Below are 57,671 nucleotides of genomic sequence, written 5' to 3' on the forward strand. Positions count from 1 at the left end.
CGCCACCAAAAGGTGTGGATGTGATTAATCAGTAATTAGTTGATAAATAACGAGTCAGTAAAATACAGTACAGTTTATTGATTCACAGTCTCATGATTGACAAAAGGGCAGACCAATATTTGGATCTGCTCTTTTTTATGAGCTAAAATAAGTGCCTAAAAGCTGCTGTACCTAGCAATATTTACTTAAAGTAGAGTTAGGGATAGGTTGCAATTAGACATATTTGGTTTACAATATCCGCAGTCTTACTATGCATGTTAAATGCTCCATCATATAATGCTAATATCTTGAAATAAGCCTACTAAAAATTTGATGTTTGACTCAATTGCTTGATATTTTTTAGTATAAATATTGAGCCGTTAATCAAATTGTCTATTTTATTGTGGTTTTGCCAATGTGTAGCACATTTTTCTTGATGAGATACATATTTTGTAGCATATAAAATGACCACTCAATGCAGTTAAAAACTGGCTTTTGATTGGTGATATGCGTATAGTGAGCAAACAGTTTATGCCAGTTGTCACGCCATTGTTGATCACGCGTAATGAGTTATTAAATCAATTAAATGTCTAAATATGATATTGATTTAATAAATTTATCTTGCGTCTTTATTAGATGGATTTGATGACCAGCCTTTATCTAGGTATGCCACAGTTTTTACTGATAGGATAGTTGGAGATTGCCAGTCTTTCTGCTCTAGACTTTGTCGTCAGAGTTTAGTGGATTGTCTTATTCATTCTCAGCACTTAGATAAATTTACGGTTGGTATCATCTTATACCGTCGTCAATAATCTTGATAATTGGTCGTTACCAGCACAGCCTTTGTGTTTTCGTCTGCGTCAAGTACTGTCATTCCATTTTGCTCTATATAGTAATGGTCTGCAGTACTTATGACACTAGATTGGGTGAGGAGCACGTATTATCATGTCTGCCTATAATTGGTCAGCAGTTGCCTTTATTCTAGCCGCTATTGGGCTAGTTGTTTTTATGCTGGCTGTTCCGCGCTTACTGGGCGGTCGCTCTCAGGGCTTACAAAAAGAAGAGATATTTGAAGCGGGTGTTGTCGGATCTGGCAACGCCCGTATTCGTTTGTCTGCTAAATTCTATTTAGTGGCTATCTTTTTCGTTATTTTTGATTTAGAAGCGCTGTATTTGTATGCTTACGCGGTTTCAGTTCGTGAGGCTGGCTGGCTTGGATTTGCAGCGGCTACGGTCTTTATTACTGTCTTAATCATTGGCTTGATATATGAGCTAAGTTTAGGCGCTATGAACTGGGCCCCTGCTGATAAGCTGCGTAAAAGACCACGTCTCTATGCTGCACCAGCTGGCTTTAATTTAGCTGATATCACCAAGTTCGACGGCGTTGATGAGCTAATGGTGGACCCTACTGGCAAAATACCGGCGCAGTCTTCAGGTCAGATTAATGTCTCAAATAATATTGAGGCCAATCGTCGTCATTTACAAAGCATTGATCATATTAATACTACAGGTAATATTACCTCTGTGGATTTTGCGACGTCTGCACAACCGCCTAACATTGAACGTTAACCGTTTTTGCTCATAGCTATCTTTGCTTAGAAAAATCTGTAAATTGTTGAGAGCAACGATATATATAATGACAATGTCAGTATGTTTATATTAATGGTCAATTATTAATCATAAAAGTTATGGCGATAGTGATAACAAGACAATTGCCACGCTTTGCTTAATAGAAAGGTTGTATGTTATGAAATACACATTAACAAAAGCCAACCCTGATGCAGATGTCTATCCTGCACAGTCTCGCCAAACGGTCAATGATCCTATTGAAGATGAAGTCAATAAAAACGTCTTTATGGGTCGTCTCGAAGACCTCGTTCATTCGACAGCAAACTGGGGGCGTAAGCACTCACTATGGCCATTCAACTTTGGTACTTCTTGCTGTTATGTTGAATATGCCACCACTTTAACTGCGGTTCATGATTTATCACGTTTTGGTGCAGAAGTTATTCGTGCTTCGCCTCGTCAGGCGGACGTGATGATTGTCGCCGGTACTTGCTTTGTCAAAATGGCCCCCGTTATTCAGCGCTTATATGAGCAAATGCTTGAGCCAAAATGGGTCATCTCAATGGGTGCTTGTGCCAACTCGGGCGGCATGTATGATATCTATTCGGTCGTGCAAGGCGTGGATAAAATTATTCCTGTCGATGTTTATGTGCCAGGTTGTCCCCCGCGTCCAGAAGCGTTGATCCAAGGGCTTATGTTATTGCAAGAATCTATCACTAAAGAGCGTCGTCCGTTAGGTATTCATATGAATGATCAAGGTATCTATCAGCCACAAATGACGCCTGAGCGTGACCGTAAACAAGCAGATCGTATCGCTGTGAAAAACTTGCGTAGCCCAGATAGTATTTAGTCTGGATAGTGTTTAGTTTGGTAGCTTGGCTCAATAATTAGTAGTCTGTAAAAGTATGCATACGCTCATCATAGTTCAGTTATGATTAATATAGTTCGGTTATGATTAACATAGTTTAGTTATGATTAATGAAGGAATACATCATTCATGGTCACGGTAGTCGAAAACATAGATCCTAAGATTAAGCCTGTCCCAGCAGTTATTAAAGAGCTGGAACATAATTATGCCGGTAAGTTCGTCGTGCAGCAGACCGTTGATGATATTCCAACCGTTTGGGTGGCACATGCTGATTTGCTCGATGTACTGTTATTTCTGCGTAAGCTACCAAAGCCTTATGTCATGTTATTTGACTTGTCAGCGATAGATGAGCGTTTACGCCAACATCGCGAAGGCTTACCAGCCAGCGACTTTACGGTGTTTTATCATTTGATGTCACTCGAGCGTAATAGCGATGTGCGTATTAAAGTGGCGTTGAGTGAAGATGATTTAAATGTACCTAGTGCTACCAATATTTGGCCAAATGCCAACTGGTATGAGCGCGAAGTGTGGGATATGTTCGGCATTGTCTTCAGCGGCCATCCGCACCTAACCCGTATCTTACTACCTAAATATTGGGAAGGTCATCCATTACGTAAAGAGTATCATGCGCGTGCGACTGAATTTACCCCTTATTTCTTGAATACTGCTAAACAGCAGTATGAGCAAGAAAATCTGCGCTTTGTCCCCGAAGAATGGGGCATGAAACGTTCAGGGCGCGATGAAGACTTTATGTTTTTGAACATCGGTCCCAACCATCCATCTGCTCACGGTGCTTTCCGTTTGGTGCTACAGCTTGATGGCGAAGAGGTGATTGACTGTATTCCAGATATTGGTTATCACCATCGTGGCGCAGAAAAAATGGCTGAGCGTCAGACATGGCACTCATTCATTCCTTATACCGACCGTATTGATTATCTCGGCGGGGTAATGAATGAGCTACCGTACATCATGTCGGTCGAAAAGCTTGCCGGTATCACCATACCAGATCGCGCGCAAACCATTCGCGTGATGATGAGCGAGTTTTTCCGTATTACTAATAACTTACTATTTGTTGGTACCTTTATTCAGGATGCGGGCGGTATGACCCCTGTATTTTATATGTTTACCGATCGCCAAAAAGCGTATGACGTCATCGAAGCCGTGACTGGCTATCGTATGCATCCAGCTTGGTTCCGTATCGGCGGTACTGCTGCTGATTTACCACGTGGCTGGCAGCGTTTGGTTCGTGAATTTTTAGACTGGATGCCTAAACGCTTGGATGAATATGTCAAAGCAGCGCTACAAAACAGCGTGCTTAAGGGCCGTACCCAAGGCGTTGCGCAGTATAATGCCAAGCAAGCACTTGCTTGGGGTGTGACTGGTGCAGGTTTGCGTGCGACAGGCGTGGATTTTGATCTACGTAAAGCACGTCCATACATGGGCTATGAGAACTACGACTTTGAAGTTCCTGTCGGCTATAACGGTGACGCTTACGACCGTTGTATGATTAAAGTCGAAGAGATGCGTCAGTCATTACGAATTATTCGTCAGTGTATGGATCATATGCCGCAAGGCCCTTATAAAGCTGATCATCCGCTAGCTGTACCACCACCAAAAGACCGTACCTTAAACGATATTGAGACTTTGATTAATCACTTTATCTCAGTATCTTGGGGTCCTGTGATGCCAGCGGGGGAATGCACTACAATCGTCGAGGCGACCAAAGGTCTGAACAGCTATTACATAACCTCAGATAAAGCGACGATGAGCTATCGCACGCGTATTCGTACCCCGACATTTGCACATTTGCAGCAGATGCCTTCGGTGATTAATGGCTCACTGGTGTCTGATGCCATTATGTATTTGGCATCGATTGATATTGTGATGGCAGATTGTGATCGCTAATGCTTTAATCTAAGAATTGTAGTTTTAGAAAAAGATACGTTAATCAATATATTATTGCCAAGTGGCACACCAAAATGCTGTCATATTTTTATATAACGATAGTCGCAATAAGGCTATCAGTAATGTGATAAAGCGTGATGAGTGAGGAAAGATAGAAGATGATGAAAATTGTTTCCGATAAAATGCCAAAAGTAGATGTGGCAAGTATCCTCACCGCTGAGGAAATTGCTGCCATTCATGAGTTTATGCATCATTACCCACAGGCACGTGCCGCCTCACTAGATGCGTTAAAAATTGTGCAAAAGCGTAATGGTTGGGTTGATGATGCGCAAGTGAATGCCATTGCCAATATTTTAGATATTCCGATGACAGATATGGATGGGGTTGCCACTTTCTTTAACCGTATTTATCGTCAACCTGTTGGCCGTCATGTGATTCTTATTTGTGATTCAGTCGCCTGTTATCTGACTGGCTATGAGGCATTATCAGCTGAGCTACGCTCACAGCTAGGTATTGAATACGGTCAGACGACAACCGACGGTCGCTTTACGCTATTACCAATTTGCTGCTTAGGTAATTGTGATAAAGGTCCTGCCGTGTTGATTGACGAAGACACCTACGGCCCTGTCCAGCCTGAAGAAGTTGCCCAACTATTGGAGCTATACGCATGAGATTAACACTTTCAGAGCAGATCGCTCGTCGCGGTCAAGGCAAAGCACCAAGCCAGTTGAATGATCAGCGCGTTCCAATTTATGGTGACAAGGCAACAGCGACTAGCGAAACCAAACCTTTAACTTGGCGTCTAGCGCATCATGATGCAGTGCTTGACTTGGCAACTTATGAATCTCTAAAAGGCTTTACTGGTTTAAAAGAAGCGTTATCAAAGTCGCCTAAAGACGTCGGCAATATGATTAAAGCGGCCAACGTTAGAGGTCGCGGCGGTGCAGGCTTTAACGCCGGTCTTAAATGGTCATTTATGTCACCTCCTGATGGCTTACCGCGTTATCTTATCTGTAATGCTGATGAGATGGAGCCGGGTACTTTCAAAGACCGTTTATTAATGGAGCGTCTACCGTTTCAGTTGATTGAAGGTATGCTCATCACTGCCCATGCTATCGGTGCGACTGATGGATATATCTTTATTCGCGGGGAGTATATTTTAGCCGCAGAGCGTTTGGTCACTGCTATTGAAGAATGTCTAGCCAATAACTTAATGGGCGACAACATCTTAGGCTCAGACTTTAGCTTCAATCTACATGTACATACTGGCGCTGGACGTTATATTTGTGGTGAAGAGACCGCACTTATCAATAGTTTAGAAGGTCGCCGTGCTAATCCACGTACCAAACCACCTTTTCCACAAATCTCTGGTGCATGGGGCAGACCTACCGTGGTCAATAACGTCGAGACCTTGTGTAATATGCCAGCCATCTTAAATCATGGCGTAGAATGGTATCAGTCACTGTCTGAGATTAAAGGCAAAAGTAGAACCTCAGGCACGAAACTGTTTGGTTGTTCAGGCTTAGTCAATGATCCCGGTCTGTGGGAGCTACCATTTGGCTATACCGCTCGTGAAATCATCGAAGATTTGGCGGGTGGTATGAAAGACGGCAAAAAGCTTAAAGCATGGTTGCCGGGCGGTGCATCGACCGACTTTTTGACGGCTGATCATTTAGATGTGGTCGTTGATTTTGATACGATTCAAGAAGCCGGTAGCCGTATGGGTACTGGGCTGATTATGGTCGTCGACGAAGCGCAAGATATGGTGCCGCTACTACGCAATCTAGAGATTTTCTTTCAGCGTGAATCATGCGGTTGGTGTACGCCATGCCGTGATGGTCTACCGTGGGGCGTTAAATTGCTTACTGCTATCAACGATGGTGAAGGGCAAGTTGGCGATGTAGAAAAGCTAGAGGGCCTCACGCGTGACTTATGGATTGGTAAAACATTCTGTGCGCATGCGCCGGGTGCGATGGAACCACTGATGAGTGCGATTAAATATTTCCGTCCAGAGTTTGATCAAAAAATCGCGCAGGCGGTTGGTGTAGATGTTATTGATGCTGCAGCCAATCAACAGCCAGAAGTGAAATAAGGAGAGCGGCATGGCAGTCATACATATTGATGGGACCACTGTCGAAGTAGATAGCGCAGATAACTTGCTACAAGCCTGCTTATCACTCGGCATTGATGTGCCGTATTTTTGTTATCATCCAGCCCTTGGCTCAGTAGGCTCGTGCCGTCAGTGCGCGGTCAAGCAATTCCAAAATAAAGAAGATATGGAAGCGGGTCGCGGTCGTCTCGTGATGTCATGTATGGTTGCCCCTGGCGATGATATGTATATTTCGGTCACTGATGATGAAGCCAAAGCATTTCGTAAGTCGATGGTTGAGCTACTGATGACCAACCATCCGCATGACTGCCCAACCTGTGAAGAGGGCGGACATTGTCACTTGCAAGACATGACATATATGTCAGGCCATAGCCGTCGTCGCTATCGCTTTACCAAACGCACCCATCATAACCAAGAGCTTGGTCCATTTATCGCCCATGAGATGAACCGTTGTATCGCTTGCTATCGCTGTGTACGCTTCTATAAAGACTATGCGGGTGGCGAAGATTTGGGTGTTTATGGCTCAAACAATCGCGTTTATTTTGGCCGTGATAAAGATGGTCAGTTTGAAAGTGAGTTTTCAGGAAACTTAACCGAAGTTTGCCCAACCGGTGTGTTTACCGATAAAACGCATTCTGAACGTTATAACCGTAAATGGGATATGCAGTATGCGCCAAGCATCTGTCATGGCTGCTCTGCAGGTTGTAACATCTCACCAGGTGAGCGTTATGGCGAATTGCGCCGTATTGAAAACCGCTATAATGGTGAAGTAAACCGTTACTTCCTATGTGACCGTGGTCGCTTTGGTTATGGCTATGTCAACCGTGCTGATCGTCCAACGCAAGCGCTTGAGCGTATCAATGACAAGCACGTCAAAATTAATATTGACTATGCATTAGATGAAACCATCAAACGTATTAAAGATAAAAAAGTCATTGGTATCGGCTCACCACGGGCCAGTTTAGAGACCAATTTTGCCCTAAAAAACCTCGTTGGCTTTGATAATTTCTCAACCGGTCTCAATCATCAGCAGCAAGCACTGGTCAATAAATGTATTGAAGTACTCAGCACCGAGGGTATTTATAACCCAGGCATGACGGATATTGAAAGCCACGATGCGGTATTAGTCTTGGGTGAAGATATTACCCAAACTTCGTCACGCGTCGCATTGTCAGTACGCCAAGCAGCAAAAAACGAAGGCCTAAAAATGGCGGCGGCATTACAGACGCAGCCTTGGCTTGCCGAACCTGTTAAACGTATCGCTCAAGATGCGTTAAGCCCAGTCTACGTCATTGATGTCATCCAAACTAAGCTAGAAGACATCAGTAAAGTGAGCGTGGTCGCAACGCCTGAAGATATTACTAAGCTTGGTTTTAAAGTGGCTGATGAGATTGCTAATTTTGCGGATGATTTATCAGAAATAACAGATCCACAAACAGTAGAACAAAATGATGATGTGGACGCTATGCAAGCGCTTGCTCAGCAAATCGCTTATGACTTAATACAAGCCGATAAGCCGCTAGTCATCTCAGGCAGCAGCTTATCATCTACTGCCTTGATAGAAGCGGCTGCACAAATTACCCAAGCACTAAGCCAAAAGCGTGCGGCGATTAAAGCCACTGAACAGCATCAGGTTGAAACGCATAATGCTATGGTTCGTGATAAACAGCTTCGTGATAAACAGCTTCGCGCCGCTGAAAAACAAGCAGCAACCGCTCAGCAAAGTGAAGATAAAGATCTGTCTGCCAAACCGAATAAACCTGAAACAGGCGTTGATACAGAAGCACAAGACGATGTAGAGCGCGAGCCTGCAACTAAACTTGAGCTAAAAGAAGTGAATGACAGCTATCATGTGCAAGCTGGTATTTATTTAGCAGTTCCTGATGCTAACAGCATTGGCGTCTGTATGCTTGGCGGTCAATCAGTCGAAGAGTTACTGGCGACTGATTTTGATGTGGTGATAGTTGCTGAAAATCAGCTCACTGACGCTATCGATGCCAATAAGTTAACCCAGCTGTTAGCAGATAAAACCGTCATTGCACTGGATCATCAACTGCTTGATTGGCATAAAGACGTCGACATCGTATTGCCAGCAGCAAGCTTTGCTGAAGCGGATGGTACTTTGGTATCTGCTGAAGGTCGTGCTCAGCGCTTTTTCCAAGTTTATGATAACAACTACTACCATCCACTTAGCAGTATCAAAGAAGGTTGGCGCTGGTTGCATGCTGTGCACAGCAGCATTGAAGGTAGAGATGTCGATTGGACACAGCTAGATGACGTGATTAATGCCTTAATAGCGACGCATCCTAAGCTTGCTGGTATTAAAGGCGCAGCACCTGATGCCGATTACCGTATAACGGGTCTGAAAATTGCCCGTCAGCCGCGTCGCTACTCAGGTCGTACCGCAATGCGTGCGCCGATATCAGTACATGAGCCGATGCAACCAAAAGATTGGGATACGGGCTTAACCTTTTCAATGGAAGGCTATAGTGGTAAACAAACACCAAGCTCGATGATTCCTTTTGCCAATGCGGCAGGCTGGAACTCACCGCAAGCATGGAACAAGTATCAAGATAAAGTGGGTGGTAGTCTCAAAAACGGTGATCCGGGTGTACGCTTATTCGATCAGTTAGAACGTCTAGCCACACGTCAGTATGTTGCACCAGAAGCCATGTCTGCGACCACGACTGACATGCAGCAAGGACAAGCGAAACTAGTGCCTATTTACAATATATATGCCAGCTCAATGATGGCTTCACGTAGCCCAATAGTTGCTGAGCAATTGCCTGTCGCGGCATGGTGTATTGGTATTGACGATGCCAAAGACTGGAATATTACTGCTGGCGATTACTTAGCAATTGAGATTGATAAACAACAAATTACCTTGCCCGTTCAGCTCGTCGGCTATTTAGCGGAAGGCTGTATTGGTTATCCCGTTGGGCAAGTGAGTATTATTCATCCGTCAATGCCAGCTTCGGTACGCAAAGTAGATGCACCAGTTACGATGATGGGTAGTATGGCTGATGATAGCTCTTTAACACGTAACAATGCTGGTGACGGTATTGATGACCATGGTGCAACTGTAGCTACTACAGCGCCGACCACCACACAGGAGATGTAATATGCAAGTTACCCGTATTATTCCTGATGTGCCAAGCTTTTTGGCCGGTAGCATGACCTTTGATACTTGGTCCATTCTATTTATGGTCGCGCAGTCGCTGGTCATTTTTTTAGTAGTAGTTATGGTTGCCGCTATGATGATTGTCTATGAGCGCCGCATGTTGGCCTTATGGCAAGATCGTTACGGTCCAAACCGTGTCGGACCTTTTGGCTCTTTGCAGCTAGTTGCTGACATGCTCAAAATCTTTTTCAAAGAAGATTGGACACCAAACTTTACCGATAAGTTTATGTTCACTTTGGCGCCTGCGGTAGCGATGTTTACTGCATTGGCCTCATTTGCCATCATTCCTATCTCACCAACGCTTGGCGTAGCTGATTGGGATATCGGTATCTTGTTCTTCTTTGCAATGGCAGGTATTGCTGTCTATGCAGTGATGTTCGGTGGTTGGGCATCTGCAAACAAATTCTCCCTATTAGGTGGCTTACGTTCAGCGGCACAAACGATCAGTTATGAAGTGTTTTTAGGTTTATCGTTGATGGGTGTTGTTGCGCTGACAGGTTCTTTCAATTTACGTGAGATTGTTGAGTCACAAATTGATGGCTGGTATATAATTCCGCAGTTTTTTGGATTTTTAACTTTTGTAGTGGCTGGTGTGGCGGTGACCCATAGACATCCTTTTGACCAGCCAGAAGCGGAGCAGGAGCTTGCCGAAGGTTACCATGTTGAATATTCGGGTATGAAGTTCGGTATGTTCTTCATTGGCGAGTATGTCAACGTTGTATTAATCTCTGCGCTAATGACCTGTCTATTCTTTGGTGGTTGGCTTGCGCCCTTTAATTTAGATATTCCATTTGTTCCACCAGCTTTTTGGTTCATGATTAAGACGCTGTTCTTTATGACCATGTTTATTTTGGCTCGAGGCTCCCTCATGCGTCCGCGTTATGATCAGGTGATGAATTTCGGTTGGAAAGTTTGTCTGCCGGTTACTTTGATCAATTTGCTGATTACTGCTGCGGTTATTCTGATTTTTTCTCCAACGCTGTAATTTCGGTAATGATCTGAAGTAATGCTGATAAGGATAATAATCCCATGTTTACTACGATAAAAAAGACTGTCATTGGTATATTTACCATTGTCCGCAGCATGTGGATGGTTAATAGCCATGCGATTAGGCCACGCGATACAATATTGTATCCTGAAGTGCCAGTGCCAGTACCGCCACGCTTTCGTGGGCGTATCATATTGTCCCGCGACCCTGATGGTGATGAACGCTGCGTCGCTTGTAACTTGTGCGCTGTGGCATGTCCAGTCGGTTGCATCTCTCTACAAAAAGCTGAGCGTGAAGATGGACGCTGGTATCCAGAGTTTTTTCGGATTAACTTCTCACGCTGTATTTTTTGTGGTCTATGTGAAGAAGCTTGTCCAACGACAGCGATTCAAATGACCCCTGATTTTGAGATGGGTGAGTATGTGCGTCAAGACTTGGTCTACGAAAAAGAGCATTTGCTTATCTCAGGACCAGGTAAATACCCTGATTATAACTATTATCGCGTATCTGGTATGGCGGTGGCAGATAAACCAAAAGGGGCGGCGCAAAATGAAGCTGCACCTATTGATCTTAGGAGCTTGCTGCCATGATGAATATCTTAAATAATCCTGAATTGGCAGGGTTCTATTCGCTCGCAGCGGTGGCTATTTTTGCTAGTCTACGAGTAATTACGAATGCCAATCCAGTACATGCTATTTTATCGATGATTGTATCGTTGTTAGCAATAGCCGGTATATTTTTCGTACTAGGTGCTCCCTTTGCAGGGGCGCTTGAGATTGTCGTATACGCTGGCGCAATCATGGTTCTTTTCGTCTTTGTTATTATGATGCTCAATCTTGGTATGGCTAATGATGCACGTGAAGAGCGCTGGCTTGATGCAAAGACATGGGCGGTACCTACTGGATTGACTGTCATTGTCGCGGTTGTGCTTTATGCGATGATTGGGCTTAATCATGACGAGGCTGCTGTTATTGGTGGTACCACTATTTCAGCCAAAGCAGTGGGTACGGCATTATTTACTAAATATATCATGCTGGTTGAAGTGGCGGCGTTGCTATTATTAGCTGCCTTGGTTGCTGCTTATCATTTAGGCAAAGAGTCTATAGATGATGAGATTATCGGCAACGATAGCCAAGACTTTCGCCCAAGCGTTGGTAGCATCATAGAATATGAGAATGATGGCAGCGATACAGTTGGCGATGCCGTTAAAATGGCTAAACCATACGAATATAAAGAAGTAGATCCACATGATTATGTGGGTATGCAGGTTGGTACGCAAAAAGCTACGCGCAAGGAGTCAGACTGATGGTACTAGCAGCGAGCGTGGCACAAGACGTGTCAAACGTGCCGTTCGCCCATGAAGTAGCAGGCTTTGTACAGCCTGTTGCTGAGGCACAGGGTGTATTGGGTATGATACCCATGAGCCACGGATTAATCCTAGCGGGTATTTTGTTCGCTATTGGTCTATGCGGTGTGATGGTTCGGCGCAATTTTTTGTTTATGCTAATGAGCCTTGAGATCATGATGAATGCAGCAGCACTAGCGTTTGTAGTGGCGGGTAGCCGTTGGGTTGATCCAGATGGACAAATTATGTTTATCTTTATTTTGACATTAGCAGCAGCTGAGGCAGCCATCGGTTTGGCAATATTACTACAGTTTTATCATAAGCGTGGGCATCTCGATGTCGATAGCGCCAATGAGATGAAAGGATGATGTCATGAGTTTATTACCATTAACCTTTATATTCCCGCTCATTGGCTTTTTAATTTTAGCCTTTATGCGTGACAAATTAAGCGAACAGGCAGCAGCGTTCGTCGGCGTCGGTAGTATGTTGCTATCAGCACTATGTACACTGGTTGCCAGTTACACTTTTTTGACGGTTAATCCAGCAGGTACGGTAATCCAGATACCGCTGTGGACATGGTTTCAAGTTGGCGATTTTGCGCCAAGCTTTGGTCTTAGTTTTGATGGATTAGCACTGACGATGACTGGAGTTATTACAGGTATCGGCTTTTTGATTCACCTGTTTGCCGCTTGGTATATGAAAGGTGATAAAGGCTTTGCACGTTTCTTTAGTTATATGAACTTGTTCGTGGCTAGTATGTTATTGCTGGTATTAGCAGACGACTTATTGTTGCTATATCTTGGTTGGGAAGGTGTGGGTATCTGCTCATACTTGCTTATTGGTTTTTACTTTGAAGATCGTGCCAATGGCCGCGCTGCAATGAAAGCCTTTACGGTGACACGTGTCGGTGATGTGTTTTTGGCATTTGGGCTGTTTTTACTATTTCGTGAATTCGGTACGCTTAATATCCAAGAGATTATTACACGTGCTCCTGAAGTATTCGATGTTAATAATCCAACGATGATTTTGACAACGATGATGTTGGTTGGCGGGGCAATGGGTAAATCAGCACAGTTGCCGTTGCATACATGGCTTGCTGATGCAATGGCAGGTCCGACACCGGTATCTGCATTGATTCACGCAGCAACGATGGTAACCGCAGGAGTCTATTTAATTGCACGCATGCATCCGCTATTTATTTTGACCCCTGGCGTTTTATTGTATTGGGTTGGGGCAGTAGGTGCGTTGACACTGGTGGTCGCTGGATTTTGTGCACTGGTACAAACAGATATTAAGCGTATCTTAGCGTATTCGACCATGAGCCAAATCGGTTATATGTTTTTAGCGCTTGGCGTTGGTGCATGGCAAGGTGCAATCTTCCATCTAATGACGCATGCTTTCTTCAAAGCTTTGTTGTTTTTATCTTCAGGTGCGGTCATTTTAGCGGTTCATCATGAGCAAAATATCTTTAAGATGGGTGGCTTACGTAAAAAAATACCATTAGTATTTTGGTGCTATATCGTCGGTGGCGGTGCACTCGCAGCCATACCTTGGGTGACAGTTGGTTTCTATTCAAAAGAAGCAATTCTGTGGGAAGCTTTTGCAACCGGTCATCAAGTCTTATTCTATATGGGTGTATTCGGTGCTTTCTTGACCGCGATTTATACTTTCCGTATGATTTGGATTATCTTTTTTGGCGAAGAAAAAACGCCAGCGCATAAACTATCTGGTGTGTCGTATTGGTTGCCACTCAGCGTGTTGTTAGTGCTATCAACTGCAGTTGGTGCATGGATAACGCCACCGTTACAAGGTGTGTTACCAGAGAGTGTTGGGCATTTATTAGAGGTCGCTAATCAAGCCGAAGGTAAACATACAGCAGAATATATTGCCATGGGTGCGATGCTTGCAGGACTGATATTAGCAGCACTATTATATGTGTTTGATAAAGGTCGCCTGCTTACGCGCTTTAAGCAATCAAGTATTGGTGGCGCGCTGTATTATTGGTGCTATAACGGTATGGGCTTTGATGCGCTATACGATTTAGTGTTTGTAAAACCCTTTTTATTCATTGGCCGCTTATTTAAAGCCGATCCTATTGATAAATCGTGGACGATATTACCTATGCTGGCATCAGCAGGTAACAAAGCTATGTCTGCAACGCAAACAGGGTCACTTCGAGGCTATGCTGCAAGCTTCGGCTTGGGCATGGCTGTGCTGTTGGTGCTGGTAATGATGACGGTGGTATAAAATGATAGAGTTACAACAAACGTGGATGCTACCAGCATTGATCGCAATTCCATTTATTGCAGGATTGTTATGTTGGTTGGTTGAGCGGATAAATAAGCGTCTGCCGCGCTGGATTGCCTTAATCGGGATGATGCTAACCTTTGGTTTGTCACTCGTATTATGGCAGTATGGCGACTTTTCGGGCATGAGTAAGCAAGTAATTGCGCCGCAGTCTGCAGTACCATGGGTTACCGAATATAGTGTGCCATGGATACCAAGCTTTGGTATTAGCTTTCACTTGGCGATAGATGGTATGTCGCTGTTGATGATTGCATTGACAGGATTACTCGGTGTTGCGGCTGTTGCCTGTTCGTGGAATGAGATTCAACGCCGTGTCGGCTTCTTCCATCTAAACTTGTTATGGAGTTTAGGCGGTGTCATTGGTGTGTTCTTAGCGATTGATATGTTCCTGTTTTTCTTCTTTTGGGAGATGATGCTGGTTCCTATCTATTTCTTGATTGCCATTTGGGGTCATGACGTCGCTGGTGGTAAGACCAAAGAATATGCAGCAACCAAGTTCTTTATCTATACCCAAGCTTCTGGGCTTATCATGCTCATTGGTATTTTATTATTAGTACTATTTAGCTACGCCAATAGCGGTGTGGTTAGCTTTAACTATAATGACTTGCTCGGTACGCCACTTGGCGGCTGGGAATATCCGATCATGCTTTGCTTCTTTATCGGCTTTGCAGTCAAGCTACCTATTATTCCATTCCATGGCTGGTTACCTGATGCCCATGCGCAAGCGCCAACAGCAGGTTCGGTGGATTTGGCAGGGGTACTGATTAAGACCGCGGCTTATGGTCTGATCCGTTTTGTATTACCGTTATTTCCAGCAGCCTCGCAAGAGTTTGCGCCGATTGCCATTACATTAGGTACGATTGGTATCTTTTACGGGGCATGGCTTGCCTTTATGCAAACTGATATGAAGCGTTTGCTCGCTTATACCAGTATCTCGCATATGGGCTTTGTGGTCTTGGCGATTTATGCAGGTACGTTGCTCAGCTTACAAGGCTTAATGATTCAAATGCTTGCGCACGGTCTTAGCTCGGCAGCTCTATTCATCATGGCAGGCCAGCTCTATGAGCGCTTGCATACTCGTGATTTGACCTTGATGGGTGGTATGTGGGGACAATTCCGTTACTATGCACCGATATTGATGTTCTTTAGTGCTGCACTTCTCGGTATTCCTGGTACCGGTAACTTTATCGGTGAATTCATGATTCTGTTTGGCGCATTTGCGCAGTATCCAGTGTTTGTGGTACTAGCAACCTTTAGCTTAGTATTAGCAGGTCTATACTCATTAATCTTGATTTACCGCGCGCTATTTGGTGTCAATAATATCGAAGAGTTGGCGTTACATGAAACCAAATCACATGGTTTACCTGCTCGCAAGTTAAAAGATTTGGGCAAGCGTGAGCTGTCGTTATTACTTATGTTAGCAGCTGGATTGGTATGGCTCGGACTGTATCCGCAGCCAATACTTGATACATCAAGTCACGCTATGCAGTGGATTAACAATGCATATATCTATAGTGAGATTACCCAAGTAGATATGTCACAGTTACTTGATGCAATGGAGGCACGTTAAGTCATGAATGAATCTACGATGAATGATTTGATGGGGCTAATGCCTTATGCACCAATCATTGCAGTAGCAGTTACATCACTGTTAGTCATGATTGCGATTACTGTCAAGCGCTCGCATGTGGTCACCGGTACTATTACTGTAATCGGTCTAAACGTTGGCCTATTTACCTTACTTGCGCAAATAGGCGGCGTGATAAGTAGAAAGGGTGTACTACCAAACGCTGAGCAGCTGTTTGTAATTGATAACTTTGCTCAGTTTAATATGGTCATTATCTTTATCTGTGCACTGGCTTGCTGTACGTTAGCGTATGCGTATCTTGCCGATTTAAAAGACAATAAGGATGAGCTGTATTTGCTGATGCTAGTATCGACCACTGGTGCGCTATTGATGGTATCTGCACAGCATATGGCTGCTTTCTTTATGAGCTTAGAGCTGCTTTCAATACCGCTATATGGTCTATTGTCTTATACCTTTTTACGTAACCGCTCGCTTGAGTCGGGGCTTAAGTATTTGGTGCTATCAGCGACTGCGTCTGCAACTTTACTGATGGGTATGGCCTTTATTTATGCGCAAGTTGGCTCGTTAGCCTTCAAGCCAATCAGTTTAGTATTAGGTGACATGTTTGAGTCACCGCTGCTGATATTGGGCGCAGCGCTAATGATGTTTGGTATTGCTTTTAAACTATCAGCAGCACCTTTTCATATATGGACACCCGATGTCTATGAAGGTGCACCAGCTCCTATTGCCACTTATCTGGCATCCGTATCTAAAGTTGCTATGATGGCACTTGCTGTCCGCTTTTTAATTGATACGGCTTTATTGGCATTGCCTTCAGTACAGATGTTATTAATGGTAATGGCCACACTATCTATCTTAGTTGGTAACCTATTGGCAGTACGTCAAACCAACCTGAAACGTCTGCTGGGTTATTCTTCTATTGCTCATATGGGTTATGTGCTGATTGTGATTGTTAGTATTGGTAGTGCGGCTGATAGCATATCTAGTATGTATATGGCCGCCTATGCCTTCACCTCTATTGGGGCCTTTGGTGTGGTGACATTAATGTCTAGCCCTTATCGGTTATCTGGTGAAGCTGACGAGTTGGTACATTATCAAGGACTGTTCTGGCGTCGTCCAGTGCTTACTGCGGTCATGACTATTATGATGTTATCGTTGGCCGGTATTCCACTGACCGCGGGCTTTATTACCAAGCTATTTGCGATACTGGCAGCTGTTCAAGGTGCTAATTGGTTCTTGGCTGCAATGATTATCTTAGGTAGTGCTATTGGTCTGTTCTATTACTTACGCGTCATGCTGACACTATTTAAACGTCCGAAACAGTTTATTGAGTTTGATGTAGCAGGGCAATGGGGTATCCGTATGGGCGGACTGATGGTTATTGGTGTTACCTTGGTGGTTATTTTCTTCGGTATATTACCAAACAGTATGATTGTGTGGTCAGGCATGGCAAGTATTTGGTAATCTAAGTTTAACGTGTGGCCTATCAAACACAGGCTAGGTCGTTGCAACCCGTTACGGTTTATCTGCCGTTACTGTTAGAAAACCAAGATGCGCCAAGTCTATGATAAGCTTGGCGCATCTTTTTTATTTGTTTGTTTTAATAAACTCTATAAAAATAAATGTTAAAAAAATATAAGTGACTAATGATTATGGGTGAAAATAATATTCAAGCTGTTAAAGTGCTTAGTAAAACTACATGGACGCCTAATCTATTTAGTTTTACCGTGACTCGTCCAGACAGCTTTAAATTTACTGCAGGGCAATTTGTACGTTTAGGTGTTAATCCCAGCAAACTAAAATACTACAAGCAACAACACAAAGAGTCTGATGCAACATTGGATGAAGATATTTTTCGTGCTTATTCTATAGTATCTTCACCGTTTGATGAAGTGATTGAATTTTTCTCGATTGTGATTCCTGATGGAGCATTTACTTCGCAGTTGCAGCACCTGCAGGTAGGGGATGAGCTCCTACTCAATACCATGCCGTTTGGATTTTTGACCTTGGCACGTTATCAAAAACCGTTACCAAAAGACTTATGGCTGCTGGCAACAGGTACTGGTCTGGCACCCTTTTTATCTATGCTACAAGACCTGCAAACATGGCAAGACTACGATCATATCGTATTGGCTTATAGTGCGCGCTCGCAAGAGGAATTGGCTTACGTTGAGCAAATAAGACAGCTACAGGCAGACTTTGGCTCGTTGGTTGATAATCCTGCTGATTTAATATTTGTGCCGATCGTGACTCGTGAGCCAATGGAAGGAGCATTATCTGAGCGTCTGCCGAAACTACTGCTTAATGGAGAACTAGAGGAGCGCGCAGGTATAAAGCTGGACATCGATAATGCGCATGTGATGCTATGTGGTAATCCAGAGATGGTAGAGGATACTAAGGAGACCCTAAAAGATTTGGGTCTGGTCATGAATCGACGTGGTGAGGGTAATATTGCGGTAGAGAATTATTGGTAAGCCCATTAAGTCGTTAATTGCTTTAAGTTATTGACAGAAAAACGCCGCAATCTAATGATACGTGGCGTTTTTTATTAGTTAGCCAAAGCAGTAACGGTCTGTAAGAATTACTCTGTGATGTAAAAGCTACTCTGTGCTTGGCTCAGTGGCATCATCTATGGGATTAATAGGACCTTGCATTAACTCGGGTTCATCATCATCACTGATGATATCCTCACCACTACTACCGCCTAATAGGTCGCGATAGTTAATCTGTGCCTTTAGAATTAGCTGATCTTCTTCGACTTCACCGTAGTTCACCTGTACCTTATGTAAGGTACTCATGATTTTTTGGTTCTTTTTTAGCCAGCGATTAATATCGAGATAAATAATATCTTCTTTCGCGCGGGCGATATTGATATAAGTCAGGATAACGCCTAACGGGTCTTTCTTGAGCACACTATGATAGAACCAGATGGCAAGTTTGATACCTTGAAGCTTCAAAAATGACTCACAGCGTAAGTTGAGGACGTCTGTATAAGTCAGCTGGCCAAATACAAAGCGCTGTACATTGCGGTCAAGCTGGGCATGTACAAGGCTAAAGTTACTAGCTACTTCAGCGTAAACACCAGCGGCATTAACCGTACAATATAAACGAAACCAGTCATCATGCAGCTCAACTCGTAACTCTAAGATAGCTTTGACATTGTCTGTGACAAACTTTTGCAGGGCATCATTGACGTATTTTTGCGCAACGGGCAAAGCCAATTCATCATCAAGCTTATCAGCAGTTTTGTTGTACATATTTTTGATATTTTGGGTTAAGCTCTCCCAACCATCACTAAATGACTCGTTAAAACGATAGCCAAGATTATCAGAGAAGTCATCAAAGTTATCGAAGTTACTCAAACTTGTTATCCTTATGATTATAGTAGGATTATTTTAACCGTATAATTGGTTGTCAGCTGCTAATTGATATAATAAGTAATTGATAGACATGACCAGTAGCAATATGACAAGTGAAAATAGTATATAGCAAAATAGCATGGTACAAAACTTAAGGCCTTGTATTGTAGCAAATAACTTAAGAAATATAACGAAGATAGGCAGGCGTGCCTAAATAGCTTCTTCCTCAGCTCTTAAGCTTTATGGCTATTTTGAATAGCGATAAAATGACAGAATAGCGATATAATTGCTGCTCATGTTATGATAGCGCGGATATTATTATTGGTAGGCATAGTTATTGCTTGTATGATGGCTGCAAAAACATTACTGATGCAAAATAATCGTATCAATACGGTTATTACTGTTTTTATTCTTATAATTTGAGACTTACTGTGGCACATATTAAAGATTCTCAAAGCTATCATTTTTCTACTCAAGCTCCAACACGCAACTTTAGCTTACCGATAGCTATTACTATTGCGTTGTTGGTACATGGTGTTATTATCTTTGGTGTCAGCTTTTCTATGGGGCAAGATCCTGCGGCGCTGATGCAAGATGTGGCAAAGGCTTTGACAGACAATATGCAGCCGAATGAGGATGCTCACTATATCGCTAATGCTTCACAAGAAGGCGGAGGCTCGGTACGCCAGCAAGTACGGCAAGAAAGCGCGCAAACTAGCCCACTGAGCTCAGAGCAGATAAGCGAGACTCAAGATGTCATCAATCTGCAACGCCAAGTGCGTCAACAGCGTTATCAAGAGAGCTATCTGCGCACGACTTTGAGTTGGCGTAAGGCTGATGTAGAAGCTGACAACGACAGTAAGCAAGCGCAAGATGATATGATGGCACAAGAGGAGCGTTTACGTAAACAGATTGCGACTTTAGAGGCGCAGCTGTCTCAGCGTCAACAAGTCTATGCAACCAAGTCCAAAGTCGTAACTGTCGATAGCAACTCTACTACTCGCGGCGCTGCGGCAGATTATATCGAAACCTTCCGTGAGCATGTTGAGCGTGTTGGTAACTTGTACTATCCGGTGCAAGCGCGTGCGCAAGGTATCACTGGTGAAGTACGTCTCATGGTGATTATCAGTAATGATGGCAATATTAAAGCTATTCGTTTACTTGAAAGCTCAGGCTCGACGATATTGGATGAAGCGGCCAAGCAATCAGTACGGCAAGCGGCACCCTTTGGTAAGTTTACCGCAGATATGAGCGATATTGTAGAGCTACGTTTGATTCGTACTTATCGTTATAGTGATAAAGTAGAAGTAACTTATTAAAACGGAAAATCTAAAACGTAAACTTTCAAAAAGTAATCTGTTAAAAAATACGGTATTCAAAAACCATTGGTTAAAATCACGAACAAACTGTAATCATGAATGGGTTAAAATAAATAATGAATTAGAATGAGTGCCAGTATCTGATTCTATTTTAATATGTCCTAATAAACAAACGAAGCTATAGAGTAAAGAGTCAGTATGGAATTTTTAGGTTTTACTATCGATGTTGCCGCGTTAACGAGTAACGCACTAAGCTTAGCGCTTAAAGTCGTTTTAGCGATATTAATATTTGTGGTAGGGCGCTGGCTTGCCAAAAAGGCGGTTACCTTTGCTCATAGTATTATGCTACGTAGCCGTTTAGATGATACCGTGGCTAGTTTTTTAGGTCGTCTAATATATGGCGTGTTGCTGGTTATTGTAGTCCTAGCCGCCCTTAGCAAAGTTGGCGTACAGACCACGTCAGTCGTTGCCATATTAGGTGGTGCCGCAGTAGCCATTGGTTTGTCACTAAAAGATCAGCTATCAAACTTCGCAGCTGGCATCATGATTGTGACTTTTCGCCCGTTTGTACGTGGTGATTATGTGCAGATTAGTAGTTACACCGGTACAGTGACTGAAATTACTTTGGTCAATACCCATCTAACGACGATTAATAATCACGATATCATTATTCCTAATAGCGACATTACTACTTCAGCGGTTATCAACTATACAGCGCTACCCAACCGCCGTGTCGATATCACAGTAGGTATTGGCTATGATGCCGATATCAAAACTGCCAAAAATGTGATGCTAAGCTTAGCGAAAAATAATGCAATGGCCTTTACCGACCCTGAGCCTATCGTGCGTGTGACCAATTTGGGTGATAACTCAGTTGACCTCACTTTAAACGTTTGGACAACCAATGCTGATTGGTGGACAATGCAATGCGATTTGCTTGAACAGTTTAAACATGCGTTAGATGATGAGAAAATCGAGATTCCATTCCCGCAGCGCAGTGTCCATGTCAAAGGCTTAGATCAGATGATTAACCAAATGGGTCAATCACAAAAACTACCGATGACAAAAGACTAGCCGAGTTAAATTTAGGAATTTGGAGTTTATGAGTTTGGAGTTTGGAGTTTGAGAGGTTTGACGATTAAGGATTTGAAACATAAGGGTTTGGTAGGTTCAAACCTGCTAAAATCTCAATCTCAAAACGTTCCATCTCATCCTGCTCAGCTTGACCGAGCTCATGATCGAAGCCTAATAGATGCAACACGCCATGTACCAATAAGTGGCTAATGTGCTGTACTAGCGTTTTGTCTTGCTCTGTGGCTTCACGTATCATTACTTCATGACAGATAATTAGTTCACCAAGTGGCAATGTTGGCATCAGCTCAATAATATTAGCTGGCATCTCGCTTGGGTACGACAGTATGTTGGTCGCATAATCCTTGTCACGCGCTTCTAGATTCAATTCACGACCTTCAGTCTCGTCAGTAATATATATATCTAATGCTTTAGGTTTCTGCTGCCACATCTCAAGACTGATATCTGTAAAGTAGGGTAGCGTCAGCCCATCTTTATTGCGCTCATTTATATAGTCTAGGGTCGCCATCATAATTGGTAACAGACTATCTTCACTATAAAAGCCATCAATCAAATTATCACCAATACTATTAATAGCACTGACATTAAGCTCAGTACTGTCTAGAGTGTTTGTACTTACTTCATTCATATTATTATCGTTCGACGAGTTCATTTTTTTATCCTATTAAGAAATAGCATACTTATTAAGCATCATTATCTCAAATCTTATAATCATTTCGTTAACGCCACTATGGCTAAGTTGCTAGTCTGCTACTAGTATAGCCTGCCCAGTGTAAAGCTGCTACGGCGTCGCCTTTATTTATTATACTGATATATAGCTTGCACTCGGTTTCGTTGTGAATCAACTATAGTAGTTGGGACAATGTTAAGATTAAACCTATTAAGTATTCAATTCATTAAGCACTCAATAAAAAACCGAATTACTAGCTTTAGTAATCCGGTTTTTTATTTTAAGGCTAGGGCGTGTCCTCGTTCAGATTGAGGATACGCCCTAAATATTTAAGACGCTGAGTTACAGCTTAGATGCCGCATTGGCTATTGCCTGTCTACGCTCTTGCTCAGCAATACGCTCTTGTTTGCGTTTTTCTTCTAATATCAATTGCTCACTGTCAAACACATCGTAAGCTTCAACGATTTGCTGTACCAATTGATGACGTACCACATCTTTTGAGTCAAACTTAGTAATATGAATCTCTTCAATACCGCTTAGGATTTCTAACGCTTGCGTCAGTCCTGACTTAGTACCACGTGGTAAGTCGACCTGCGTAATATCACCAGTGATGACTGCACGCGAGCCAAAGCCTAGGCGTGTCAAAAACATTTTCATTTGCTCAGGTGTGGTGTTTTGTGCCTCATCCAAGATGACAAACGAGTTATTCAAGGTACGACCACGCATATAGGCAAGTGGAGCAACTTCAATAATCTGGCGCTCAATCATTTTACCGACTTTTTCAAAGCCAAGCATTTCATATAAAGCGTCATATAACGGACGTAAATACGGGTCAATTTTTTGCGCCAAGTCACCAGGTAAAAAGCCTAACTTTTCGCCCGCTTCTACAGCTGGACGTACGAGCAAAATGCGCTCAATCTCATTACGCTCTATCATATCGACCGCACAAGCGACCGCCAGATAAGTCTTACCCGTACCGGCAGGGCCAATACCAAACGACACATCAGAGCTAAGCACGTTTTTTACATAACGCTGCTGGTTGCCACCGCGTGGAATGATTTTACCTTTACGTGTGCGCAGACTAATGGGTGTAAAATCATTTGGTGAATCCAAATCGTTCTCATCATCTTCGCTATCAGTGACTTGCTCATCATCTTCCATATCTTGATCGCGTGAGATACTAGATTGAATGATGAGATGTAACTCTTCTGCACTGATATCTTTTGTGTTTTGGGCTTCGTCGACTAGCTTATATATAATACGTTCGCCGCGCTCGACACCTGTGACATCGCCGCTCAGACAGAAGTCGCCTTGGCGTTGGCTGATTTTGATATCGAGGCGGTCTTGCAGATATTTCATGTGATTATTGTATTCGCCAAGCACGGTTTTAAGCTGTGCTGGGGTCAATGACTCAAACTTTATACGGCGGCTCATGGAATCAGTCAAGCGATTATCCTTATATTAGTTACCCGATACTATCATTGATTCTCAATAGATTGATGGGCTTAATAGATAAAACAGTAGTAGGGTTTTATTACTTGTAGATAGTAGAAAAAATGACGGTAAAGTTATTATTGTTTATATGTATGGTAAGTGAAAGTCCTGTCTTCATTATGGTTGATAGTTTTTAAATTTCAAGCATTGTGTAGCAATGGACTGGGCTGTTTTTGTATGGTGATTGCAACCAATGCATATATCGACAAATTTTTGCTATGCTCATAAGCTTAGAAGTAGTTACTTAGCGTTAAGCATACTGGGAAGGACACAGAGATTTGGGCAATTTGTGGTAATCTATCAGCTGTCTAAAAATTGTTTGGTCGTGACACCCAGAACCCTAAGAGGCTAATAAACAGCTCACTATAATTAAGTATAGAAAGTCTTACTAAACGTATATAACCGCTCTATCCAACAGGTTCCAATAGGAATAATAATGATACAAAATACTCATTCAGATATGCCAACGATATCAAATTCTGCGCCATCGAACACTGTTAATAAGACATCCAATATGAAAAATAATAAAACGGCAATGACCGAGCAACAGGTGCTCATCGCTGGCGGCGGTCATGTAGGTTTATCCTTTGCATTGCTATTAGCACATCATGGTATTGCTAGTACTTTGCTAGAGAAAAACAGCTACCCAACTATTAGCCCAAAGGATGACAGTACGCGCAGTCATTATTTAGACAGCCGCAATACGGCATTATCTCGGCGCACCGTACAGATTTATCAAGAGATTGGACTGTGGGACGAGCTGCAAAGTCATGCTTGCCGCATTGATGCCGTGCAAATCAGTGAGCAGGGTAGCTTTGGACGTGCGCAATTAAATAAAGCTGAGGAGAAGGTAGAATCTTTCGGACAAGTCATGGAAAACGCTTGGCTTGGACGTAAGTTATTACTGGCTGCTCAGCAAGAACCGCTGATTACTTTGATTGATAATGCTAATGTCATCGCTGTGGAACAACAGAGCGACGGTGTGACGCTGAGCTTTGGCTACTACGGTGAAGAGGAGCATGAACAGCAATTGCAAGCCAGCGTCTTAGTCGCCTGTGATGGTCGCGACTCTACGGTACGTCAGCTTTTAGATATTGGTACGACGACTTATGATTATCAGCAAACTGCTATCGTCGGTGTGGTAGAGACAGATAAGCCACACGAGCATGTCGCGATTGAGCGATTTAGTCCGGCAGGGCCGCTTGCGGTGTTGCCATTGACCGATCCAGCAGGCGACGGCAATGATGAGTACCAAGAGGGTTATAGACGCTCGGTAGTCTGGGTGTGCCCAACGGGTGAAGAAGATAAATACCTAGAAGATGATGCGCATTTTCTAGCGACTTTGCAGCAGGCCTTTGGAGCGCGCGCTGGTACGTTTAAAAAAGCCGGTCGCCGCGGTGCCTATCCATTGACACGGGTACTGGCAGATAAGCAGGTAGATGGTCGCTGCGTCATCATGGGTAATGCGGCCCATACCTTGCATCCGGTTGCTGGACAGGGTTTTAATTTATGTATGCGTGATGCGCATGTACTGGCACAAATGATGAGTCGGCAAGTGCTAAAAGGCGAGGATATCGGTAATCCGACTTTGCTCAAACGCTATGAAAAAGCCCGCCAGACCGACCAAAAACGAGTTATTCGCTTTTGTGATGCCGTCGTGCATGGCTTTACGCATCCAAATCCAGTAGTGAAGCTGGCACGTAACGTGGCTTTGGTTGCCTTTGATAAACTGCCAAATATTAAGCCATTGATTGCCAATTATGCGATGGGCTTGAAGTCGTAGTTCGACATATGGGTAAGTTATTAAGCAAATAAAATCTATAATTTCAGCTGCTGCCAAGTTTCATAAACATGAGCGGATAGCATGAATAACGCGACAAAGGATGTTTTATGAAAAATAACCATACGCTCATTATCGGCGGCGGTATCGTTGGTGCAACCCTTGCGCTGAAACTGGCGCAAGCTGAAATGCCAGTGACCATGATTGATGCGCGCCCTGAACGTAGCGAGTCAGATTGGCAACAAGTGCTTGGCAAGCGGGATGCGCGTGTTTATGCATTAAGCCTTGCCAGTATCAACTTACTTAAAGACGTGGGCGCTTGGCAAAAGATAGCGGCATCAGAGCGCAAAGCCGATTATTCGCAAATGCAGGTTTGGCAGCTAAATGGTCGCGGCGAGTTACTGTTCGGCGATAGTGATGATGCTAATAATAGTAATGACAGCAGTAACAGCAATCAAAACTCTGAGACAAAAATGCTCGGCAGCATGGTTGAGCCCGCAGTTATCGAATATGCATTGTGGCAGCGTTTAACTGCCTCTGATATCAGTCAATATCTAACCGTTATCGATGGGCAAAAGGTTGTCGATATGGACTGGCTTGGTAGCGCGCAAGGTTACCGTGTGATGTTATATGATGGCACTGTGATTGACACGCGTTTGTTGGTGGGTGCTGACGGCCGCAGCTCGTTTGTACGCAGGCAGGCGGCAATTGAGTTGGATGTGCTTGATTATAATCAAACTGCGATTTGCTGCGCCATTCAAACCGACAAGCCGCATCGAGCAACCGCCCGTCAAGCCATGCTGCCAACAGGTACGTTGGCATTATTGCCACTTGCTGATATTACTGATGAAGATAAAGCCAATCCACAACACTGGCAGTCGATTGTATGGACATTACCACGCAACCAAGCATTGGCATTGTTGGAAGAAACGCCGCGCTATATCGCTGATAAACTGGCTGCTGCTAGCAACTATGAGCTAGGCGCTATCCGCGAGATTGAATCCATCGCCAGCTTTCCGCTGACCGCGCAACAAGCAAAGAGCTATGTCGCAGATAATTTAGTCTTGATAGGAGACGCTGCGCATGGCGTGCATCCACTCGCTGGACAAGGGCTAAACCTAGGCATGCTTGATGTAGAGGCGCTAAGTGAACAGCTCATGCATGACTTTGCACGTAGTGGTGGCACGCTTTGGGGCAGCAATCAAACCCTGCGTACTTATGAGCGTCTGCGTCGTCCGCATAATAGCCTGATGATGCATAGCTTTTCGGCGCTTAATTGGCTGTTTGCAGGCTCGCTTGCGCAGATGCGTCCGATTCAACAACTTCGTAATGAAGGTATGTATCGCGTCAGCAAAATCAAACCGCTGATGCGCCTGTTTGCCAAGCAGGCGAGTGGGGTCTAGGGTTTAAACTGAACGTTTTATATGAACTAAGGATGGCGTATGAAAAATAATTCATGGATGACGATAGGCGTGGTAATAGCTAGTTTTATGTTAGCTTCCTGCCAATCTGTACCCAAAAACACCATAATCAATAAAAAGGCAGACAACACACCTAAAGTCATGATAGAGCCACATGCAGATACAGACAGTGATGGCGTCCCTGACATTATAGATAATTGTCCGAACACTCCTAAAGGGGTAGTGGCGGATGAGTATGGCTGTCCAGTAGCGGTGAGTTTAATCGATTATCTTACGATGGAGCTACGAGTTTTCTTTGAGCAAAATAGTAATGAGCTACGAATGAAGTACTTGCCAGAAGTGGAAAAAGTAGCGGAAAAAATGCATAGCGATCCTGAGCTGGTGGTAGTCTTGTCTGGTCACCTCTCGGAACCTGAAGCTGCGCAAATATCAGTAGGTATAGACGGAAAAATGAATCAAGTAAAAGCTGATAAACCTCCATTAGGACGTGAGCGGGCACAGGTAATAAAAACTGCTTTGATTAACAGAAATATAGCTGCTGATAAAATTTATACGTTTGATTGCGCTGATAGTATGCCGATTGCACCTAACGATACTGAGGAAGGCGCGTCAATGAACCAGCGTATTTATGGTAAAGCGTTAAAGGCAGATGATTTTTATACGGGCAGTGATAATGAGCACTCACTCACGTACTATAAAGAATTTTGTCAGCAATTTTAAAGGAAGAAGACATGACTATGCTATTAAGAAGTACGCTTGTTGTTTTAATCAGCGTCTTAACGCTATCCGCATGTCAAACGTCTGACTTGTCTAAGCAAACAAGCCAAACTATTAAGATGCCAACGGTTGTGATTAATTCGGATAGCGACGGCGATGGCGTTCCTGATAAGTTAGATCAGTGTCCAGCTACACCTTTTAACGTGATAGTAGATGACAGAGGCTGCCCTTTTACGATGCCTGGGGTAGGTCTAAAAATGGAATATCGCGCTTTTTTTGATAAAGATAGCAGTGAGCTGTTGCCAAAGTATCAAGCCGAGCTTGATAAGGTAGGTATGAGGTTACAAGAGTATAAAACCGCCACCATATTGATTGAAGGTCATAATTCAAGAACTGAAGTCGATAGCGCCTCTATAAACGAAGCGAATGCCTTGGCGCAAGACAGAGCGAATAAGGTTGAAAATTATTTAATATCGAAATATAACATTGCCTCTGAGCGCATCACGGCGACTGAGTATGGCGCAAGAAGACCAATTGCGCCTTCTGATAGTGAAGAGGGTAATATGTTGAACCGGCGCGTATATGCGATTGCGTCTGAACCTCAGGAATAAAAAACAACTTTATTACTGAAACGATTTGAGGTGACTCACCAAATCTAATTGAATAAGGACTCCAATTCGATATGAAACTAAATTTCTATCTAGCCAGCACCGTTTTTTGTAGTTCTTTGGCGTTATCGGCGTGTCAAACCACTCCAACTGCGCCGTCTAAAGATACAGCTCAACATGAAAACATCAGGACGATGCAAGCAGCGATTGATTCAGATGGTGACGGTGTACTTGATGCTATAGACGAGTGCCCTGAAACGCCACCTAACGTAGTGGTCGATGCTAAAGGCTGTGAAATAATAATTGAGGGAGGCGAGGCGCTTGAGATGGAGTTTAGTGGATTTTTTCCATCCATGAGTAGTCAATTACCTGCTATTTATGATCCAGAATTCACAAAAATGGCAGAAAAAATCAATGAGTATCCAGAAGCCAGTGTTTTTATTTTTGGTCATGCAGCTACAAATGAAATAGATGAAGATGCTTTGGCGACTTTTAGTTTCGATTCTTTATCACGCAATCGCGCGCTAATTATTAAGAATAATTTAGTTTTGCAACATAATATCGATGCTAAGCGTATCCGTACTTATGAGTGTTCAAATAAATTATTGGTTAAAGATACAGATTATATAAACCCTAGCTTTAGAGCGCTTAATCTGAAAGGTCTTGAGGCAAAACAACGCCGCGCAACTTTAATGGCAAGTAGTGAAGTGCATGACTTAGAGAGTCTTGAATATGTGTCTTATATAAGAAGATACGGTAAGTACGCTAAGCACTGTGAACCGTTCGAATAATAACGACTGATTTTCATCAATCTTTAAAACTTATACTTACCCCAACGCCGAAAACAGTACCATTAGAACTGGCGAGACAATATTAATAATAAAGCCAAAACTAATCGCCAATGGCACAACTTTTAGGCCACCAGATTGTTGAATAATAGGCAGGGTAAAGTCTAAACTGGTCGCGCCACCAAGACCGACCGCAGCTGATGGATATTTGCGCATAAAGACGGGAATAAATAATAGCGCAAAGAACTCACGTATTAAGTCGTTAAATAGCGCCACACTGCCCCAAACCGCGCCATAAGCATCGGTCATGATAATCGCTGACAGTGAATACCAACCAAACCCTGATGCCAGTGCCAAGCCTTTCGTCCATGACACATCGGTAAACATCAGCGCGAAAACAAGTCCGCCAACCAAAACGGCTAGTGTAAAGATGATACTCATCTCGACGCCACGTTTATTGAGTAGTACTTCTTTAAGGGTAATGCCTGAACCCTTTAACCCAATGCCGACCAGTAAGATTAATACCATTAGCATTGCGGTCATGGTGTTTTCAGGTGGCATATAATCCACGGGTAAGAGATAGCCAATCACCATGCCAATCACCACACAAATCACTTGCGCCAAGCTGCCTCGAATACTAACGCGATGCTCTTTGGATTTGACGCTGGGCTTTTTGGCATGCCACGGGCGCAGGCGGTCAAACAGCATGAGCGCAAACAAACCACTGCCAATCGTCAAGATCGATAGGATAGTGACATATAGGGCGATTTCGCCTATTTGGCTACCCAGCCCTTCTACTTGTGACAACTCAATACCGATAAGGGTTAAGATGACATAAACCAAGTACGACAAGCCTTTATCAGCAAGCCTAGTCATTTTGGGATTAGAGGGAATGGCAAAGCCAATAAACATTGGCATTAATACCAAAACAAGGGTAACTAGGCTTTGCATGATGATGTGCTCGCAGCTTTTTGAAGGCGTTTTTAGGAAGCTGGAGATTGTATCATATTAGGCTATAAATGCTGGAACGAGGGGACAAAAATTACCATATTCTTGCAAGTTTACAGGGTGCTAACGGCTGATCGCGAATGCTTATCTTGTTGGCTATATTTTTCACTGACTATAGCAAATTTATCAGATGCATAAATATGGCGAGGCAGACTGTCTGATAGAGGGGTAATTACACTCACTTTAGGTTTGCTCGCTAAGTTTGGATAGTCTTTTCGGTAATGGCCACCGCGGCTCTCATGACGCTGATAAGCAGATTGTATAATCAAGGTCGCTAATTGCAACTGTCTTGCTAATTGAAAGTAGGGCAGCTCATTCAGAATAGTAGCGTTATCTTTATTGTCGATAGCTAGTTGATTGGGGTTTACGCAGTTAAGCTCCTGTTGCCATTGCTGTATTTGTAAAAGTGCTTGTTCTAACAGCTGAGCATCACGGGTAATGCCCATATGAGACGTCATCAAAGCTTTTAATCCTGCGGTTATTCCAGTGATATCAGCATTTATATTGACGTGGATGTTGTGATTGTCATTAGAGTTGCTTTCACACTCAATAGACAATGGTAAAGTAATGCGCTGACAATCTCGAAGCGTTGGCAATGTCCAAATATCATGGATTGATTGATCTGAATTAGTATAAATTGACGTTGTATCTAGCTTTTCAGTTGCTTTTAGATAGTGTGGTAAGTCAGCGGCGATATTACGCCCAACCACCACACATTCCAATAGTGAATTACTTGCCAAGCGGTTTGCCCCATGCAGACCTGTATAAGCAACTTCACCTGCGGCATAAAGCCCTAGCACGTCAGTCAGGCCATTGGCAGACGTCACTACGCCACCGCAGCTATAATGAGCGGTAGGCGCGACTGGAATAGGGTCGGTAGTAATATCGATACCGAGGTCTAACAGCGTTTGATAAATCTGTGGGAAATGCTCGCGTAAAAATTCCGTTGGCAAGTGACTGACATCAAGATTGACGTAGCCAAATTCATTCATGCTAATTTGCTCCGCGATGGCACGGGCGACGATGTCTCTTGGTGCTAACTCTGCACGAGTATCGACGTCTAACATAAAGCGTTTACCAGTTTGCGGACAATATAACCGTCCACCTTCGCCGCGTAATGCCTCAGATATCAAAAAACTACTATCGCTAAATGCTAATCCGGTTGGATGAAATTGGATAAATTCTAGATTTGCTAAGCGACAGCCCGCTTGCCATGCCATCATAACTCCATCACCGACACAGACATTGGGTGCGCTGGCACGTTTAAACAGCTGCCCTAGACCGCCACTCGCCATTACGACTGCGCGACTATGAAAAGTGAGTTTACGTTGACTGACGTGATCAAAAACAAGCGCACCTTGGCATTGATTATCATTATTTTTTAAAAGGCTGAGTGCTTCATGGTAAGGCAGAATAGTGATATTGGATGCAGCTTGCGCTTTTAAGGTCAAGGCTTCCATGATATGTCGACCAGTTGCATCATCAGCATGGGCAACTCGTCTACAGCCATGCCCACCTTCTTTGGTTAGGTGTAGTTGAGAGAGGTCGAAACCCGCTTTTATGTGACTTTTTGATTTTTGCTGGGGAATTTGAGTAAAGGGGACGCCTTGTTCGCATAGCCATTGTACGGCTTGTTGACCAGCATTTAGGATGTTAGTCGTATTATTAGCTTCACATAATCCTGCGCCAGCGATGAGCGTATCGGCGATATGATCAGCGACACAGTCATTTTTACCCAAACTAGCCGCGATACCGCCTTGGGCGTAATGGCTTGAGCAAACATCCATTGCTGCTTTGCTTAATACTGTAACAGTTAACGATTTTGGCAAAGCGAGAGCAGTACTTAGTCCCGCTAAGCCAGCACCAATGATAAGTACGTCTGTTTGCCTAACATCATTAACATCAGCAATAGCGTTATTGTTTGCTCTATCCAATACGCGCGCCTCACTCATATTAGGCAGCTCCAACGTTAGCAAATAGTGCACGGTCTTTGACAATATCACCGCTCGCTGCCACACGTTGATTTTGCGCTTCGGCAAAATCAAGCATACGTTGTAAAGGTTTTTTTGCAGCTGCTGCCAGCTCAGGCGTCATCAATACTTCGCCGCTGCGCTGGGTTAAGCACTGTTCAATACCTTGCAAGCCATTCATCGCCATCCAAGGGCAAAAAGCACAGCTTTTACAACTGGCGCTCTCACCAGCGGTAGGGGCAGCTAAGAAACGCTTATTTGGCGAGCGCTTTTGCATCTCATGCAAGATACCTAAATCGGTAGCAACGATAAAGGTATTGGCATCCATCTCATAAGTCGATTTTAATAGCTTACTGGTTGAGCCAACCACGTCGGCAAGTGCGACTACGCTATCAGGCGATTCAGGATGCACCAATACTTTGGCGTTTGGATACTCTTCTTTTAATTGCATAAGCTCAGTCGCTTTAAACTCGTTATGTACCAAGCACGACCCTTGCCAGAGCAGCATGTCTGCACCAGTCTCTTGCGCGATGTATTTACCCAAATGACGGTCAGGCCCCCAAATGATAGGCTCGCCTCGCTCATGCAAATGACGGATAATATCGATACCAACGGACGAGGTCACGACCCAATCAGCTCGCGCTTTAACCGCAGCGCTGGTATTGGCATAGACCACCACTGTACGCTCAGGATGGGCATCACAAAATGCAGAAAACTCATCAGCAGGACAGCCCAAGTCAAGCGAACACTCAGCCTCCAAGTCTGGCATAAGTACCGTTTTTTCCATGCTTAGTATTTTTGCCGATTCGCCCATAAAGCGCACGCCAGCGACCACCAAAGTTTGTGCGCTATGGGCCTGTCCAAAGCGTGCCATCTCAAGCGAATCACCAACACACCCACCAGTTGCTAATGCCAAATCTTGAATAAAAGGATCAACATAATAGTGTGCGACCAATACCGCATTATGCTCTTTTAGCAACTGTTTAATATTATCTTCAACCGCGAGACGTTCTGCACGCGGTAAGTCTGTTGGAATTTTAGCTTTAGCATATTCAATGTTCATTTGAGTAGCAATACGATTATCAGTACTCATGATGGGTGCGTCATAAGGATAAGTTTTCATAAGTGCAAGCCTTTGGTGCGTTAACGACAAGCAATATGTCGCTAAAATAAATCAATTAAAAACAGCTAATAAATAAAACTATATTAATTATGCTCATTCTGAGCATAAAAACAAGATGTTTTTGTATGTTTTATAATTAAAATAATAAGTTTGGACAGTATTAATGCTCTTATTGATTTGAACTAAGCGGTATTCTCAGTTAATAATTACAACCGTTTCCTACGATAAATCATGATTCACGCTATACTGAGCCTTGTCCAACATAAATTGCAAATTATCAATCATTAACCATTAAGGATAATAATAAAGAACTATGACGTTGTCTTATTCACATGCGCATCAGCAGGGTAGTGGCACTACAGAAGTAGTGGCTGTATTGATTGCTATTACCGACCATACAGCGCGGGTTTTAACGGTTGATCAAGGTAAGTTATTGCCCAATGGTCCGCTCATGCCACTGCATCGTTCCTTGCAAGCTGGTGTGCGCCAATGGGTCGAAGAACAGACGCAGCAGCCACTTGGTTATCTAGAGCAGCTATATACTTTTGTAGATACCAATAGGCGCAACATCGACGGTCATGCTTTGGTTTATGTTAGCTATTTAGGGTTGGTACAAGAGACGCAAACGCAAGAGTTACAGAGCCAAGCTTTGTGGCGCGACTGGTATGATTATTTCCCTTGGGAAAATCACTTAGATGGTGTGCCAAGCATCATTATGGATTTTATTGTGCCTGCGCTATTGGAATGGGCTAATACTGCGAAAGATGAAGTCACTCAGCAGCGTCGACGTCAGCGTATTCGCTTATGTTGGGGGCTGAGTGAGGAGTTTTTAGCGCGTGAAGTACTTACTGATAAAAGCACTGACAATCAGGTAATTGCAGATGTAGTGGATGAGAGTAGTGAGTGGGTAGCAGAGCATGCGCTCTTGCGTTATGAGATGCTCTATGAGGCAGGGCTTATTCCTGAAGCACCTAATTATTCACCTAGCTATCAGGTTAGTAATTCAGCTCTCAATTGGACACAAATGATGGGCGTTCCTATGTATTACGATCATCGTCGTGTGATTGCCACAGCCATTTCTAGATTGCGAGCCAAAATAGAATATCGCCCGTTGATTTTTGGTTTGATGCCTGAAGTATTCACATTGCTACAGTTGCAACAAAGTGTTGAGGCTTTATCAGGAGTACGGCTACATAAGCAAAACTTTCGCCGCTTGCTCGATTCACAGAACCTTGTAATGGAGACTGGGCAGAGTAGTAGTGCCCAGCGTGGTCGCCCTGCCAAGCTCTATCGCTTCCGTCATGATATTGAACTCCAAAGCTTACTGATGGATAGTAAGCTGCCAAAGCGTAAATAGCTTGCAAACTACTATAGCGATTCCTAAATAAAAGAAGTACAAAAATTATAATGCGTTACTGAGATAATTTTTCCTTGCTTGCTGTTTCTGCGCAGACAGAGGCTGCGCAAAAATTATCCTAGTAGCGCTGTATTTATTTTATAGTAGATCGGCTATATCATATTCAGTACTCATAAAAATTATTTAACTAACGAAAGTTACTACCTTGTCTTGCGAGCCTATTAATTTTAAGTTATATTTATGCTCATTTTGAGTTTAATTAAATTGATGTTATATCAACCACTGCGTATAAAAAGGACTAAAGATGACAGTCATAAAAGAACCAGCATTGGATGAAGTGTTACTTAAACCCTTAGTGGAAGCTGCTTTGACTGAAGATTTGGGTAGACGTGGCGATGTCACATCTCAAGCAACTATTCCAGCCGATATGCAAGCGCAATTACAGATTAAAGCGCGGCAAGCAGGTGTGATATGCGGGATGGATTTGGCACGACTGTCTTTTTTTCTAATTGACGCACAGATTGAGTTTACTGCTCAGGTCATTGATGGTGAGATGGTTGATGCTAATACGGTATTGGCAACTGTTCGCGGTAATGCGCGTCATCTACTGACTGCAGAGCGCACCGCATTGAATTTTATGACTCATCTAAGTGGTATTGCAACGTCAACACGGCAGATCGTTGATAGTGTGGCAGATTATCCAGCGCAAATTACTTGTACGCGTAAAACCATTCCAGGCTTACGTACTGTGCAGAAATATGCGGTACGCTGCGGTGGCGGGCGTAATCATCGCTTAGGATTAGATGATGCAATTTTAATCAAAGACAATCATATTGCCATTGCAGGTGATATAAAAACAGCGATTCAACAAGCACAAGATTTCGCTGGCCATCTGATTCCAATTGAAGTTGAAGTCGATACGTTAGACCAGTTAAAGCAAGCTTTGGACGCTGGTGTAACTTTAGTACTTTTAGATAATATGTCGCCTGAAATACTGTCACAGGCGGTAGCAATGTGTAACGGTCGTGCAAAAACGGAGGCGTCAGGCGGTATTACACCTGAAACCGTGCAAGCAGTAGCAGAAACAGGCGTTGATTTTATTGCGATGGGTTATTTGACTCATAGTACGACTGCGCTCGATATCGGGCTTGATTTTAGCGCTTAACCACCGCTTGATTAGCGATAATTTACTCGTTACTGGGGTGTGCAAGTATTAACCAAAGTTAATGATTTAATTAGGTTATCTGCCTATGCTACAATGCCGCTGCTAACCGACTATTGGGATATCGTTGCACTCGCACGATAGCCTTATCTTTTTGCCCCAGTTTTATCGATAGACAAGCGAGCGCTCAGTGAATACTGAAATTATCAAGATTATCTTAGCCTTTGTGGTATTGATTAATCCATTTAGTGCGTTGACATTGTTCTTAGATTTGACACGTGGCTACTCGATGATCAATCGACGTAAAGTTGCACGAATTGCTTGTCTGACTATTTTTATTACCATAAGCTTTTTTACCGTAGCAGGTGAGACGTTACTTAAGTTGCTTGGAATTTCTATTGGCTCGTTTCAGCTGGCAGGTGGCATACTGGTATTTTTGATTGCCCTCAATATGATGAATGGTGATGGTAATCCAGTGAAGCCTGATCAAGAAAACTTTGATGTCGATCATGTACAGAGTTCACCACCCAGCACTGCCTCAGCTGTCGTACCACTTGCTATACCAATGATGATTGGGCCGGGTGGTATCTCAACAGTTATTATTTATTCCTCACAAATCTCAGGTATATTACGAGTCTCAGCGGTACTTATCGCAGGCTTATTAATCAGTCTATTTTGTTATTTAGCATTGATGGCAGCCGGTCGTATTAGCCGTTTATTGGGTGATACTGGACTAAATATTATGAGCCGAATCATGGGAATGTTACTTGCAGCGGTTTCTATTGAAATTATCGTTAGTGGCTTGCGCACCCTGTTTCCTGATTTGATATAGTCTTTTTATCCCTGTTATTTCTCTTATTTGCTGTTTTTCCTATCAATTATTGCTCCATAATATTAACTGTTTAAAACCAATTAGCCATTTAAACAGTTAAGTACTGCAAGTCCCTACCTTTACTAAAAATCTTACCAAAAACTTTCTGTAGAACAGGTACAGTCATGAGTTCTTTTTGTCTCTTTCAAAAGTACTTTAAGGCTCTGATTAGTCTATTGATAACCAATGAACCCCTCTGATAAACGCCATTCATAAAAATATGTTATAGTAATTGCCCACTATTTCTAGCAGGAGTTAATCTTGAGTAAGACAAAAATTGCTATTTTAGGTGCAGGTCCAAGCGGTTTAGCGCAATTACGTGCTTTTGAAGCAGCTCGTTTAGCTGGTGCCACAGACTTACCTGAAATAGTTTGTTATGAGAAGCAAAATGCTATTGGCGGTATGTGGAACTACAGTTGGCGCACAGGTCTAGATAGAAACGGTGAACCCGTTCACGGTAGTATGTATCGCTATTTATGGTCAAATGGTCCCAAAGAATGCTTAGAGTTTGCAGATTATTCGTTTGACGAGCACTTTGGTGAAGCTATCCCATCATATCCGCCACGTGAAGTCTTAAAAGACTACATCATGGGTCGTATCGATAAGCAAGATATTCAAAAATACATCCGCTTCGAGTGCCCTGTACGTTGGGTGTCATTTGATGATGAAACGCAAAAATTCACCGTGACGGTGATGAATCATAAAACCAATGAGCAAGAAGTTGAAGAGTTTGATTATGTCGTGGTTGCAACGGGTCATTTCTCCACACCAAACATGCCATACTTTGAAGGCTTAGAAGCATTCCCTGGTCGTATCCTACACGCCCATGACTTCCGCGATGCGTTAGAATTTAAAGATGAAGATATCTTACTCATTGGCAGTAGTTATTCTGCTGAAGACATTGGTACGCAGTGCTATAAGTATGGTACCAAATCAGTCACTATCAGCTATCGCACACAAGCGCTTGGTTATGACTGGCCGGATGGTATTAAAGAAGTGCCATTAGTGACTCACTTCGAAGATGATGTGGCACATTTTGCAGACGGTACTAGCCAAAGCTTTGATGCCATCATTATGTGTACAGGTTATTTATTCCACTTCCCATTCATGCCTGATGAGCTGCGTTTGCAAACGCATAACTGCTTATATCCAGCCAATCTGTACAAAGGTATCTTTTGGCAGCCCAATCCAAAGCTGATATACCTAGGTATGCAGGATCAATATTTTACCTTCAACATGTTTGATGCGCAAGCGTGGTATGCTCGCGACGTAATGATGGGTGATATCGAAGTGCCTGACTTGGTGACACGTGAAGCAGATGAGCAAAAGTGGCTGACAACTTACGATAAATGTACTACGGTCAGTGATTCAATCGACTTTCAAGCCGCTTATATCCGTGATTTGACCAATGCGACCGATTACCCAGAGTTCGCTGTAGAAAAGCAGGGTGAGATTTTAAAGCAATGGCAAGAAGATAAAGCTGAAAATATCATGACCTTTAGAGAAAAGGCCTATCGTTCTACGTTAACAGGTACGTTATCGCCTGAGTTGCCAGAGCCTTGGTTAGATGTTCTTGATGATTCGTTAGAGCACTTTTTGAATTTAACCTTTGTTAAGCCCAAGAAGCGCAAAAAAGCATCATAGATAGTAAATAATCGCCAATTATTCTGACCAAACATGCTTCACAAGCGTGTTTGGTTTTTTCGTTTTTGCCGCCTTCTTTTATAGTTGGATTTGCCCACTGTTGTAGCTGTGCTTTTTTAATTTTGATAGCATTTTTAACTCTGATATAGATGCCAAGCTAAGTACAGCATAAGTATGCCTACTAGAGCATCGAGTATATTCCATGCTTTTGGTTTGGCAAATAGTGGTCTGAGTAGCCGTGCGCCATATCCAAGTGCAAAGAAGAAAAAGAACGAGGCGCTTACTGCACCAGCTGCAAATACCAATTTGCTATTCGCACCGGTTGAAACCATACCAACTAGCACCAATGTATCTAGATAGACATGCGGATTGAGCCAAGTAAAACCAAAACATAGTAATAATGCTTTTTTTAAACTGGTGACGACTTGTCCGTCGACATTGAGAGCATGCGATAGACGCACACTGGCATATAAGCTTTGTAACCCATAGCCAAGTAAGAATACGACGCCAGCGAATTTTGCAATGTCTACGACCTGTGGATAGCGTGCTGTTACTGCCCCAAACCCTGCCACACCGGCAGATATTAAAATTGCATCGCTGACTGCACAAAATAAACAGACAAAAAATATGTGCTCGCGTTTAAGCCCTTGTTTTAGCACAAAGGCATTTTGTGAGCCAATGGCTATAATTAGTGATAATCCAAGCAAGAAGCCAGAAATATAATCGGGAGCATTCATAATGATTGACTTATTTTTAATGACCAAAATGTTGACGTTTGCTTACTGGCAGACTGACAAAAAGCTGTTAAGATAAGTCATTGAATGCAGCACAGTCAACCATAATAATAGTCATTTAAGCAAACCGAGTGCAAATGTATAAATCGTATTTTAATTAGGTTGGTGCTGCGGTTATTATTTTGTGGATAAGGTTTAATAATGAATGGGTGAGGGGCAAACTAGGTCATGGTCGTAAGTTTGACAAGAATGCTACAGTCATTTGGGCAAGCTCAAGATGATCTGCCGACATTAGCTGCTCAAAATGCTCAGCAAATGGTTGTCAGTCAGAGTACAAAGGTCAATGATAATAACGATCAAGGAAATAGTAGGCCCTCTGTTCTTACACCTCCTGAGCGTGCAGACCGTATCTGTGCTGCGTTAGCACAGGTCAATGATATCCGCTCGTCAACGCCATTGACTGATCGCTATTTGTCCAATCGCTCTCAGATGCGCCCGATTAATAGACCACCTTTTGATCCAGATAGTTTATGGTATCTCAAACATGGAAGCTGTCCGATTATGACTGAGCTTGTTGATGTGGTTGATGAAGCCACCCTAAACGCGATGCCTATTGAGGCTGTTGCGATACTAGACCGAATTAATGGTAAGCTTAAGCGCTATCGTGAATGGAGTAGTGAGCTCAACGAGCAACAACAGCAGCAACATAATGAGCGTCAGTTTGTCATCGATAAGCTCGTGTCAGAGAGTATTCCAGAAGCGCTACATCATTATGAGCAATTACAACGCTTTAGCCCGCATCGCACTAAGAATAATATGGTGCAAGGAAAAATGACTGCAGGTGACATGCTGACTGATCTATTCTTAGAGATTGATTACGAGCTTGATGAGCTACTAGATGAGTTGCATCAAATGGTTATGAATCGTCTTGCTTCAACGCACCGTTATGTTAAAAGCCGTACGCAAAGTTAATATCTATTTAGATGAGTTAGCATCATTAAACATAATCAGCTCAATACATAACAATATAAGGCTTCAATACAGCCTTATTTTTTTGTTTAATGTTTATTTATAATAATAAGAAGTTTCTAAATCATTCTGCTAAACAATGAGGACAATCCAATGACCCAAGTAACTGCGATGTTAGTCATGTTTATTTTATACGGTGTGCTACCAGCAGCTGGGTTATATCTAGGGTATCGTGGCATCAAAAAAGTCACTGCGCCTAAAATGCTCGAATATGAAGCGATGCCGCAGCTCGGTTATATTCCCGAAAAAAGCTTGCCAGAAGAAGTGAAAACAGCGCTTGCTCAAATTAATCAAAAAGGTGAAAAGCTTCGTGCTATCTATGGTGATACCAATAATGATGGCAAAATAGATGATAAAGATACCGTCAACGAAACATACATTATGATTCAAAATTTGATGGATAGGCATGTTCCGCTAGCAGTAGCTGACTATCGCCGCTTGCATGACTTGGACGGTGCACTTGCTGAAAATACTAAGATTAAGCACTCTGATGTCACTGGTAAAGAGGCATTGCTTGAGGTACTTGAAACGATTAATACGCAGTTTGATGATTTGCTCAATGCTTCATATCATCAGGACGGTCAAAAGCTGCTAGCGACCAATCGATATTTACAGAAACGTTTTGATAATCCAAAGGTTGAATCAGCAAACGCCCAACAGCTTGATAAACTTGATAGTCTTGAAAACAAAGAAACTACGGACAAAGTCATTGAAAACCCTAGTAGCGAAAGCCCTAAAGCTGAAGATATTAAACTGTAAATGATAGGTTATATATACTAAATGGGAAATCGCCTGACTGAAAAACAAAGAGTGAATGAATATGAGTATAGTATTGGGCGTTGGTATAGCGGTTACCACGATTACGACCATCTACTTAGGTAAAAAAGGCTGGCAAGCACTACATAAAGCAGTTGGTATTACCCCAGGTATACTCGTTTATCAAGATCCTAACGCGCCACTATCCTTATCTAGTATGACTTGGCAACAACTTAATTTAGACAACAATCATCTAAAATGCTTGTCAGATCACCAGTTACGCCAACTGCAACGTATTGATGAAAAGGTATTTGACTATCAAACCTACCAAAAAGAGTTACAAGCGCAGAAAATGACTTCTGTAGTCAATGAACAGCAGTTTATGTTAAATAAGATGCTTCAAGTTAGGTTGCCTGAAATGCTAGCCAGTCATCACTTAGCGAATATTAGTACAAGCTCTAAAAATATAAATAGTGAAAAGAAAGCAGAGGCTAGTGAGTTATTGCAACAGGTGTTAAATAATATTGAGCAGCGTTTAGATGTATTGTTAGATGAAATGGAAGCGCAGCATTTGCAAGATTTACGAGTAATGAAGAACTATATCGATAGCCACGACAGCTAAATACCTAGACATCTGAACATCCAAGTTGGTAATCACGTTTTGACCAATCTGTATACAAACTGCATAAAAAAGCTGCCAATGATTATTCATCATTGGCAGCTTTTTTATGGTTTACTCCGAATCTATAGAAGATTCAAAGTGGCGTTACATTAACGCTTATCGTTGCGGTCACGAGTATTGCGTGAACCACGACTAGCAGGGCTAGCACTACTCTTAGGTTTTGCGCTGGTAGTGCGATTATCAGTACGACGCGCTTTAAGCGGTTTATTTTTGATACGTTCTTGCTTTTCTTTAGCAGCACCATGCAGACCAGTACCATAACGTGGGCGTAAGCTCACCAAATCGGTCAAAGTATTGATGTCTTTTTTATCTAGCTCTAAAAAGCGACCAGTACGCAGCTCTTTTGGTAGTGCAATCGTACCATAGCGAGTACGTAGTAGACGGCTAACCTTAAGACCTTGCGATTCAAACAAACGTCTTACTTCACGATTACGGCCTTCTGTTAGCCTGACGTGATACCACTTGTTAACGCCTTCACCGCCCCCTTCTTTGATATCTTCAAACTGTGCCATACCATCTTCTAGCATAACGCCAGCAGTAAGGTTGCGGGCAATGTCAGGGGTGACTTCACCCAGTACACGTACTGCATATTCGCGAGTAACTTCATTCGATGGATGCATCAAGCGATGTGCCATCTCGCCATCATTGGTAAATAATAATAGCCCAGTTGAATTGATATCTAGGCGTCCCACCATTACCCAGCGGTCATGAGTTAGCTTTGGTAAGCGTTCAAAGACCGTTGGACGACCTTCTGGATCTTTGGCAGAGCAAACTTCACCTTCAGGCTTATAATAAGCCAATACACGGCGACGCTTCTCATTTTCGGCAGTATATTTAATTTGACGACCATCAACGCGAATCTCATCACCTTGTTCAACGCGATCACCAATAGTTGCAGGTCCATTATTAACAGATACTCGACCTGCTTTAATAACTTCTTCCATTTGTCTACGTGAACCAAGACCCATACGGGCGAGGGCTTTTTGTAGTTTTTCATCTTTCATAATCGTGTCCTTGAGTCGGTTAGGTTACATTTCGCAATGTATCAACATCATTGAGTGAGTTTCACCGTGTATTCTACGCTATTTTAAAGTGTTTAGCGCGTAAATTGCTTTATTAACAATTCTTTAATTTCGTAAAGACTATTTATAAATGCATTATTTATTGGCAATCATTCATACCTATAATGTTGCGTTCATACTTTGCTAATCAAGTTTGGCAAAAAATTTACCACCGTTTAGGCCGTTAAAAGTAATATAAATACCGTTCGTACTATTAAATGATATTTCTATTTCTCTTATGTTATGTCGGTTGTTACTATCTAAGTTGTAAGAGAAGAAAGTTGTAGAGTGGTAATACTCAACAATACTGCACGGCAATTGATTATTCTTCCATTACAAAAGTTTATAGAATATTGCGTTGTATTTAATTTGAGTGTATATTCAGCGATAATTAATCCGCTTTTTCGAATATATGTATTTTTTTAATCCGTTTTTGCGAATATATGTAACAAATATACTCGTTTTGAAGGATATAAGGTTGAGTAGACATCATGGTCAATAAGCATTCCACCCCTATGCATAACTCCTCAAAGTTGCTAAACGCATTCTATTTATCAGCTGCTGTGTTTCTAACTGGTTGTACAACCATTAATGCAGGGCTGCAATCTGGAGATTTGCCTCCTAACGGTACTTTTGTAGCAGAAAACGGTATTCGGTTTAATGTTCAGCCATTAAATCTGGCTACTCTACCGCCTAAACAAGTTGCTGTTCGTAATAATGATGTGTCTCGTCTGATTCAATCTTCTAGACCAGTAGATTATCGTATCGCTGATGGAGATATCTTAAGCATTGTATTGGTGGGTTATCCAGATATCGCCCCTTCCTCATCAGCTGGAAGCTCTAATCCTTACGCTGCAGGTTATCCTGTTGATCAACAAGGCTTTATTCAATTTCCTATGATAGGTCGTATTAAGGCGAGTGGTTTAAGTGTGCCTCAGTTTACGAACAACCTACGCGGAAGATTGCAAAAATATCTTAAATACTCGGATCCACAAGTCAAAGTGGTTAATTACCGTGGCAATAAGTTCTTTATCGATGGTGAAGTTAGACAGCCTGGTGAGTTTAATATTGAGGATGCGCCAGTATCGCTATATGGAGCTATTTCTATGGCAGGCGGAGCAACCACAATTGGTGATTCAAACAATATTATATTGAATCGTAAAGGTCAAAGCTATTCATTAGGTTTGCAGTCATTGCGCGAAATGGGTTCTTCAGCCAATCAGATATATTTGCAAGACGGTGATTCTGTACACGTCAACAGTCAGAGCCGTAACAGAGTCTTTGTTTTAGGTGAATTTGGAAGAATTGAGCCTATACCTATTTTGGAGCAAGGACTTAGCCTATCTAGCGTATTAGGAGAGTCAAGAGGCCTGAATGCTAGTACCGCTGATGCTGCCAAGATATACATCGTGCGTGATAATAAAGAAGCTCAATTTACCAATATCTATTATGTCGATATGCAGACCATTACTAGTTTTGCATTGGCCAATCGTTTTGAGATGCAGCCCAATGATATCGTCTATGTCGACCCAACTGGTCTAACTCGTTGGAACCGTGTTATCAGCGCATTGCTACCATCTACCTCTGCGGCCAGATTAATTTCAGGTATATAGAAAGAAGTATAGGTTATGGCGTTTGATAACATCTTAGTTGTTTGCGTAGGCAATATATGCCGTAGTCCGATGGCAGCTGCAATATTAGCTAAGCGTTATCCGCAAAAGCATATTGACTCTGCTGGCCTATCAGCACTGATAGACCATCCTGCTGATACAAAAGCAATTGAAGTAATGGCAGTTGACGATATAGATATCAGCACACATGTCGCTAAGCAAATTAGTGAAGAGTTAGTAGGAAAAGCAGATTTAATTTTGACCATGTCAACAAGCCAGACCAAATGGATTGAAGAAAAATGGCCACATTGCCGAGGTAAAACGTTTCGGATTGGCCATTGGATTGATAAAGATATTACAGACCCTTATCGGTCTCCTAAATCGGTGTTTGAGGCTGCTAAAAGCAATATTGTTAAAAGTCTCGAACAATGGAATGAAAAAATCACTTAAGTAGCGGATATAAATATGAATACAGACTCAAAAAATCTATCAACATCCGTCAGTGATCGGGACAATGACGACATCACTCTGTCAAGCCTACTCGGCTCATTGTTACGTGGCTGGAAAACTTTGCTTTTTTTCACTCTATTAGGCTTGATAGCAGGCATATTATATAGCCGCTACGTAATGCCTACTTATGAGTCAGATGCAGTGGTGCAAATTGATGCCAGTCCTCAAGGTGTCTCAGCGCTTGGTGAAAATATCTCTAATTTGGTTGGGTCAGAAGCTAGTATGGCTCAAGCGGAAGCAGAGCTAATAAAGTCGCGCATGATACTGGGGCCAGTCGCAGATTCATTACACTTACAAATTCGCTTGAGCAACCCTGAAATTGGGGTTATTGAGAGAATAACAAAAGATCGAATCAATACACCAATTCATTCCGAAGAGGGAGTGTCATTACAGACTGACAGCGGACAAGTCACAGTCAGTCAGTTCGACGTATCAAAAGATTATTTAGATCGCGGCTTCACTTTAGCGAGATCTGATACAGGTTTTGTACTTAGTAATGGTACTGATAGTTTTAAAGGTCAGTTAAACCAGCCGCATCAGTTCAAAGGGGTAGATGGTGATATCCAGATTACAGTGGAAGAGCTGCCTAACAATAATCAGCCTATCAATATCACTAAACAATCATTACAAATTACGACAGATAGTATAAACGGTAATTTGACAGTAGAAGAACTAGGTGTATTGACCGGTATTATTCAGATGTCTTTGTCTGGACCTAACCAACAACAAACCACTTTAATATTAAACGAAATTGTTCTGTCATATATAAATCAAAATAAATCTCGTAGTTCTGAAGAAACAACTAAAACTCTGGATTTCATGGAAACACAGATTCCTGTGTTGAAGCAAAAGCTTGAAGGCTCTGAGTCACTGTTTAATGATTTCCGTAAAAAGTACGGCACTATTGATGTGGCCCAAGAAGCACAGCTACTGTTGGCAGAGGACTCTAGAATTGACGGTCAACTTAACGATCTAAAGCTTCAACAAGCTGAGTTGTCTACTTACTATACAAATGAGCATCCATTAGTTATTCAAATCAATGATCAATTGAGAGTATTGAACAGCAGAAAGCAAGAGATCAGTAATACCATTGCAGGCTTACCTGAGATTCAAAGAGAGTTTTTGAAACTATCGGAAGATGTTGATATCAATAGAGAGATTTATCTCACTATGCTCACAAACTATGAGCAATTAAAAATCGTTAAAGCAGGTCAAATTGGTTATGCACGTATCGTTGACTTACCTGTCAGTACTTATAATGCTATTGAACCAAAAGAAAAGCTAATCATTCTGTTAGCCACCATTCTAGGAACAATAATAGGTACAGTATTAGTGCTACTTAGAAGCTCAATGAGAAACGTCGTTCGAGACCCTGAAAACCTTGAATCTAAAATAGGCGTCCCTGTTATAGCGACGGTTCCTCGCTCAAAAGCATTGCAACGTTTGAGCAAGAACAGCCGTGCCACTAATCGACTGCTATCTTACGCTGATCACAATAGTCCAAGTTATGAGGCGATAAAGAGCTTAAGAACGTATCTAATGTTTGGTATGCCGAGCATTGCTAAGACCAATCAACGCGGTCGTGTAATAGTCGTCACTGGCGAAAGTCCAAATGTTGGCAAGTCTTTCATCGTCGCAAATTTGGCAGAAGTATTTGCCCAGCTAGATAAGAAAGTTCTAGTTATCGATGCAGATATGCGTTTAGGTAGTCTTCACAGCATATTTAATATGGAACAAGATGACGGTCTTGCAGATTTCTTTACGCAAGATCAAAGTACCGCCGTTAGTATTACTCATCCTACTAATATAGGTAACCTTGACTTTATTCCACGTGGTAATAATTCGCGTAACCCTTCTTCAATGCTAGCTGGTGAGAAGTTTGGTGGTTTGATGAATGAGCTAGCGGCTCATTATGATTACATCATTATTGATACACCACCTGTGCTAGCAGCGACAGATGCCGTAATACTTTCTAAATATGCTGACCAAGTAGTGATGGTGACTCGCCATAATGATTCATTAGAGGGTCAGTTAGCTTATGCTGTCAAGCAGATGAACAAAGCGAACATTCAGGTAGACGGCATTGTTATCAACGATATGCAGCAAGGAATTATGAGTAAGAATAGCTATCATCACACTTACACTTATGGCAACACCCAATAATAGCGGTAACACAACCAGTTGAGTCTTATGTCTATGAAGCCAGAGCCTAATAAAACGTATTCTGCAAATAACAACGCTGGTAACGGGTTATATGGTACTGCCCAGCGATTGTTAGAGATGCCACGCGTAGCAAAGCGCGGGTTCTTTCTGACCACAGATATGCTGATGTCAATGGTTTGTTTATTCCTTGCTTTGGCATTGCGATATGGTGATATCGATAACCATATTAGTCCTTTGTTACTGTTTCTTTATGCGCTGCCTCCTGTCATTGGTCTTTATTACATTGGCTTTTATAGAGGTGTTGCTCGTATATTTTCTGATAGGGTTATGCGCAACGTACTACAGCTATTTATCGTACTCATTATTGCCTACGAAGTCATGAATTTTTTCGAAATATTAACTGATATACCGCGTTCAGTTCCTATTTTGTACCTATTCTTATTCTTTGTTTGGTTGTGGAGCAGTCGTTTAAGTATACGAGAAATATTAGAGCGTAGCAGCGGTATCCAAAAGAATCATGTTAAAAATGAAGATACTCAGGAAAATGTCATCATTTATGGGGCAGGTGCAGCAGGTAGAGAGTTGTTTGATGCATTAGAACGATCTCATAAATATAGTACAGTTGCTTTTGTGGATGACAATCTGCAATTGGCAGGCGGGTACTTACTAGGTGTAAAAATACATGATGCTGCTGAAACGGTAGAACTTGTAGACAAGTTAGATGTCTCCCAAGTGTTCTTAGCAATGCCTTCGATTAGTCGCGCTCGTCGTAGACAGATTATTGAAGAGTTTGCAGAAGTATCAGTCAAAATTAAACAGCTACCAAGCTTGCATGAGATTGCTGATGGGCAAGTTACAGTCAGCACTATGCGTCCTGTTGATATTTTAGATGTATTAGATCGGCAGACGGTTGAGCCTGACGCCATGTTATTGAGCAAAAATATCGCAGGTAAAAACATTCTAGTCACTGGTGCTGGTGGATCTATCGGTAGTGAGCTGTGCCGACAGATAATCAAAAACAAACCTCAGTGCTTGATACTGTATGAGTTGTCCGAATATGCCTTATATAGCATTCATCAAGAGCTAAAAAACCAGCAAGTTCTTAATCCTGATTATAGTGATATTCAAATCATTGCCATGATTGGTAATGTGACCAATGAAGATAAGCTCATTAGAGTATTCAAAAAATATAGTATCCATACGGTATATCACGCAGCTGCATATAAGCATGTACCTATTGTTGAACATAATCCCTTTGAAGGCGTTATCAATAATTCTAAAGGTACTTACCATTGCGCTTACGCAGCCCTGCAGGCCAAAGTTGAAACTTTTGTACTTATTTCTACTGATAAAGCGGTAAGACCGACCAATATTATGGGCGCTTCTAAACGTTTGGCTGAGCTGGTATGTCAAGGGTTGAGCCAAGTAAATAGTAAAACTTGCTTTAGCATGGTGCGCTTTGGGAATGTACTTGGTTCATCAGGTTCGGTCATTCCTTTATTCACCAAACAAATCGAGCAGGGTGGTCCTATTACTGTAACGCACGAAGATGTTACACGCTATTTTATGACCATTCCAGAAGCAGCAAGCTTAGTCATACAAGCAGGTGCAATGGCAACAGGTGGGGAAGTATTTGTCTTAGATATGGGAGAACCAGTCAAAATCGTAGATCTGGCCAAACGTATGATTTATCTAACAGGCTGTAAGCTCAAGGATAAAAATAATCCTGATGGCGACATGGAGATTGTCGTTAGTGGATTAAGACCAGGTGAGAAGCTCTATGAAGAGCTTATTATCGGCGACGATAATGTAGAGCCTACGCAACATCCACTAATTAGGCAGGCAATGGAACAAAGCTTCCCACTAATGGATATCGAAAACATGCTGTCTCAGCTAACACGTAGAGCCCAGCCACATGATGTTGAATGGCTAAAAGAAGAATTTAAATACTTTGTAGAGGGCTACCATGAAGGTTCAGCACCTTCGTAGACCTTTTTCACTATAGTGCTCATTAATTTGGGTTATCGAAAACACTTTATTTAGAAAGGAATGTTATGAGAGATATCAATAATATAAAGATAGCAGTTATCGGCCTTGGTTATGTGGGTCTACCTCTAGCTGTTGAGTTTGGTAAAAAAGTCTCTGTAATGGGCTTTGATATAAATGCTACTCGTATTGCCGACTTGCAAGCAGGTACGGATCATACATTAGAAGTTAGTGATGAGGAGTTATCTCAAGCGACGCATCTGAGCTATACCTCAGATATTCAAGCGCTTAAAGATTGTAACTTCTTTATCGTTACTGTACCGACACCAATTGATGATTTCAAACAGCCAGATCTAACTCCTTTAATCAAGGCGTCACAATCTATAGGCGGTATTCTCAAAAAAGACGATATCGTCGTTTATGAGTCTACCGTTTATCCAGGCGCTACAGAAGAAGTATGTATTCCTGTGCTTGAAGAAGTGTCTGGTCTAACTTTTAACCAAGACTTTTATGCAGGATATAGTCCTGAGCGTATTAATCCAGGTGATAAAGAGCATAGAGTAGTTAATATCTTGAAAGTCACTGCAGGCTCTACACCTGAAATAGCAGACTTTATTGATGATGTTTACAATCTAATCATTATCGCTGGCACGCATAAAGCGCCAAGTATCAAGGTCGCAGAAGCAGCTAAAGTTATTGAGAATACACAAAGAGATGTGAATATTGCTCTAATTAATGAATTGGCCGTTATTTTCAACAAAATGGATATCGATACCGAAGCGGTGCTAACAGCCGCAGGTACTAAATGGAACTTTTTACCATTCCGTCCAGGCCTAGTGGGTGGACATTGTATCGGTGTCGATCCTTACTATTTAACGCATAAGGCACAAGCCATTGGTTATAACCCTGAGATTATTCTTGCTGGTCGTCGTTTAAACGATGGTATGGGAGAGTATGTTACGACTCAGCTTATTAAGAACATGATTAAAAAACGTATTCAAGTAGAAGGCGCAAAAGTGCTCATACTGGGGCTAAGTTTTAAAGAAAACTGTCCTGATGTGCGTAATACTAAAGTTATCGATATCGTTCACGAATTGCAAGAATATAACATCGAAGTCGATATCTATGATCCTTGGGTAGATGCTAAAGAAGCTCATCGTGAGTATGGCATCACACCAATCAGTAAACCTCAAGCAGAGCAATACGACGGTATTATTTTAGCAGTTGCACACTCAGAATTTACAGATATGGGTGTCAGTAATATCAGAGAATTAGGTAAAGAGAAACACGTGCTTTATGACCTAAAATATGTATTTGCAAAAGAAGAAACTGATATTCGCCTGTAAATATAAGATATATAGCTAATAAGGACATACCATGACGCAATATGAACAGACAACGCAGACACTAGCAAACAATCCAAAGCAATGGCTGATTACTGGAGTAGCAGGCTTTATCGGCTCAAACTTACTTGAGACTTTGTTGAAGCTCGATCAAACCGTCGTAGGTTTAGATAACTTTGCGACAGGTCATCAAAAGAACTTAGATGAAGTACAGTCGTTAGTATCTGCAGATCAGTGGCAACGTTTCAGATTTATCGAAGGCGATATAAGAAAAGTAGATGATTGCCATCAAGCATGCAAAGGTGCAGATTATGTCTTGCATCAAGCTGCACTAGGCTCTGTACCTCGTTCTTTAGCAGACCCTATTGCTACCAATGAAACCAATATTTCAGGGTTTCTGAATATGTTAGTGGCTGCGCGTGATGCGGAAGTATCAAGCTTTACTTATGCAGCGAGTAGTTCAACATATGGTGACCATCCTGCATTACCTAAAGTCGAAGACGCTATCGGCAAGCCACTATCTCCATACGCCGTGACTAAATATGTCAACGAGTTGTATGCAGAAGTATTTGCACGCAGCTATGGTTTTGAATCTATCGGTCTTCGTTATTTCAATGTGTTTGGCAGACGTCAAGATCCAGACGGTGCTTATGCAGCAGTTATTCCAAAATGGACAGCTGCCATGATTGAGAACGATGATGTGTATATCAATGGTGATGGCGAAACCAGCCGTGATTTTTGTTATATCGACAATACGGTACAGGCAAATATATTGGCAGCGACAACTACCAATAATGAGGCCAAAAACCAAGTTTATAATGTGGCAGTAGGCGATAGAACGACGCTAAACAAGTTGTTCAACTCGATTAAGTCAGCATTAGCAGAAAATAATGTGAAATATGATAAAGAGCCTGTATATCGAGACTTTAGGGAAGGTGATGTAAGACATTCTCAAGCGGATGTGACTAAAGCAAAAAACTTATTAGGATATAAGCCTCAGTTTGACATTAGTCAAGGTATCGATAAAGCCATGCCTTGGTATGTTAAGTCGTTAGCAAATTAATAGTTGAGTTTTATGATTAGTAAAGTTCGCACCATGCTACGTAATAAAGATACTAGCCAATTGCTAAAAAACTTTTTTTCACTGGCAGTTTTAAAGCTTGTTAATGCCGTATTACCTTTCGTTACTTTGCCTTATTTGATAAAGGTATTAGGGATACAGCAATATGGGGCGATCGTATTAGCACTGTCATTAATAGCTTATTTTCAAGCAGTAACAGATTATGGTTTTAATCTGTCAGCGACACGAGAGATTGCAAGGCATCGAACCAATAAGAGACAATTAAGTTTTATCTACAGTAAAACAATCATTACCAAAATGTACTTACTGCTGTTCTCTTTAGCTGTATTGATACCGATAATTTTGCTTGTACCGCAGTTTAAAGAGGATTTACTTGTATATTTATTAATGTGTTTAATGCTCATAGGTCAAACCCTATTCCCTGAATGGTTTTTTAGGGGCGTTGAAAAAATGGGTTATATAACGGTTTTAAATCTTATAGTTAAGCTTTCATTTACCATAGGAGTTTTTATATTAATAAAAGCTCCACAGGACTATTGGATATATCCATTTTTATTAGGGGTAAGCTATATTATCGTAGCATTTATTTCACATTATATAATAATACGTAAATTCAATTTAAAGGTAATGTTTGTAGGTATTAAAAGAGTTAAAAAGACGTTAAAAATTGGCTTTCCACTATTTGTAAACCAATTCGTTCCAAATCTTTTTAATAATACAACTAATTTTCTTGTTGGGATGATACTGGGTAAGGCGTCTGCAGGTTATTTTGGCGCCACAAGACAGGTTGTACAGTTATTGACTGTTTTTAACTCTGTAGTATCAGGTGTGGCTTTTCCATATTTAATTAGGTATAAAGAAAAGTTCGATATTTTTAGCAAATACTATTTAATCTTAATAGCAGCTATTTCAATTTTCTTAATAATAGTGCATCAGTATATTTTTGATATTATTGGTATAAAATATAGTTCTGACTCAGAAGTCTTTTATATGCTTATGGCAGGATTTTTGGCTATTGTTTTCTACAGTATTTACTCTACTAACTATCTAATCTCGAGAGGATACGATAAGGTGGTAATGAGAATTACTATAGCAGCGTCAACAATAGGATTTGCATTATCCTTCCCACTTATTTATAAGTTTGGACTATTGGGAGGAGCTACTAATATATTTATAGGTCAATTGATTTTAGGATCTGGATCCTACTTCTATTTCAAAAAGATAAACAAGGGCATAAAACATGAAAGCTAAAAAGTTTGTAAAAAATAAAGTTGTTGGAAGCTGGAAGTTTTTATCAGCGTATTCTGCTTTTCATAAGCTGCATAAATCAATATATGATTCTCCCGACTTTCAAAAAGTAAGTCTAACAAAAGATGAGAAGAAGGAATATCGTAATTACTGGAAAGCTGTATCCCCAGTTGTTAGCTTCAAGACAGTAGAAATATCAAAATCATTATCAGGGGCATTTAATAAGCGGATTATCCCTGAAGAGTTTTATAGCTTATATGTTGAAAGATTCTTAAATAATGAAGGAAATGTTGAATTTCTAGCGCATAAAAGTATATATAACAAATGGTTTGGTAGAGGTATCTTTCCAAAAGACTTCTTTCATAAGCTTGATGGTAGTTATTATACGTATGAATTCGAAGCTATAGATGATATTGAAGCGTTTATTGATAATGAAATTAACAATACTGATTTTCCTATCGTCATTAAACCTAATAAAGATAGTTATGGTGGAAAGGATGTGTACTTTGTTGATAGCAAGGAAGATATTAAAGAAATTATAAAACAACATCCTAACTTAGTGGTTCAAGAAAAAATAGAACAGTCTGAATTAATCAATGCCTTTAACAAAGATAGTGTGAATACTGTTCGTGTAAGTTTATATAAAGATAAAGATAATGTAGTACATATGCTTAATTCTGGTATACGTATAGGAAAAGATGGAAGCTTAGATAATGTATCAGATGGTGGGATTGTCTGTAGTATAAAATTAAATGGAATACTAAATGAATATGCAACTGATATAGATGAAAAAAAGTATTTGAGTCATCCTAATTCCGGTTTTGTTTTTGAAGGTAAGAAATTTCCACTATATAACGACTTGGTTGAAGTAAGTAAAAGCATTGCTAGAGCTGTTGTAGGTGCTCGTATAATCAGCCTTGATATGGCCTTAGACTCTACTGAAAAATGGCGATGCATAGAGATAAATCTATTTGGCCAAACTATAAGGATCCCACAAAATGCAGGGGAGCCGTTCTTAGGTGAATATACTGATGAAATCATTAGTGATTTTATTAAGTCTAGGAAATGATCTATTTTTATAATTAAATCTGTACTTAAAATATTCTTTACATCGAATACCTATCATTGTTTTATGTAGGTATTCAATGTATATTTTTTGTCTATCTTTACAAATGTTTTATCTAATAGTAATAATAATTTTACAATATATAATTAAATGATGTATTTTTGTAATTAAAGTGGTATTCTTGTTAGTTAAAAGATAGAAATATTAATTGCAGGGACTTAATATTATGAAGGTATATATCGCTACACTACCTAATGGATTTTTTGGTAGTACTGGTCAAAGTTGGCAGAGTATAGATGTTAACAAAGTGTCAAGTCTCTTGAATTATGATAGTGAAATTATAACTATCAATGACCTGATGCATATTGATTTTGATAAAACAGATATGGTTTTTTACACTTCTAGTGATGAGGAAAATATTAGACTGTATCTAAGAGATGTCATGTATTTCATTAATAAAAAATGTAGAATTATACCAAGTTACGATATACTTATGAGTCACGAAAATAAAGGATTTCAAGAGTTATACAGAACTGAATTAGGTTTTGGTAATTTAAAAGGAAATTACTTCTTCGATATCGATGATTCTAACTTACCATTACCGAAGGTATTAAAAACAGTGGGTGGAGCAGGTAGTAGTGGTGTATTTCTAATAAAGGATGAAAAAGATCTTTTAGATATTAAGAAAAAATATTTCAATGTATCAAATAAAAGAAAGGTAATAAAATTACAAAGAAAAATTAGACTACAAGCTGAGGAGTTTTCAATATACAATTATAGACATAAAGGGTTTAATAGGTTTGTTGAACAAAAATTTATACCTAACTTAACAAATGATTTTAAGATTTTAGTATTTGGTGACAGGTACTATAGTTTAAAAAGAAACATTAAAGAAGGTGACTTTAGAGCGAGTGGAAGCGGACTGTTTGAACATGTAAGGCCTCCGAAAGAGACTTTAGACTATGCGAAGAGTATATTTGATGAAATCAACAATCCTTATGCTTCGTTAGATATTGCTCAATCACCGGATGGTTGTCATTTAATAGAGTTTCAAGGTACTAATTTTTCACCAGGCACCTTACTGAAAGCGCCAAGTAGATATGTTTGTATAAATGGAGAATGGGTTGAAGAGAAGAATAATCAAGATCTTGAGGAAAATTTTGCATATGCTCTAAATTTTTTTATAAAAAGTAATGAATCATTTTCTTTACAAGACGTTTTAAATGTAAAATTTAAAAATGAAGGTTTAAAGGCTTTGAAGGTTTTATAAGAGAACAGGTGTAAGATACAGATAAGATATCTCAATCATTGTTTTTTTTATGAAAAATAATTAAAATCTATATAGTACTAACTGTTTTTTTGGGAATACTGGCATGTAAAATGAAGTTTATTTCTTCTCATTACCAAAGAAATATTTTGGTAAAGAAAAATTGCTATACAAAGAAACCTTTTCTTATGGCTTGTTACACTACGTGGAATGTAAAAATGACTAAAAAAGTAACACACGTAATTATTGGCTTGAATGTAGGCGGTGCTGAGTTGATGCTCAAACGATTAGTACTGCACAGTCAAAAAACAGGTCAGTTTCAACATAGGGTTATTTCTTTAACAGATATTGGTATTATTGGTTCAGATTTACAGAGTCAGGGGATAACAGTACATAGCCTCGGTATGAAATCTGTATCATCAGTACCGAGAACCCTTTTTCGGTTGAGAAGTTTACTAAAAGATACTAGGCCCGACGTCGTACAAACTTGGATGTATCATGCTGACTTCTTGGGTGGTCTAGCTGCAAAGAGTGTAGGTGTTGATAATATTATTTGGGGTATCCGTACTACAGATGTATCTCAAGGTGCTTCCAAGCAAACAGTTCATCTTAGTAAGTTATGTGCAAGACTGTCTTATTACGTCCCCAATTCTATAGTTTGTGCGGCTCATGTATCAAAAGACTATCATATAGGTATTGGTTACGATAAATCTAAGATGATGGTTATCCCTAACGGTTTTGATGTAGAGGCGCTTTCTTCTACAGAAGAAGATGGACTTAATATTCGTAAGCAATTTGACTTGTCCCATAATGATATCGTCATTGGATCTGTAGGCAGGTTTAACCCAGTCAAAAACCAAAAGCTTTTTGTACAAGTTGCCTCTACGTTAATAAAAGATTTTCCAGATTTGAAGTTTATGTTAGTAGGTAGAGATAATGACTCAAAAAATAAAGAGCTAATGTCTTGGATTAAACAGTACGACCTTTTAGATAATTTTAGACTGCTGGGTCAGAGGAATGATGTACCTAAATGTCTTAGAGCTATGGACATTTTCTGTTTACATTCTAAAACTGAAGGGTTTCCAAATGTAGTAGGAGAAGCTATATTATCAGATACTACATGTGTAGCAATTAATGTAGGGGATGTTGGAGTCCTTTTAGATGAAGAGTCTATTGCTCTAAGTAATGATGTAACTGGAGTTAGTAATACTATAAAAAACTATCTTACCTATCCGAAAGATAAATTACTTAAAAAAGCCAATGAGAACAAACATAATATTATTACTAAATACTCTATGGAAGTAATTATAGACAAGTTCCACAGTTTATATTAAAAAACAAAAGTTAATACACAATACTGTAGTGAATAATATGAATATAAAAGTTCCTAGTTTTATTAGTTTAAACTCATTTGTATTGACTTCAATACTTGTAATTTTTATTATAAGTTTTTCGAACTTTGCTAATTTGAGAGCGCCTTTAATAGTTGTACACTTTACTTTGTTTTATCTTCTTGTAATGTATAAGCATCAAATAGTAATAATGAATAAAAGTTTAATTGCTATTTTCTTTCTTGTGCTATTTGTCGTAATACAGAGCATCATTTTTCAAGGTAGTCTGTTGATAATAGTTCAGTCAATAGCGTTGGTCTTGTTCTTATTTTTCACCTCTCAAATTGCCTTAGCTGAAGGAAAATCCTTTTATTATAAGGAGCAATACAAAACACTATCTAAAACTCTACTTATACTGCTACCTTTTTTTCTTATAAGTTTTAATAGTTGGTCAGATTTCAGGCAGCCTGGGCTGTTTAGGAATCCCAATATCACCAGTCATCTTTCTGTAATGATATTACCTTTTATCTTATTAGGAATGGATCAGAAAAAGTATAAGACGTTAGCAGTAATAATTGTAATTCTAATTACTACTGTTACTGCCTCTAGAAGTGCAGTATTGGCATTTTCATTAGGTTTATTAACTTATATTTTTGTGACTGTATTTCCGAAAAGTAATTTTTTTACCCTATTTGTATTGTTACTATCTGTATTAGGGATATCTATTTATTCCGTTGAAATTGCAGAATGGGTGTCTGGTAATTTTTCTGGTTTGGCGAGTTCATCTGATTCACGTCTATTAGACACTGGTTACAATGGCCGTGACATATTGATGCAATTAGCGCTCGATAGGTTCAAAAGCCAGCCTATGTTGGGATTAGGTTTTGATGGTGTTAAGTTTGATTTTGGTGGGCATGAGCTTGGTACCCATAACGGATTAGTAGAGATTTTGATAAAGTTCGGAATTATTGGCACTTTTATTTTTACCTTGTTTTGTTTGTCCTTGATATGGATGACATCCAAGCACAATGCTCGATTTAAAGCCGCGACAATTATGTCTCTTGCAACAATATTTTCTTTATCTACAAACAGCTCGACTTTTTTTGTACTTAATTACTTAGCTATCTACCCAATACTTTTAGTTTATTTAGGTTATAGAGTACAAGATGAAAGTTATAAACTACAAAATGAAACTAGAAGAGAGCTTCTGGTCGAACATTAATATCCTTTAATAGAGTAGCTTATGAAGTTTTTAATTATAGCCAGTGTAGCCAATTCATTAGTTGGTTTTCGCAAGCCTTTTATTATAGCCTTATTAGATAAAGGGTTAGAAGTTCATGTGGCTGCTCCAGAGTTGTTAGAAAACCAAACTATAACGTCTGAGCTAAAAGCACTAGGCGCAATCCCTCATAGTATTTCGATGCAACGTACGGGTCTTAACCCGGCAGCGGATACAAAGACCTTGTTTTCAATTTATTCTCTGATGAGAAATATCAAGCCAGACTATATGATGGGATATACCATTAAGCCTGTAATCTATGGGACGCTTGCAGCTTGGTTAGCTCGTGTACCAAAGCGTTTTTC

At 41.2% G+C, this 57,671-nt stretch carries 49 protein-coding genes (2 of these 49 running past the window's edge); 41 read left to right on the forward strand and 8 right to left on the reverse strand.

Going from position 1 to position 57,671, the window contains the following annotated elements; all coding sequences use genetic code 11:
• The 15 genes from lolA to AK823_RS03540 form a co-directional block, all read left to right on the forward strand.
• Positions 1-35: the 3' end of an outer membrane lipoprotein chaperone LolA gene (gene lolA, locus AK823_RS03470; RefSeq protein ID WP_068034746.1), read on the forward strand. The gene continues 643 nt to the left of window position 1, outside the view; 35 of the gene's 678 nt are visible here — the last part of the coding sequence; its start codon lies off the left edge, out of view; it ends in the stop codon at positions 33-35.
• 889 nt (positions 36-924) lie between these two features.
• Positions 925-1,548: an NADH-quinone oxidoreductase subunit A gene (gene ndhC / locus AK823_RS03475; protein ID WP_068326211.1), complete on the forward strand. Its 624-nt coding sequence runs from the start codon at positions 925-927 to the stop codon at positions 1,546-1,548.
• Positions 1,549-1,726: 178 nt separating this feature from the next.
• Positions 1,727-2,395 carry an NADH-quinone oxidoreductase subunit B gene (locus tag AK823_RS03480; protein ID WP_068034750.1) on the forward strand — a complete coding sequence of 223 codons (669 nt, stop codon included), beginning with the start codon at positions 1,727-1,729 and terminating at the stop codon, positions 2,393-2,395.
• Positions 2,396-2,542: 147 nt separating this feature from the next.
• Positions 2,543-4,318 carry an NADH-quinone oxidoreductase subunit C/D gene (gene nuoC, locus AK823_RS03485; protein ID WP_068326213.1) on the forward strand — a complete coding sequence of 592 codons (1,776 nt, stop codon included), beginning with the start codon at positions 2,543-2,545 and terminating at the stop codon, positions 4,316-4,318.
• 161 nt (positions 4,319-4,479) lie between these two features.
• The gene (nuoE, locus tag AK823_RS03490) at positions 4,480-4,989 is read left to right on the forward strand and encodes an NADH-quinone oxidoreductase subunit NuoE (protein WP_068038989.1); all 510 of its coding nucleotides are present in this window, start codon (positions 4,480-4,482) and stop codon (positions 4,987-4,989) included.
• The gene (nuoF, locus tag AK823_RS03495; RefSeq protein ID WP_068326216.1) at positions 4,986-6,410 is read left to right on the forward strand and encodes an NADH-quinone oxidoreductase subunit NuoF; all 1,425 of its coding nucleotides are present in this window, start codon (positions 4,986-4,988) and stop codon (positions 6,408-6,410) included. Before nuoE ends, nuoF begins: the two co-directional genes overlap by 4 nt.
• A gap of 10 nt (positions 6,411-6,420) precedes the next feature.
• Entirely contained in the window at positions 6,421-9,549 is a 3,129-nt protein-coding gene (gene nuoG, locus AK823_RS03500) for an NADH-quinone oxidoreductase subunit NuoG (protein WP_068326219.1), read from the forward strand.
• Between the two features lie 52 nt (positions 9,550-9,601).
• Positions 9,602-10,594, forward strand: coding sequence for an NADH-quinone oxidoreductase subunit NuoH (gene nuoH, locus AK823_RS03505; protein ID WP_203226588.1), 993 nt, complete (start codon positions 9,602-9,604; stop codon positions 10,592-10,594).
• Between the two features lie 44 nt (positions 10,595-10,638).
• Entirely contained in the window at positions 10,639-11,187 is a 549-nt protein-coding gene (gene nuoI / locus AK823_RS03510; protein ID WP_068034761.1) for an NADH-quinone oxidoreductase subunit NuoI, read from the forward strand.
• Positions 11,184-11,903: an NADH-quinone oxidoreductase subunit J gene (gene nuoJ, locus AK823_RS03515; protein ID WP_068034763.1), complete on the forward strand. Its 720-nt coding sequence runs from the start codon at positions 11,184-11,186 to the stop codon at positions 11,901-11,903. The genes nuoI and nuoJ overlap by 4 nt, the downstream gene beginning before the upstream one ends.
• Before the next feature lie 98 nt (positions 11,904-12,001).
• Complete coding sequence (gene nuoK, locus AK823_RS03520; protein ID WP_058368358.1) at positions 12,002-12,310, forward strand: NADH-quinone oxidoreductase subunit NuoK; 309 nt, start codon at positions 12,002-12,004, stop codon at positions 12,308-12,310.
• Between the two features lie 4 nt (positions 12,311-12,314).
• On the forward strand, positions 12,315-14,189 hold the full coding sequence (nuoL, locus tag AK823_RS03525; RefSeq protein ID WP_068326225.1) for an NADH-quinone oxidoreductase subunit L: 1,875 nt from the start codon (positions 12,315-12,317) through the stop codon (positions 14,187-14,189).
• A gap of 1 nt (position 14,190) precedes the next feature.
• Positions 14,191-15,819 (forward strand): NADH-quinone oxidoreductase subunit M, encoded by a 1,629-nt coding sequence (gene nuoM / locus AK823_RS03530; protein ID WP_068326227.1) that lies wholly within the window; start codon positions 14,191-14,193, stop codon positions 15,817-15,819.
• Positions 15,820-15,822: 3 nt separating this feature from the next.
• On the forward strand, positions 15,823-17,301 hold the full coding sequence (locus AK823_RS03535; protein ID WP_068326230.1) for an NADH-quinone oxidoreductase subunit N: 1,479 nt from the start codon (positions 15,823-15,825) through the stop codon (positions 17,299-17,301).
• A 188-nt stretch (positions 17,302-17,489) separates the two neighbouring features.
• On the forward strand, positions 17,490-18,311 hold the full coding sequence (locus tag AK823_RS03540; RefSeq protein WP_068330120.1) for a ferredoxin--NADP reductase: 822 nt from the start codon (positions 17,490-17,492) through the stop codon (positions 18,309-18,311).
• A 126-nt stretch (positions 18,312-18,437) separates the two neighbouring features.
• On the opposite strand, the gene AK823_RS03545 is transcribed toward AK823_RS03540, so the two are convergent.
• Entirely contained in the window at positions 18,438-19,199 is a 762-nt protein-coding gene (locus AK823_RS03545; RefSeq protein WP_227514109.1) for a hypothetical protein, read from the reverse strand.
• Positions 19,200-19,627: 428 nt separating this feature from the next.
• Between AK823_RS03545 and AK823_RS03550 the strand changes: the two genes are divergently transcribed.
• Both AK823_RS03550 and AK823_RS03555 read left to right on the forward strand, forming a co-directional pair.
• Positions 19,628-20,515: an energy transducer TonB gene (locus tag AK823_RS03550; protein WP_068326233.1), complete on the forward strand. Its 888-nt coding sequence runs from the start codon at positions 19,628-19,630 to the stop codon at positions 20,513-20,515.
• A 198-nt stretch (positions 20,516-20,713) separates the two neighbouring features.
• Positions 20,714-21,589: a mechanosensitive ion channel domain-containing protein gene (locus AK823_RS03555; RefSeq protein WP_068326236.1), complete on the forward strand. Its 876-nt coding sequence runs from the start codon at positions 20,714-20,716 to the stop codon at positions 21,587-21,589.
• A gap of 64 nt (positions 21,590-21,653) precedes the next feature.
• Here AK823_RS03555 and ybeY read toward each other — a convergent pair whose 3' ends face one another.
• Positions 21,654-22,259, reverse strand: a complete 606-nt coding sequence (gene ybeY / locus AK823_RS03560; RefSeq protein WP_068326238.1) for an rRNA maturation RNase YbeY — start codon at positions 22,257-22,259, stop codon at positions 21,654-21,656.
• A gap of 360 nt (positions 22,260-22,619) precedes the next feature.
• On the reverse strand, positions 22,620-23,711 hold the full coding sequence (locus AK823_RS03565) for a PhoH family protein (protein WP_068326240.1): 1,092 nt from the start codon (positions 23,709-23,711) through the stop codon (positions 22,620-22,622).
• A gap of 595 nt (positions 23,712-24,306) precedes the next feature.
• On the opposite strand from AK823_RS03565, the gene AK823_RS03570 reads away from it, so the two are divergent.
• The 5 genes from AK823_RS03570 (at position 24,307) to AK823_RS03590 (ending at position 29,088) form a co-directional block, all read left to right on the forward strand.
• Positions 24,307-25,554, forward strand: a complete 1,248-nt coding sequence (locus AK823_RS03570) for a UbiH/UbiF/VisC/COQ6 family ubiquinone biosynthesis hydroxylase (RefSeq protein ID WP_228138931.1) — start codon at positions 24,307-24,309, stop codon at positions 25,552-25,554.
• A 107-nt stretch (positions 25,555-25,661) separates the two neighbouring features.
• Entirely contained in the window at positions 25,662-26,954 is a 1,293-nt protein-coding gene (locus AK823_RS03575) for an FAD-dependent monooxygenase (RefSeq protein ID WP_068326246.1), read from the forward strand.
• Between the two features lie 39 nt (positions 26,955-26,993).
• Positions 26,994-27,692: an OmpA family protein gene (locus AK823_RS03580; protein ID WP_068326250.1), complete on the forward strand. Its 699-nt coding sequence runs from the start codon at positions 26,994-26,996 to the stop codon at positions 27,690-27,692.
• A gap of 11 nt (positions 27,693-27,703) precedes the next feature.
• Positions 27,704-28,300 carry an OmpA family protein gene (locus AK823_RS03585; RefSeq protein ID WP_068326253.1) on the forward strand — a complete coding sequence of 199 codons (597 nt, stop codon included), beginning with the start codon at positions 27,704-27,706 and terminating at the stop codon, positions 28,298-28,300.
• A gap of 71 nt (positions 28,301-28,371) precedes the next feature.
• On the forward strand, positions 28,372-29,088 hold the full coding sequence (locus tag AK823_RS03590; RefSeq protein WP_068326256.1) for an OmpA family protein: 717 nt from the start codon (positions 28,372-28,374) through the stop codon (positions 29,086-29,088).
• 36 nt (positions 29,089-29,124) lie between these two features.
• Here AK823_RS03590 and AK823_RS03595 read toward each other — a convergent pair whose 3' ends face one another.
• The 3 genes from AK823_RS03595 to nadA all read right to left on the reverse strand — a co-directional run bounded on the left by AK823_RS03595 (position 29,125) and on the right by nadA (position 33,186).
• Positions 29,125-30,036 carry a lysine exporter LysO family protein gene (locus tag AK823_RS03595; RefSeq protein ID WP_068326259.1) on the reverse strand — a complete coding sequence of 304 codons (912 nt, stop codon included), beginning with the start codon at positions 30,034-30,036 and terminating at the stop codon, positions 29,125-29,127.
• A 110-nt stretch (positions 30,037-30,146) separates the two neighbouring features.
• Positions 30,147-32,045: an L-aspartate oxidase gene (gene nadB, locus AK823_RS03600; protein ID WP_082785625.1), complete on the reverse strand. Its 1,899-nt coding sequence runs from the start codon at positions 32,043-32,045 to the stop codon at positions 30,147-30,149.
• Position 32,046: 1 nt separating this feature from the next.
• Positions 32,047-33,186 (reverse strand): quinolinate synthase NadA, encoded by a 1,140-nt coding sequence (gene nadA, locus AK823_RS03605; RefSeq protein WP_068326262.1) that lies wholly within the window; start codon positions 33,184-33,186, stop codon positions 32,047-32,049.
• 313 nt (positions 33,187-33,499) lie between these two features.
• Here nadA and AK823_RS03610 point away from each other — a divergent pair, with 313 nt between their 5' ends.
• The 4 genes from AK823_RS03610 (at position 33,500) to AK823_RS03625 (ending at position 38,220) form a co-directional block, all read left to right on the forward strand.
• Positions 33,500-34,543, forward strand: a complete 1,044-nt coding sequence (locus tag AK823_RS03610) for a hypothetical protein (protein WP_068326264.1) — start codon at positions 33,500-33,502, stop codon at positions 34,541-34,543.
• Positions 34,544-34,847: 304 nt separating this feature from the next.
• Complete coding sequence (nadC, locus tag AK823_RS03615; RefSeq protein WP_068326267.1) at positions 34,848-35,708, forward strand: carboxylating nicotinate-nucleotide diphosphorylase; 861 nt, start codon at positions 34,848-34,850, stop codon at positions 35,706-35,708.
• 187 nt (positions 35,709-35,895) lie between these two features.
• Positions 35,896-36,537 carry a MarC family protein gene (locus AK823_RS03620; RefSeq protein WP_082785626.1) on the forward strand — a complete coding sequence of 214 codons (642 nt, stop codon included), beginning with the start codon at positions 35,896-35,898 and terminating at the stop codon, positions 36,535-36,537.
• 300 nt (positions 36,538-36,837) lie between these two features.
• Positions 36,838-38,220 carry an NAD(P)/FAD-dependent oxidoreductase gene (locus tag AK823_RS03625; protein ID WP_068326270.1) on the forward strand — a complete coding sequence of 461 codons (1,383 nt, stop codon included), beginning with the start codon at positions 36,838-36,840 and terminating at the stop codon, positions 38,218-38,220.
• 134 nt (positions 38,221-38,354) lie between these two features.
• Here AK823_RS03625 and AK823_RS03630 read toward each other — a convergent pair whose 3' ends face one another.
• The gene (locus AK823_RS03630; protein ID WP_068326273.1) at positions 38,355-38,957 is read right to left on the reverse strand and encodes a LysE/ArgO family amino acid transporter; all 603 of its coding nucleotides are present in this window, start codon (positions 38,955-38,957) and stop codon (positions 38,355-38,357) included.
• Positions 38,958-39,203: 246 nt separating this feature from the next.
• Here AK823_RS03630 and AK823_RS03635 point away from each other — a divergent pair, with 246 nt between their 5' ends.
• From AK823_RS03635 to AK823_RS03645, 3 genes are all read left to right on the forward strand, one after another.
• Complete coding sequence (locus tag AK823_RS03635) at positions 39,204-39,926, forward strand: hypothetical protein (RefSeq protein WP_068034789.1); 723 nt, start codon at positions 39,204-39,206, stop codon at positions 39,924-39,926.
• A gap of 150 nt (positions 39,927-40,076) precedes the next feature.
• The gene (locus tag AK823_RS03640; protein ID WP_068326277.1) at positions 40,077-40,742 is read left to right on the forward strand and encodes a hypothetical protein; all 666 of its coding nucleotides are present in this window, start codon (positions 40,077-40,079) and stop codon (positions 40,740-40,742) included.
• A gap of 61 nt (positions 40,743-40,803) precedes the next feature.
• The gene (locus AK823_RS03645) at positions 40,804-41,361 is read left to right on the forward strand and encodes a hypothetical protein (protein ID WP_068326282.1); all 558 of its coding nucleotides are present in this window, start codon (positions 40,804-40,806) and stop codon (positions 41,359-41,361) included.
• A 149-nt stretch (positions 41,362-41,510) separates the two neighbouring features.
• Here the strand turns inward: AK823_RS03645 and rluB are convergent, their stop codons facing one another.
• Positions 41,511-42,425, reverse strand: coding sequence for a 23S rRNA pseudouridine(2605) synthase RluB (gene rluB, locus AK823_RS03650; protein ID WP_068034791.1), 915 nt, complete (start codon positions 42,423-42,425; stop codon positions 41,511-41,513).
• 572 nt (positions 42,426-42,997) lie between these two features.
• Here rluB and AK823_RS03655 point away from each other — a divergent pair.
• The 12 genes from AK823_RS03655 to AK823_RS03710 form a co-directional block, all read left to right on the forward strand.
• Positions 42,998-44,095 carry a polysaccharide biosynthesis/export family protein gene (locus tag AK823_RS03655; protein WP_068038995.1) on the forward strand — a complete coding sequence of 366 codons (1,098 nt, stop codon included), beginning with the start codon at positions 42,998-43,000 and terminating at the stop codon, positions 44,093-44,095.
• A gap of 15 nt (positions 44,096-44,110) precedes the next feature.
• A complete protein-coding gene (locus AK823_RS03660; RefSeq protein WP_068034792.1) occupies positions 44,111-44,542 on the forward strand; it encodes a low molecular weight protein-tyrosine-phosphatase in 432 nt (143 codons plus the stop codon).
• 15 nt (positions 44,543-44,557) lie between these two features.
• Positions 44,558-46,765 carry a polysaccharide biosynthesis tyrosine autokinase gene (locus AK823_RS03665; RefSeq protein WP_068326285.1) on the forward strand — a complete coding sequence of 736 codons (2,208 nt, stop codon included), beginning with the start codon at positions 44,558-44,560 and terminating at the stop codon, positions 46,763-46,765.
• 27 nt (positions 46,766-46,792) lie between these two features.
• Complete coding sequence (locus AK823_RS03670) at positions 46,793-48,754, forward strand: nucleoside-diphosphate sugar epimerase/dehydratase (protein ID WP_068034794.1); 1,962 nt, start codon at positions 46,793-46,795, stop codon at positions 48,752-48,754.
• Between the two features lie 65 nt (positions 48,755-48,819).
• On the forward strand, positions 48,820-50,097 hold the full coding sequence (tviB, locus tag AK823_RS03675; RefSeq protein WP_068034795.1) for a Vi polysaccharide biosynthesis UDP-N-acetylglucosamine C-6 dehydrogenase TviB: 1,278 nt from the start codon (positions 48,820-48,822) through the stop codon (positions 50,095-50,097).
• 31 nt (positions 50,098-50,128) lie between these two features.
• Positions 50,129-51,157, forward strand: a complete 1,029-nt coding sequence (locus tag AK823_RS03680; RefSeq protein WP_068326288.1) for an NAD-dependent epimerase/dehydratase family protein — start codon at positions 50,129-50,131, stop codon at positions 51,155-51,157.
• Between the two features lie 12 nt (positions 51,158-51,169).
• Positions 51,170-52,426, forward strand: coding sequence for a flippase (locus AK823_RS03685; protein WP_068326291.1), 1,257 nt, complete (start codon positions 51,170-51,172; stop codon positions 52,424-52,426).
• A complete protein-coding gene (locus tag AK823_RS03690; RefSeq protein ID WP_068326294.1) occupies positions 52,416-53,492 on the forward strand; it encodes a sugar-transfer associated ATP-grasp domain-containing protein in 1,077 nt (358 codons plus the stop codon). Before AK823_RS03685 ends, AK823_RS03690 begins: the two co-directional genes overlap by 11 nt.
• A 223-nt stretch (positions 53,493-53,715) precedes the next feature.
• On the forward strand, positions 53,716-54,759 hold the full coding sequence (locus AK823_RS03695) for a hypothetical protein (protein ID WP_068326296.1): 1,044 nt from the start codon (positions 53,716-53,718) through the stop codon (positions 54,757-54,759).
• Between the two features lie 215 nt (positions 54,760-54,974).
• Positions 54,975-56,090, forward strand: a complete 1,116-nt coding sequence (locus tag AK823_RS03700) for a glycosyltransferase (RefSeq protein WP_068330121.1) — start codon at positions 54,975-54,977, stop codon at positions 56,088-56,090.
• A gap of 37 nt (positions 56,091-56,127) precedes the next feature.
• A complete protein-coding gene (locus AK823_RS03705) occupies positions 56,128-57,309 on the forward strand; it encodes an O-antigen ligase family protein (protein WP_068326299.1) in 1,182 nt (393 codons plus the stop codon).
• A 21-nt stretch (positions 57,310-57,330) separates the two neighbouring features.
• Positions 57,331-57,671 carry the start of a glycosyltransferase family 4 protein gene (locus AK823_RS03710; protein WP_068326303.1) on the forward strand. Its footprint extends 787 nt past the window's final position, so the window shows 341 of its 1,128 coding nt (coding positions 1-341); the start codon lies at positions 57,331-57,333; its stop codon lies beyond the right edge, outside the window.

It is taken from the genome of Psychrobacter sp. P2G3 (assembly GCF_001593285.1).
In the GTDB taxonomy this organism is placed as follows: Bacteria; Pseudomonadota; Gammaproteobacteria; order Pseudomonadales; family Moraxellaceae; genus Psychrobacter.

Bases quoted from the DNA above. Each gene is read 5' to 3' on its own strand.
- nuoF (WP_068326216.1), top strand. From the start codon at position 4,986: ATGAGATTAACACTTTCAGAGCAGATCGCTCGTCGCGGTCAAGGCAAA.
- nadA (WP_068326262.1), bottom strand. From the start codon at position 33,186: ATGAAAACTTATCCTTATGACGCACCCATCATGAGTACTGATAATCGT.
- nuoC (WP_068326213.1), top strand. From the start codon at position 2,543: ATGGTCACGGTAGTCGAAAACATAGATCCTAAGATTAAGCCTGTCCCA.
- nuoL (WP_068326225.1), top strand. From the start codon at position 12,315: ATGAGTTTATTACCATTAACCTTTATATTCCCGCTCATTGGCTTTTTA.
- ybeY (WP_068326238.1), bottom strand. From the start codon at position 22,259: ATGAACTCGTCGAACGATAATAATATGAATGAAGTAAGTACAAACACT.
- AK823_RS03555 (WP_068326236.1), top strand. From the start codon at position 20,714: ATGGAATTTTTAGGTTTTACTATCGATGTTGCCGCGTTAACGAGTAAC.
- AK823_RS03685 (WP_068326291.1), top strand. From the start codon at position 51,170: ATGATTAGTAAAGTTCGCACCATGCTACGTAATAAAGATACTAGCCAA.
- AK823_RS03670 (WP_068034794.1), top strand. From the start codon at position 46,793: ATGTCTATGAAGCCAGAGCCTAATAAAACGTATTCTGCAAATAACAAC.
- nuoJ (WP_068034763.1), top strand. From the start codon at position 11,184: ATGATGAATATCTTAAATAATCCTGAATTGGCAGGGTTCTATTCGCTC.
- AK823_RS03635 (WP_068034789.1), top strand. From the start codon at position 39,204: ATGCTACAGTCATTTGGGCAAGCTCAAGATGATCTGCCGACATTAGCT.
- nuoI (WP_068034761.1), top strand. From the start codon at position 10,639: ATGTTTACTACGATAAAAAAGACTGTCATTGGTATATTTACCATTGTC.
- AK823_RS03580 (WP_068326250.1), top strand. From the start codon at position 26,994: ATGAAAAATAATTCATGGATGACGATAGGCGTGGTAATAGCTAGTTTT.
- AK823_RS03480 (WP_068034750.1), top strand. From the start codon at position 1,727: ATGAAATACACATTAACAAAAGCCAACCCTGATGCAGATGTCTATCCT.
- rluB (WP_068034791.1), bottom strand. From the start codon at position 42,425: ATGAAAGATGAAAAACTACAAAAAGCCCTCGCCCGTATGGGTCTTGGT.
- nuoG (WP_068326219.1), top strand. From the start codon at position 6,421: ATGGCAGTCATACATATTGATGGGACCACTGTCGAAGTAGATAGCGCA.
- AK823_RS03655 (WP_068038995.1), top strand. From the start codon at position 42,998: ATGCATAACTCCTCAAAGTTGCTAAACGCATTCTATTTATCAGCTGCT.
- AK823_RS03695 (WP_068326296.1), top strand. From the start codon at position 53,716: ATGAAGGTATATATCGCTACACTACCTAATGGATTTTTTGGTAGTACT.
- AK823_RS03640 (WP_068326277.1), top strand. From the start codon at position 40,077: ATGACCCAAGTAACTGCGATGTTAGTCATGTTTATTTTATACGGTGTG.
- AK823_RS03700 (WP_068330121.1), top strand. From the start codon at position 54,975: ATGACTAAAAAAGTAACACACGTAATTATTGGCTTGAATGTAGGCGGT.
- AK823_RS03570 (WP_228138931.1), top strand. From the start codon at position 24,307: ATGACCGAGCAACAGGTGCTCATCGCTGGCGGCGGTCATGTAGGTTTA.
- AK823_RS03575 (WP_068326246.1), top strand. From the start codon at position 25,662: ATGAAAAATAACCATACGCTCATTATCGGCGGCGGTATCGTTGGTGCA.
- nadC (WP_068326267.1), top strand. From the start codon at position 34,848: ATGACAGTCATAAAAGAACCAGCATTGGATGAAGTGTTACTTAAACCC.
- AK823_RS03610 (WP_068326264.1), top strand. From the start codon at position 33,500: ATGACGTTGTCTTATTCACATGCGCATCAGCAGGGTAGTGGCACTACA.
- AK823_RS03595 (WP_068326259.1), bottom strand. From the start codon at position 30,036: ATGCAAAGCCTAGTTACCCTTGTTTTGGTATTAATGCCAATGTTTATT.
- AK823_RS03585 (WP_068326253.1), top strand. From the start codon at position 27,704: ATGACTATGCTATTAAGAAGTACGCTTGTTGTTTTAATCAGCGTCTTA.
- AK823_RS03690 (WP_068326294.1), top strand. From the start codon at position 52,416: ATGAAAGCTAAAAAGTTTGTAAAAAATAAAGTTGTTGGAAGCTGGAAG.
- AK823_RS03645 (WP_068326282.1), top strand. From the start codon at position 40,804: ATGAGTATAGTATTGGGCGTTGGTATAGCGGTTACCACGATTACGACC.
- AK823_RS03535 (WP_068326230.1), top strand. From the start codon at position 15,823: ATGAATGAATCTACGATGAATGATTTGATGGGGCTAATGCCTTATGCA.
- AK823_RS03660 (WP_068034792.1), top strand. From the start codon at position 44,111: ATGGCGTTTGATAACATCTTAGTTGTTTGCGTAGGCAATATATGCCGT.
- AK823_RS03705 (WP_068326299.1), top strand. From the start codon at position 56,128: ATGAATATAAAAGTTCCTAGTTTTATTAGTTTAAACTCATTTGTATTG.
- AK823_RS03565 (WP_068326240.1), bottom strand. From the start codon at position 23,711: ATGAGCCGCCGTATAAAGTTTGAGTCATTGACCCCAGCACAGCTTAAA.
- tviB (WP_068034795.1), top strand. From the start codon at position 48,820: ATGAGAGATATCAATAATATAAAGATAGCAGTTATCGGCCTTGGTTAT.
- nuoM (WP_068326227.1), top strand. From the start codon at position 14,191: ATGATAGAGTTACAACAAACGTGGATGCTACCAGCATTGATCGCAATT.
- AK823_RS03630 (WP_068326273.1), bottom strand. From the start codon at position 38,957: ATGAATGCTCCCGATTATATTTCTGGCTTCTTGCTTGGATTATCACTA.
- ndhC (WP_068326211.1), top strand. From the start codon at position 925: ATGTCTGCCTATAATTGGTCAGCAGTTGCCTTTATTCTAGCCGCTATT.
- AK823_RS03540 (WP_068330120.1), top strand. From the start codon at position 17,490: ATGGGTGAAAATAATATTCAAGCTGTTAAAGTGCTTAGTAAAACTACA.
- nadB (WP_082785625.1), bottom strand. From the start codon at position 32,045: ATGAGTGAGGCGCGCGTATTGGATAGAGCAAACAATAACGCTATTGCT.
- AK823_RS03590 (WP_068326256.1), top strand. From the start codon at position 28,372: ATGAAACTAAATTTCTATCTAGCCAGCACCGTTTTTTGTAGTTCTTTG.
- AK823_RS03680 (WP_068326288.1), top strand. From the start codon at position 50,129: ATGACGCAATATGAACAGACAACGCAGACACTAGCAAACAATCCAAAG.
- nuoH (WP_203226588.1), top strand. From the start codon at position 9,602: ATGACCTTTGATACTTGGTCCATTCTATTTATGGTCGCGCAGTCGCTG.
- nuoE (WP_068038989.1), top strand. From the start codon at position 4,480: ATGAAAATTGTTTCCGATAAAATGCCAAAAGTAGATGTGGCAAGTATC.
- AK823_RS03665 (WP_068326285.1), top strand. From the start codon at position 44,558: ATGAATACAGACTCAAAAAATCTATCAACATCCGTCAGTGATCGGGAC.